At 62.6% G+C, this 45724-nt stretch carries 43 protein-coding genes; 21 read left to right on the top strand and 22 right to left on the bottom strand.

Annotated elements, in window-relative coordinates; translation table 11 throughout:
* Positions 1 to 157: 157 nt before the first annotated feature.
* Positions 158 to 760 (bottom strand): DUF6064 family protein, encoded by a 603-nt coding sequence (locus HMPREF0372_RS15125; RefSeq protein WP_039997739.1) that lies wholly within the window; start codon positions 758 to 760, stop codon positions 158 to 160.
* Positions 761 to 965: 205 nt separating this feature from the next.
* On the opposite strand from HMPREF0372_RS15125, the gene HMPREF0372_RS15120 reads away from it, so the two are divergent.
* A complete protein-coding gene (locus tag HMPREF0372_RS15120) occupies positions 966 to 4232 on the top strand; it encodes a PD-(D/E)XK nuclease family protein (protein ID WP_007494335.1) in 3267 nt (1088 codons plus the stop codon).
* Here the strand turns inward: HMPREF0372_RS15120 and HMPREF0372_RS15115 are convergent.
* Complete coding sequence (locus HMPREF0372_RS15115) at positions 4186 to 4443, bottom strand: hypothetical protein (protein WP_039997735.1); 258 nt, start codon at positions 4441 to 4443, stop codon at positions 4186 to 4188. The two genes, HMPREF0372_RS15120 and HMPREF0372_RS15115, sit on opposite strands and share 47 nt — an antisense overlap.
* Positions 4444 to 4497: 54 nt before the next feature.
* On the opposite strand from HMPREF0372_RS15115, the gene HMPREF0372_RS15110 reads away from it, so the two are divergent.
* Positions 4498 to 4719, top strand: a complete 222-nt coding sequence (locus HMPREF0372_RS15110; RefSeq protein WP_009259567.1) for a helix-turn-helix domain-containing protein — start codon at positions 4498 to 4500, stop codon at positions 4717 to 4719.
* 130 nt (positions 4720 to 4849) lie between these two features.
* Positions 4850 to 5068 (top strand): helix-turn-helix domain-containing protein, encoded by a 219-nt coding sequence (locus tag HMPREF0372_RS15105; protein ID WP_007494324.1) that lies wholly within the window; start codon positions 4850 to 4852, stop codon positions 5066 to 5068.
* 270 nt (positions 5069 to 5338) lie between these two features.
* Here the strand turns inward: HMPREF0372_RS15105 and HMPREF0372_RS15100 are convergent, their stop codons facing one another.
* Positions 5339 to 5905, bottom strand: coding sequence for an MntP/YtaF family protein (locus HMPREF0372_RS15100; protein WP_007494320.1), 567 nt, complete (start codon positions 5903 to 5905; stop codon positions 5339 to 5341).
* Between the two features lie 124 nt (positions 5906 to 6029).
* Between HMPREF0372_RS15100 and HMPREF0372_RS15095 the strand changes: the two genes are divergently transcribed.
* Together HMPREF0372_RS15095 and HMPREF0372_RS15090 are read left to right on the top strand one after the other, a co-directional pair.
* Entirely contained in the window at positions 6030 to 6614 is a 585-nt protein-coding gene (locus HMPREF0372_RS15095) for a hypothetical protein (RefSeq protein ID WP_007494317.1), read from the top strand.
* Between the two features lie 3 nt (positions 6615 to 6617).
* Entirely contained in the window at positions 6618 to 8000 is a 1383-nt protein-coding gene (locus HMPREF0372_RS15090) for an MATE family efflux transporter (protein WP_007494314.1), read from the top strand.
* Positions 8001 to 8041: 41 nt separating this feature from the next.
* Here HMPREF0372_RS15090 and HMPREF0372_RS15085 read toward each other — a convergent pair whose 3' ends face one another.
* Positions 8042 to 8212 (bottom strand): helix-turn-helix domain-containing protein, encoded by a 171-nt coding sequence (locus HMPREF0372_RS15085; protein WP_080568054.1) that lies wholly within the window; start codon positions 8210 to 8212, stop codon positions 8042 to 8044.
* Positions 8213 to 8431: 219 nt separating this feature from the next.
* Between HMPREF0372_RS15085 and HMPREF0372_RS15080 the strand changes: the two genes are divergently transcribed.
* The 11 genes from HMPREF0372_RS15080 (at position 8432) to HMPREF0372_RS15030 (ending at position 19644) form a co-directional block, all read left to right on the top strand.
* Positions 8432 to 9985 (top strand): copper amine oxidase N-terminal domain-containing protein, encoded by a 1554-nt coding sequence (locus HMPREF0372_RS15080; RefSeq protein ID WP_007494310.1) that lies wholly within the window; start codon positions 8432 to 8434, stop codon positions 9983 to 9985.
* 212 nt (positions 9986 to 10197) lie between these two features.
* A complete protein-coding gene (locus tag HMPREF0372_RS15075; RefSeq protein WP_039997748.1) occupies positions 10198 to 11232 on the top strand; it encodes a zinc-dependent alcohol dehydrogenase in 1035 nt (344 codons plus the stop codon).
* A 13-nt stretch (positions 11233 to 11245) separates the two neighbouring features.
* Positions 11246 to 11638: a VOC family protein gene (locus HMPREF0372_RS15070; RefSeq protein WP_007494303.1), complete on the top strand. Its 393-nt coding sequence runs from the start codon at positions 11246 to 11248 to the stop codon at positions 11636 to 11638.
* A gap of 184 nt (positions 11639 to 11822) precedes the next feature.
* Positions 11823 to 12569 (top strand): GntR family transcriptional regulator, encoded by a 747-nt coding sequence (locus HMPREF0372_RS15065; protein WP_007494300.1) that lies wholly within the window; start codon positions 11823 to 11825, stop codon positions 12567 to 12569.
* Positions 12570 to 12648: 79 nt separating this feature from the next.
* Positions 12649 to 13605: a phosphotriesterase family protein gene (locus HMPREF0372_RS15060; protein ID WP_007494298.1), complete on the top strand. Its 957-nt coding sequence runs from the start codon at positions 12649 to 12651 to the stop codon at positions 13603 to 13605.
* 45 nt (positions 13606 to 13650) lie between these two features.
* Entirely contained in the window at positions 13651 to 14592 is a 942-nt protein-coding gene (locus tag HMPREF0372_RS15055; RefSeq protein ID WP_034566036.1) for a shikimate dehydrogenase family protein, read from the top strand.
* A 21-nt stretch (positions 14593 to 14613) separates the two neighbouring features.
* Positions 14614 to 15537, top strand: coding sequence for a phosphoglycerate dehydrogenase (locus HMPREF0372_RS15050; RefSeq protein ID WP_007494294.1), 924 nt, complete (start codon positions 14614 to 14616; stop codon positions 15535 to 15537).
* Between the two features lie 15 nt (positions 15538 to 15552).
* Entirely contained in the window at positions 15553 to 17082 is a 1530-nt protein-coding gene (locus tag HMPREF0372_RS15045; RefSeq protein ID WP_007494293.1) for a xylulokinase, read from the top strand.
* Between the two features lie 13 nt (positions 17083 to 17095).
* Positions 17096 to 17740 carry a bifunctional 2-keto-4-hydroxyglutarate aldolase/2-keto-3-deoxy-6-phosphogluconate aldolase gene (locus tag HMPREF0372_RS15040; RefSeq protein ID WP_009257160.1) on the top strand — a complete coding sequence of 215 codons (645 nt, stop codon included), beginning with the start codon at positions 17096 to 17098 and terminating at the stop codon, positions 17738 to 17740.
* An 8-nt stretch (positions 17741 to 17748) separates the two neighbouring features.
* Positions 17749 to 18633, top strand: coding sequence for a D-psicose 3-epimerase (locus tag HMPREF0372_RS15035; RefSeq protein WP_007494289.1), 885 nt, complete (start codon positions 17749 to 17751; stop codon positions 18631 to 18633).
* 18 nt (positions 18634 to 18651) lie between these two features.
* Entirely contained in the window at positions 18652 to 19644 is a 993-nt protein-coding gene (locus HMPREF0372_RS15030; RefSeq protein WP_009257158.1) for an SMP-30/gluconolactonase/LRE family protein, read from the top strand.
* Positions 19645 to 19718: 74 nt separating this feature from the next.
* Here HMPREF0372_RS15030 and HMPREF0372_RS15025 read toward each other — a convergent pair whose 3' ends face one another.
* From HMPREF0372_RS15025 to HMPREF0372_RS14990, 8 genes are all read right to left on the bottom strand, one after another.
* Positions 19719 to 20738, bottom strand: a complete 1020-nt coding sequence (locus tag HMPREF0372_RS15025; RefSeq protein ID WP_007494286.1) for a zinc-dependent alcohol dehydrogenase family protein — start codon at positions 20736 to 20738, stop codon at positions 19719 to 19721.
* A 34-nt stretch (positions 20739 to 20772) separates the two neighbouring features.
* Positions 20773 to 21888: a glycerol dehydrogenase gene (locus HMPREF0372_RS15020; protein WP_007494284.1), complete on the bottom strand. Its 1116-nt coding sequence runs from the start codon at positions 21886 to 21888 to the stop codon at positions 20773 to 20775.
* Between the two features lie 41 nt (positions 21889 to 21929).
* The gene (locus HMPREF0372_RS15015; RefSeq protein ID WP_007494282.1) at positions 21930 to 22595 is read right to left on the bottom strand and encodes an HAD family hydrolase; all 666 of its coding nucleotides are present in this window, start codon (positions 22593 to 22595) and stop codon (positions 21930 to 21932) included.
* A complete protein-coding gene (locus HMPREF0372_RS15010; protein WP_007494281.1) occupies positions 22583 to 23164 on the bottom strand; it encodes a glucose-6-phosphate isomerase in 582 nt (193 codons plus the stop codon). Before HMPREF0372_RS15010 ends, HMPREF0372_RS15015 begins: the two co-directional genes overlap by 13 nt.
* Before the next feature lie 19 nt (positions 23165 to 23183).
* A complete protein-coding gene (locus tag HMPREF0372_RS15005; protein WP_007494280.1) occupies positions 23184 to 24191 on the bottom strand; it encodes an ABC transporter permease in 1008 nt (335 codons plus the stop codon).
* Positions 24192 to 24205: 14 nt separating this feature from the next.
* The gene (locus HMPREF0372_RS15000; RefSeq protein ID WP_007494279.1) at positions 24206 to 25801 is read right to left on the bottom strand and encodes a sugar ABC transporter ATP-binding protein; all 1596 of its coding nucleotides are present in this window, start codon (positions 25799 to 25801) and stop codon (positions 24206 to 24208) included.
* Between the two features lie 13 nt (positions 25802 to 25814).
* Positions 25815 to 26831: an ABC transporter permease gene (locus tag HMPREF0372_RS14995; RefSeq protein ID WP_007494278.1), complete on the bottom strand. Its 1017-nt coding sequence runs from the start codon at positions 26829 to 26831 to the stop codon at positions 25815 to 25817.
* A gap of 155 nt (positions 26832 to 26986) precedes the next feature.
* The gene (locus HMPREF0372_RS14990) at positions 26987 to 28162 is read right to left on the bottom strand and encodes a sugar ABC transporter substrate-binding protein (RefSeq protein ID WP_007494277.1); all 1176 of its coding nucleotides are present in this window, start codon (positions 28160 to 28162) and stop codon (positions 26987 to 26989) included.
* Positions 28163 to 28627: 465 nt separating this feature from the next.
* On the opposite strand from HMPREF0372_RS14990, the gene HMPREF0372_RS14985 reads away from it, so the two are divergent.
* Positions 28628 to 29659, top strand: a complete 1032-nt coding sequence (locus HMPREF0372_RS14985) for a zinc-dependent alcohol dehydrogenase (protein WP_007494274.1) — start codon at positions 28628 to 28630, stop codon at positions 29657 to 29659.
* Positions 29660 to 29721: 62 nt separating this feature from the next.
* On the opposite strand, the gene HMPREF0372_RS14980 is transcribed toward HMPREF0372_RS14985, so the two are convergent.
* Positions 29722 to 31095, bottom strand: a complete 1374-nt coding sequence (locus HMPREF0372_RS14980) for an MATE family efflux transporter (RefSeq protein WP_007494273.1) — start codon at positions 31093 to 31095, stop codon at positions 29722 to 29724.
* Between the two features lie 232 nt (positions 31096 to 31327).
* On the opposite strand from HMPREF0372_RS14980, the gene HMPREF0372_RS14975 reads away from it, so the two are divergent.
* From HMPREF0372_RS14975 to HMPREF0372_RS14965, 3 genes are all read left to right on the top strand, one after another.
* The gene (locus HMPREF0372_RS14975; protein WP_131970717.1) at positions 31328 to 32203 is read left to right on the top strand and encodes a TFIIB-type zinc ribbon-containing protein; all 876 of its coding nucleotides are present in this window, start codon (positions 31328 to 31330) and stop codon (positions 32201 to 32203) included.
* A gap of 16 nt (positions 32204 to 32219) precedes the next feature.
* Positions 32220 to 32744: a shikimate kinase gene (locus HMPREF0372_RS14970; protein ID WP_007494271.1), complete on the top strand. Its 525-nt coding sequence runs from the start codon at positions 32220 to 32222 to the stop codon at positions 32742 to 32744.
* 184 nt (positions 32745 to 32928) lie between these two features.
* A complete protein-coding gene (locus tag HMPREF0372_RS14965; protein ID WP_007494270.1) occupies positions 32929 to 34668 on the top strand; it encodes a DEAD/DEAH box helicase in 1740 nt (579 codons plus the stop codon).
* 345 nt (positions 34669 to 35013) lie between these two features.
* Here HMPREF0372_RS14965 and HMPREF0372_RS14960 read toward each other — a convergent pair whose 3' ends face one another.
* Positions 35014 to 36372 carry an MATE family efflux transporter gene (locus HMPREF0372_RS14960; protein ID WP_007494266.1) on the bottom strand — a complete coding sequence of 453 codons (1359 nt, stop codon included), beginning with the start codon at positions 36370 to 36372 and terminating at the stop codon, positions 35014 to 35016.
* Positions 36373 to 36601: 229 nt separating this feature from the next.
* Between HMPREF0372_RS14960 and ychF the strand changes: the two genes are divergently transcribed.
* Positions 36602 to 37711, top strand: coding sequence for a redox-regulated ATPase YchF (gene ychF / locus HMPREF0372_RS14955; protein ID WP_007494265.1), 1110 nt, complete (start codon positions 36602 to 36604; stop codon positions 37709 to 37711).
* Between the two features lie 308 nt (positions 37712 to 38019).
* On the opposite strand, the gene HMPREF0372_RS14950 is transcribed toward ychF, so the two are convergent.
* The 8 genes from HMPREF0372_RS14950 to HMPREF0372_RS14915 all read right to left on the bottom strand — a co-directional run bounded on the left by HMPREF0372_RS14950 (position 38020) and on the right by HMPREF0372_RS14915 (position 45529).
* Positions 38020 to 38364, bottom strand: coding sequence for a DUF1667 domain-containing protein (locus HMPREF0372_RS14950; protein WP_007494263.1), 345 nt, complete (start codon positions 38362 to 38364; stop codon positions 38020 to 38022).
* Positions 38361 to 39641 (bottom strand): NAD(P)/FAD-dependent oxidoreductase, encoded by a 1281-nt coding sequence (locus HMPREF0372_RS14945; RefSeq protein ID WP_007494262.1) that lies wholly within the window; start codon positions 39639 to 39641, stop codon positions 38361 to 38363. Before HMPREF0372_RS14945 ends, HMPREF0372_RS14950 begins: the two co-directional genes overlap by 4 nt.
* Positions 39631 to 41082: an NAD(P)/FAD-dependent oxidoreductase gene (locus tag HMPREF0372_RS14940; protein ID WP_007494260.1), complete on the bottom strand. Its 1452-nt coding sequence runs from the start codon at positions 41080 to 41082 to the stop codon at positions 39631 to 39633. The genes HMPREF0372_RS14945 and HMPREF0372_RS14940 overlap by 11 nt, the downstream gene beginning before the upstream one ends.
* A gap of 18 nt (positions 41083 to 41100) precedes the next feature.
* A complete protein-coding gene (locus HMPREF0372_RS14935; RefSeq protein WP_007494258.1) occupies positions 41101 to 41853 on the bottom strand; it encodes an ABC transporter ATP-binding protein in 753 nt (250 codons plus the stop codon).
* Between the two features lie 15 nt (positions 41854 to 41868).
* Positions 41869 to 42630 carry an ABC transporter ATP-binding protein gene (locus HMPREF0372_RS14930; protein ID WP_007494255.1) on the bottom strand — a complete coding sequence of 254 codons (762 nt, stop codon included), beginning with the start codon at positions 42628 to 42630 and terminating at the stop codon, positions 41869 to 41871.
* The gene (locus tag HMPREF0372_RS14925) at positions 42606 to 43430 is read right to left on the bottom strand and encodes an ABC transporter permease (protein ID WP_007494254.1); all 825 of its coding nucleotides are present in this window, start codon (positions 43428 to 43430) and stop codon (positions 42606 to 42608) included. The genes HMPREF0372_RS14930 and HMPREF0372_RS14925 overlap by 25 nt, the downstream gene beginning before the upstream one ends.
* Positions 43427 to 44269 carry an ABC transporter permease gene (locus tag HMPREF0372_RS14920; RefSeq protein WP_007494252.1) on the bottom strand — a complete coding sequence of 281 codons (843 nt, stop codon included), beginning with the start codon at positions 44267 to 44269 and terminating at the stop codon, positions 43427 to 43429. The genes HMPREF0372_RS14925 and HMPREF0372_RS14920 overlap by 4 nt, the downstream gene beginning before the upstream one ends.
* A 111-nt stretch (positions 44270 to 44380) precedes the next feature.
* Positions 44381 to 45529, bottom strand: coding sequence for an ABC transporter substrate-binding protein (locus HMPREF0372_RS14915; protein ID WP_101707345.1), 1149 nt, complete (start codon positions 45527 to 45529; stop codon positions 44381 to 44383).
* Positions 45530 to 45724 lie beyond the last annotated feature (195 nt).

Below are 45724 nucleotides of genomic sequence, written 5' to 3'. Positions count from 1 at the left end.
GCCGCCCATTTGGGCGGCGGCCGTCTCGCGCGCATGGAGACTAGCGGGGGACATAGACCAGCTCGGTCATGCCGTTGTGGACGGCGGTATGGAGCAGATGGAGCTTCCGCTCCTCCGCCAGCGCCCCGAACAGCGAAACGCCGCTCCCCTTTGAAAACTAGTTCCGCCTAGCCGACCTTACGGCCATGACAAGCTGTACAGCCCCATACAGGCCGCAGAGCAGGAGAATTGTGTCCTCATAGGCGTGAAAAAAGATCGATTTAATCCCAGTCAGCCCCCAAAGAGTCAGAAGAGCAAGGAGAAGCCTGTTCTTGTGCCGGTAACCCGCACAGACCGTGATGCTCAGACTGACAATGGGACAGGGCATAATATGTGTCACCATTTGCGGAAAGGCGTTTCCCAGAAGGAGGGAGACGAGGGGGTAAAGCAGCCAGAGCAGCAGAAGCAGGGCCTGCACGGCGGTGGGTTTTTGGAGCGTATCCGCTCCGTTGTGCCTGCTCTCATACAGGAACAGAATGCCGAAGAGCAGATAGAGCGGAAGCGCAAAATACTTCTGGATAGGTTCTGATCCATAACGGGCGAAAAAAGCGAGACCGATCCACAAGTTTGCGATTCCGAGGGCAAACTTTGCCGCCCATGGTGCCTTTTGGGTGTAGGACAGCGCGAACATAATCAGGAGAACGAGCAAGAGGACGATTTGCAGGCCCCATGTATCCATATTATAGGCCCCGATTACCTTCCAGAAGATCTGTGCGTCCAATTTGCCGCACCTCCAAATTGCGATATTGTTTATTGTAGCATATCGGAGGGATGTGCTCAACGGGGAAGTCCCCGCTGTCCAAGATTGCGCGGCGGGGCGGGATATGATATAATTTAATATCTGACCAAAGAATGGGGGGAGAGACATACTCAAGCTGCTGCTGGGCCGGGCGGGGACGGGAAAGACCCGGGCTCTGCTGGAGGCCATGGCCGCCGGGGACGGGCGGCCCCAGATCCTGATCGTCCCCGAGCAGCACTCCCACAGCATGGAGCGCCAGCTCTGCGCCATCGGAGGCAGCCGGGTGTCCCTCTTCGCCGAGGTGCTCTCCTTCACCCGGCTGGCCAACCGGGTGTTCTCCGTGTACGGCGGTTTAGCCGCCCCGGCGCTGGACGGGGGCGGCCGCCTGCTGCTGCTGTGCGCCGCCCTCAAGTCGGTGGCCCCGGAGCTGCGGGTGTACCAGCGCCCCTCCCGCAAGCCCGCCTTTCTCTCCGGCCTGCTGGCCACGGTGGACGAGCTCAAGACCTGCCGCATCACCCCGGAGCAGCTCTGGACCGCGGGGGAGGAGAGCGGCGGCGGGGAGGGGGACAAGCTGCGGGACCTCTCTCTCATCTACGGCGCCTACGAGGCCATGACCGCCCGCCAGGGGGCCGACCCCCGGGACCGGCTGACCCGGCTGGCGGAGGCGCTCACCCGGGAGGACTGGGCGGTTGGGAAGGACTTCTACCTGGACGCCTTCACCGACTTCACCCCCCAGGAGCGGGCGGTGCTCTCCGCCCTGCTGGGGAAGGCCAATTCCGTCACCGTGGCCCTCACCTGCGACAAGCTGGAGGAGGACGAGGGGGGCGCGGGGATCTTTTCCCCCGCCCGCCGCACCGCCCGCCAGCTCCTCCGGCTGGCCCAGGAGCGGGGCGTTTCCCGGGAAATTGAGGTGCGCGCCGGCGGGGCCGGGCCCAAGACGGCGGCCCTGGCCCACCTGGAGGGCCAGCTCTTTGCCACCCGGCCCGCCCCCTATGAGGGCGCGGCGGAGGAGCTCACCATGCTGAAGGCCAACAGCCCCTACTCCGAGGTGGAGTGGACGGCGGCGGAGATTTTGCGCCTGGTGCGGGAGGAGGGGTACCGCTTCCGGGACATCGCCGTGTGCGCCCGCAGCCTGGAGGGCTGCGGCTCCCTCGTCGAGACCATCTTCGCCCGGTACGGCGTGCCCGTGTTCCTCAGCCGGATGAGCGACATTCTGCAAAAGCCCATTCTGGCCCTCATCACCTCCGCCCTGGAGGCCGCGTCGGGGGGCTACCGCTATGACGACGTGTTTCGCTATCTGAAAACCGGGCTCACCGGCCTGTCGGCGGAGGACGTGGATCTGCTGGAGAACTACGTGCTCAAGTGGAGCTTGGAGGGGAGCGCCTGGACGGGGGCGCGGGACTGGGCGAACCACCCCAGGGGGTATGGCCTGCCCTTCTCCGAGGTGGACCGGGCCCTGCTGGCCCGGCTCAACACGCTGCGGCGGCAGGTGGCCCAGCCCCTGGAGGGCCTGCGGAAGAACCCGGACAAGACGGGCCGGGGGCAGGCGATCGCCCTCTACACCTTTCTGGAGGCGGCGGGGGTGCCGGAGCGGCTGGCCCAGCGCACCGAGGAGCTGAACCGCCGGGGGCAGGCCGCGCTGGCGGAGGAGTATGCCCAGCTCTGGGAGATCCTCTGCGGCGGCCTGGAGCAGTGCGCTCAGATCCTGGGGGACGCCCCCATGGAGCTGGACGAGTTCTCCAAGCTCTTTGCCCTGGTGCTCTCCCAGTACGACGTGGGCTCCATCCCCGTGTCCCTGGACCGGGTGAATGTGGGCGACATGCCCCGCCTGGCCCACCGGGCCTGCCCGGTGGTGTTCCTGCTGGGGGCGGACGACGGGGCCATCCCCGCCGCCGCGCCGTCGCCGGGCCTGCTCAACGACGACGACCGGAGCCTGCTGGCCTCCTACGGGCTGGAGCTGGCCCCCCGGCTGTCCGACAAGCTGTACCGGGAGATGACCATCGTCTACGAGACCTGCGCCCTGCCCCAGCGGCGCTTCTATGTGAGCTGGGCGGCGGCCGGGCCCGACGGGGAGGAGCGGCGGCCCTCCTTCCTCCAGTCCAAGCTGAATTTCCTGTTCCCTCAGGCCCGGCGGGTGGAGGAGGGGCGGCTGGACGGCTCCTTCCGGCTGGCGGCCCCCCGGCCCGCCCTGGAGCTGGCGGGGCGGTTCCCCCAGGCCGGGGCGGCCCTGCGCGCCCTGCCGGAATACGCCCCCCTGGTGGAGCGGATGGAGCGGGCCGCCCGGATGGAGCGGGGGCGGCTCACCCGCCCGGCGGTGGACGCCCTCTATGGGAGGCGGGTGCCCATGTCCGCCTCCCGGATGGACAAGTACAAGTCCTGCCACTTCTCCTATTTCATGCAGTACGGCCTGAAGGCCGAGCCCCGGCGGGCCGCCGGGTTCCAGGCCCCGGAGTACGGCACCTTCGTCCACTATGTGCTGGAGCACGTGCTGCGGGCCTGCCGGGAGCGGGGTGGCGTGAAGGAGGTTCCGGCGGAGGAGCTGCGCACCCTGGCCCAGGCGGCGGTGGAGCGGTACGTCAGCGAGGAGCTGGGCGGGCTGGAGCACGAGACCGCCCGCTTCCGCTATCTGTTCCGGCGGCTGCTCAAATCGGTGTACGCCGTGGTGGACAACGTGGCGGAGGAGCTGCGCGCATCCCAGTTCCAGCCTATTTCCTTCGAGCTGGGCTTCGGCGCGGGGAAGGATCTGCCTCCGGTGGAGCTGAGTGTGGACGGCATGACGGTCAGCATCTCCGGCTTCGTGGACCGGGTGGACGGCTGGGAGCACGATGGGCGGCTCTATCTGCGGGTCGTGGACTACAAGACGGGGCGCAAAACCTTTGATCTGACGGATATCTGGAACGGCATGGGCCTTCAAATGCTGCTCTACCTGTTCACCCTGGAGCGAGAGGGGGAAGCGCTTTACAACCGGGAGATCATCCCGGCCGGCGTGCTCTACCTGCCCGCCCGGGACGCGGTGGTCGCGGGCAGCCGGGCCATGAGCGAGGCCGAGCGCCGGAGAAAGGTGGACGCCGAGCTGCGGCGGCGCGGCATTGTGCTGGACGAGCCGGAGGTGCTCGCCGCCATGGAGGAGCCGGGGGAGGCGGGCATCCGTTTCCTGCCCGTGAAGGTGAACAAGGCCGGGGCCATCACCGGCGAGGCGCTGGTCTCCGCCGAGCGGCTGGGCAAGCTGGCCCGGCACACCGGGCGGATTCTGGAGGAGATTGGCCGGGAGCTGGCCGCCGGCAACATCGCCGCCGACCCCTTCTGGCAGGGGCCGGATCACAATGCCTGCCAGTGGTGCGAGTACGCCGCCGCCTGTCACTTCGAGGAGGGCCGGGGCGGCGACCGACGGCGCTTCCTGCCTGCCGTCAGGGGCGAGGAATTCTGGCAGGCGGTTGCGAAAGAGCAAGTATGAGTTGGGAGCCCAGATACAGCCCGGAGCGGAACTGTTCGTCGCTCTCGATGGCGGAGAGCTTGCACAGCTCCGACCAGAAGTCGTCCAGGAACGCGGCGGAGAAGCCCTTTCCAAGGCGGGTCATGTAAGTATCGACAACGGCAAGCTGCTTGCGGTATTCTGGAGAAGTCTCATGGGTCATCAACTGCTGTAATTCTAAGAGATCAAACATGATAGAACCTCCTTTTGTTGAGAATAACTCCACATGTCAAGAGAGGAGCGGAAAATGGCCACTTTTGAGGAGCGGCTTACAAAGCTGCGTACGAAAGCAGGGGTGTCACAACAGGCGATCGGGGATGCCTTGAACGTGTCCCGCTGGGCAGTTCACAATTATGAGGCGGGGAAAAACCGGCCGGATTTTGATGGCCTGATCGCCCTGGCCGACTATTTCGACGTCTCCCTGGATTATCTGGTCGGACGCTCCGACCGCCGGGAGCGCAACCCGTAGGGGCGGCCCTTGTGGCCGCCCGCAGTCAGGAGCAGGCCCGGCCCTGTTGGAATTGCAATCGGTCAAACATAGCAATAGATGCCTCTGAACAGGAACAAATTGAGCCTGTTGATAAATTGGGGGAATCATTATGACGTTTGGACAGAGACTGGGCATGCTGCGGAAAGAAAGAGGTTATACGCAAAAGACCTTTGCACAGGAGCTGAGCGTAACAGAGCGGTGTATTCGGGCCTATGAAAATGAGACGCGCCATCCTGATTACTTTGGCCTGATCGCCCTGGCCGATTATTTCAATGTCTCCCTGGACTATCTGGTCGGACGCTCCGACCGCCGGGAGCGCAACCCGTAGGGGCGGCCTTTATGGCCGCCCGCGGGCGACCACAAGGGTCGCCCCTACGCCGTTATGTACTGGGGCGGGTCCCCTGCTGGATGTACCCCTGTAGATGGGGGCTGACTCTAGGCCTTGTTTGAAAAATAGCAATATGACCAGCGGCGAGGAATTTTGCCCGCTGGCAAGCAATTTTTTCGCAGGAATCCTGGCGGATTTCAAGGAAAAATTGGGCCGTCCAGAGGGCAAACGGCCCGGCGATTGGGCGTGTTGACTATTTTCAAACAAGGCCTAGCCCACCGCCTCCCAGATGCCCAGCAGCACCAGCAGCGCGCCGGAGAGGGGGAGGGCGTATTTGCCCAGCAGCCGCCCGGCCAGCTTATCCCCCAGGGCGCGGCCCAGGGGGAGGGCGGCCAGGGTGACCAGGAAATTCGCCAGGGCCGCCCAGCCGGGGGCGATACCGGACACCCCGGCGGCCACGCCGATGCCCGCGTTGTTCACCGCCAGGGCGGCGGCCAGGGAGACGCACCCCCAGAGGGTGGCGGCCCGGTTTTCCCCTTCCGCCTCCCCGGCGGGTCCCAGGCGGCGCAGCCAGTCCAGCACGAACCACGCCCCGATGCCCACCAGCACCAGCCCGCCCAGCAGGTTGGGCAGCGGCCCGCTGAGCACCCGGGCGGCCCCGGCCCCCAGGAGCAGGGAGGCCCAGGTGATCAGGGTGGTGAGGGCGGCGATAATCAGGCTGTGGGACAGGGAGACCCGCACGCCCTTCACCGCGTAGCCCATGGAGAGAATTACAGTATCCAGATTACAGGCCGCGGCAAACAGGACCGCGGCCAGAAGCAGCGAAAGCCATTCCATAGCACTCCTCCTATTCCGTCCATCCTATGCCGGGTGTGAAACAGGGGTGCCGAGGGTGGCTTTTCACCGGAATTTATGCTATACTGGATTTTACTATCTGTGAAACGGAAAGGGAGACTGCCCCATGAGCGCCAAGGAAGAATTTATCGAGATCTACCGGGAGAACATCCGGCGGGACGGGGCGGATGCCCTGCTGGACTACCTGGAGCACAAAAGCGATTTTTTCACCGCCCCGGCCTCGGCCCGGTTCCACGGGGCCTACGCGGGCGGCCTGTGTGAGCACAGCGTCAATGTCTACCACTGCCTGACCGCCTACCTGGAGCGGGAGCGGGTGAAGGAGCTGTACGGCCTGGAGTACCCGGCGGAGAGCGCCGCGCTGGTTTCACTGCTCCACGACGTGTGCAAGACGGGCTGCTACAGGGAGGGCTCCCGCAACGTGAAGGGCCCCGACGGCAAGTGGCAGGCGGTGCCCACTTTTTTCTACGAGGACCCCCTGCCCTACGGCCACGGGGAGAAGAGCGTCTACATCCTCTCCGGCTTCCTGCGCCTCACCCGGGAGGAGGCCATGGCCATCCGCTGGCATATGGGCTTCTCCGGCGACGAGGACAAGCGGCTGGTGGGCCAGGCCCTCCAGCAGTATCCCCTGGCCTTCGCCCTCAGCGTGGCCGACATGGAGGCCACCTATTTCCTGGAAAAGGAGGAGAGCTGATCCATGGCAAAGCGCGAAAACGACCTGGGCCGCGATCCCATCGGCAAGCTCCTCCTGCGGCTGGCGGTGCCCACCGTCACCGCCCAGTTGGTCAACGCCCTCTACAACATCGTGGACCGCATCTACATCGGGCACATCCCCGGTGAGGGCGATCTCGCCCTCACCGGCCTGGGCATCTGCTTCCCCGTGATTCTGTTTGTCTCCGCCATCTCCGCCCTGGTGGGCATGGGGGGCGGCTCCCGGGCGGTGGTGCGCATGGGGGAGGGGAAGCTGGACGAGGCCAACAAAATTCTGGGCAACTGCACCCTGCTGCTGATGATCCTGGGCCTGGCCGCCACCGTGGTATTCCAGCTCTGCAAGGAGCCCATGCTCTACCTCTTCGGCGCTACGGAGAACACCATCGGTTACTCCATGGACTATTTGAATATCTACCTCTACGGCTCCATTTTTGTGGAGCTGGCCCTGGGCCTGAACTTCTTCATCACCTCCCAGGGCTTCTCCACCGTCGGTATGGCCTCGGTGATTATCGGCGCGGTGGTCAATATCGTCCTCGACCCCATCCTTATCTTCGGCCTGAATATGGGCGTAAAGGGCGCGGCTCTGGCCACCATCACCGCCCAGGCCGTCTCCGCCGTGTGGGTGGTGCGCTTTTTGTGCGGCAGGCGCACCAAGCTGCGGATTCAGCGGCGGCTTCTCCGTCTGGATGCCAAGGTGCTGGCTCCGGTGCTGGCCCTGGGGCTCTCACCCTTCATTATGCAGTCCACCGAGAGTCTGGTCAACATCGCCTTCAATTCCTCCCTCAAGACCTACGGAGGCGACCCGGCGGTGGGCGCCATGACCATCTGCTCCAGTATCATGCAGGTCTTTTCCCTTCTGTTTCAGGGCCTGTCCCAGGGGGCCCAGCCCATTGTGGGCTATAATTACGGCGCCGGGCAGTTGGACCGGGTCAAGCGGACCTTTCGCCTGCTCTTTTTCTCCTCCCTGTGCTTTAGCTGTGCCGCCTGCGCCGCCCTGGAGCTCTTTCCGGGCCTGTTTGTCTCGCTGTTTAACGACAAGCCGGAGCTGGTGGAGATCGCCGTCTGGGCGCTGCACATCTATGCCGCCGGTATGTTCATGCTGGGGGTGCAGTTCTCCTGCCAGCAGACCTTCGTGGCGCTGGGCCAGACCCGCGTCTCCCTCTTTCTAGCCCTGCTGCGTAAGGTGATCCTGCTGATTCCCCTGATCCTGCTCCTGCCCCGCTTCCTCAGCGACCAGGTTTTCGCCGTGTTTCTGGCCGAGCCGGTGGCCGATATCCTGGCCGCCACCACCACCGGCGCTATCTTCTTCTGGCGCCTCCCCCGCATTCTCGAAAAGCGGCGCCTGGAGCTGGAGCACAGGCCCATCTAACCCCAAAAAGGGGGGCGTTCCCTACGGGAACGCCCCCCTTTTTATGGCTCCAGGCCCAGCAGCTCCAGAACACCAACCTCCAGCGCCCGGGCCAGGTGGACCAGCTCATAGTCCGCCACCACCCGCTCCCCGGTCTCCATCCGGCTGATGGCCTTTTGGGTCAGCCCCAGCCCGTCCAGTTGGAGCCGGACTGCGAGCTGCTCCTGGCTCAGCCCCGCCCGGTCTGTAGATCTTCAAGCTCCGCACCCCGTTTATCCCAAAGATAGATAACCTCAGTTGACAGTATCACGGGGGCTCTGCGATGATTATTCCAAACATGACTAAGCAAAGTAAAAAATTTGATTTTTCCTCATAAGAAGAGCTCCCGCCCTCTTGTCACCGCAAAAAAAGCGTGCTATAGTGGCTCTACCGATAAAAGGAGGAATGGAATCATGCACACACTTCCCAAGCGCGCCCTGGCTGTCGCCTGTGCGGCAGCCCTGTTGGGTAACGGCACCTCCGCCCTGGCCGCGGAGTCCGTCCCCGCCTCCGCCCCATCCACCGCCATCTCCGTCCAACTGGACGGCCGGAATCTGTCCTTCCCTGACGCCGCACCTGAGGCGAGGGACGGCCGCACCTTCCTGCCTGTGCGCACCGTGTTTGAGGCCATGGGGGCCGAGGTGAGCTATTCCCCCGCCGCTCAGACCATTACCGCCGTTCGGGACGGCACCACCGTCACCATGGCCCTGGGCGGCACAACAGCCACCGTGGAGCGCAGCGGCGTCACCACCCACATCCCCATGGACGCGGCCCCCTACGCCCACGACAACCGCACCTATGTGCCCGTACGCTTTGCCGCTCAGGCCTTTGGCTGCGCCGTGGGCTGGGACGCCGGCGACCGCACCGTGATCCTCATTGACATGGAAAAGCTGGTGGAGGAGACCCTATCCAAGTATGACTTTACCTATCTGGAAAAATACCTGGCATACGGCCAGAAGTACCGCACGGGAATCTGGGACATGAACGCCGACTTTGACGCCTCTCTGGACATGACGGGCCTTCTTCTGGGAAGTACGGCGGAATCTGCGCCCATTACCCTGGACGGCACTCTGGAGGGCGTCATGGCCGGCGGCGCGAAGATGGACGCCGCTATGGGCCTGACTATGGACCTGCGCCCCTTCCTGAAGGCTCTGACGGATGGCCAGAACGGAGGTATGAGCGCCAGCGATACCGAGTTGTTGGATGCCCTTGCCGAGGAAGGTATCCATATGGAGCTCCGGGGCGATCTGGAGGCCGGACAGCTCTATATCAGCCTGGGCGGAGCATTTTTGGAGCAGGCCGCCGGCCTGCCCGCCGACACTTGGTACTCTATGGATATGAGTGCCATATATGAGGACATGGGGTTGGACTACGGTGCCCTCATGGAGATGACCACCGGCGACGTGGACTATACCGCCCTGCTGTCCCTGCTTCTCTCCACCGTGGAGCCCAATGACAAGGACACCGCCTATTCCGAGCTGACCCAGGCCGTAGATTTGGCCGCCCAGCTCCTGCGGGACGACGCCTGGGCGGTCAGCGGGAACGACCGCATCCTTCACTACGCCCTGGAGCAGGACGGCGTGGCCGCCGACTTCACCTTCACCCTCACCATGCGGGGAGATGACGTATCCGCCTATGACCTGTCCGTAGAGCTCTCCGCCGATGTCGACGGTTCCGCTCCCATGTCCATCTTCCTCCAGGAGTCCATGGACGCCGACGGCAGGATGGAGGCCTCTATGCAGTGTGATGCCGCCGGTCTGATGGACTTGGAATTCTCCATGTCCGGCCGGTACACCGAGGGCAAGACCGCCCCTGAAACCGAGCCTCCCAAGGGGGCCGTGGTGGTGGATCTGACCGCCCCCGAGGCCCCCGCCGACCCGGTTCCCACCTCTGGGGATCCAGCCGAGGTGGTCATTGATAAGATTTACACCACCGGCGGCGGCTTTATCGGCGTCACAGAGGGCTGATTCCAGAGCAGGGGCTCTCCGGGTAAGCCGGAGTGCCCCTGCTCTCTCCCCGGCGGGGTGCTGATTTTACCTGATGTTCTGTGCATTTTTCACGAAAATCCTCTTGACTTTCCCCTCCCATACTCGCATGATATAGATGGATTTTACCCGTCCGGCCTCCCTGCACACCGGACGGGACCAAACAAAGGAGTGTGAGTATGATGCAAGAAACCATGCTGCAGGAAGTGATGACGGCCCCCAGGGAGATCCGGTTTGACAGGGTGCCCGTTCCCACGGCCGGGCCCGGGCAGGTGCTGGTGAAAATCAAGCGCATCGGCATCTGCGGCTCCGACATCCACGTATACCACGGCAAGCACCCCTACACCAAGTACCCGGTCACCCAGGGCCACGAGGTCTCCGGCCAGGTCGCGGCGCTGGGGGAGGGAGTCACCCAATTCCAGGTGGGTCAGCGGGTGACCATTGAACCCCAGGTGTACTGCGGCGAATGCTACCCCTGCACCCACGGCAAGTATAACCTCTGCGAGAACCTGAAGGTTATGGGCTTTCAGACCACCGGAACTGCCAGTGAATACTTCGCGGTGGACGCCTCAAAGGTGACGGCGCTGCCTGCGGGAATGAGCTATGACGAGGGCGCCATGCTGGAGCCTCTGGCCGTCACGGTGCACGCCGCCAGGCGGGCGGGGGACATAGCGGGCAAGAAGGTATGCGTGCTGGGCTGCGGCCCTATCGGCATTCTGCTGGTTCAATCCCTGAAGGCCTTTGGCGCGGCCGAGGTCATGGCCACCGATATCTCCGACTATCGGCTGGAGCTGGCCCGCACCTGCGGAGCGGATTACGCTGTCAACACCAAAACCCGCCCCTTTGGCGCGGCTCTGACGGAGTGCTTCGGCCCCGACAAGGCGGACATCATCTACGACTGCGCGGGCAATGACACCACCATGGATCAGGCCATCCAGAACGCCCGGAAGGGAAGCGTCATCATCTTGGTTGCGGTGTACGCTGGCCTGGCCCACTGTGATCTGGCCAAGCTCAACGACTCCGAACTGGATCTGAACACCACCATGATGTATCGCCACGAGGACTATGTGGATGCCATCCGCTTTGTACGCGAGGGCATGGTACAGCTCCAGCCCCTGATGAGCAGGCATTTTGCCTTTACCGACTATCTGGCCGCTTACGAGTACATCGATACGCACCAGGAAACCACCATGAAGGTCCTCATCGACGTGGACCCCAGCGACGACTGAGGAGGGGAGCTCCGTGAGCATTGCAGAGCATGTAACCGGCCTACAGCACCTGGGGCTTCCCACCGCCGCGCTGGACGAGACCGCCGCTTTTTATGAGTCCCTTGGCTTTGTCCGGGCCCACAGCACTGTCAATCCCGGCACGGGGGAGCGGGTGTGCTTTCTCACCTGCGGCGGCCTGTGCATCGAAACCTACGAGTGCGCCGCGCCCGCCCGCCGGCCCGGAGCCATCGACCACCTGGCCCTGGACGTGGACGACATTGAGTCCGCCTGGGAGGAAGTGCGGATGGCCGGCCTGGCCCCGTTGGAAGATGCCATTCAGTTCCTCCCCTTCTGGGAGAACGGCGTGCGCTTTTTCAACCTACTGGGCCCCAACGGAGAGACGGTGGAGTTCAGCCAGAGGCTGTAGGCCGCGCAGCGTCTGGCTGCGACTGGTCAGTTCGGCGATATCTGACTCATTTCTTTGTGCAAAATTAGAGAATTTGCCTGACCCCCTTGCCAAGGGGCCCCTTTATAGACTATAATGTATATATGTTACAACAATCCAATCTAGTTAAAGCAATGACTGTAAAAAGAGAGGAAGGGATCGTGCCATGCTGGAAGACAAGAGACTGGATAAGGATGTGCCTATTCCCCTGTATTTCCAGCTTGAAAAGCTGATCCTGGAGGAGATCGACAACGGAAATTACCCGGTGGGGAGCATGATTCCCACCGAAATGGAGCTCAGCCAGATGTTCGGCATCAGCCGTACCACCGTGCGCCAGGCCATCTCCGACCTGGTGCGGGAGGAGCACCTGTACCGCATCAAGAGCAAGGGCACCTTTGTGGCCCACCCCAAGCTGGTACAGGGCTTCATTCAGAGCATCCAGTCCTTTGACGACGACGTACGCAGCACCGGCCGTACCCCCAGCACCGAGGTACTGGATCTCAAGCTGGTGGAGCTGGAGCCCGAGGTGGCGCAGCTTATGGAGCTGCCCGCGGGCACCAAGGCCATCTATCTCTACCGCAAGCGGTTTGCCGACGACGAGCCCATCGTCCGGGTGGAGACCTACCTGCCCTATGAAGCGTGCAGCTTTATCCTGGGACACGACTTTAACCGGGAGTCCCTCTATCAGGTGCTGTCCAAGCGGGACGACACCCGGGTCACCCACGTCACCCGTATCTGCGAGGCCCGGGCCGCCGACCCGGAGGACGCCGCGGTTTTGGGCTTGAAGCGGGGCCGCCCGGTTCACTATTTCCAGACCATCGGCTATAACCAGAGCGGCAAGCTGATTGAGCTCTCCTTTGCCCACTACCGGGGCGACCAGAGCCGGTTCCGTGTCGAGCTGTTCCGCGAGTGAGTGCACGCGCGGAATTTGCTTCCCCTTTTATGTAGTAACATAGTTACAATCCTACGATACTTTATCAGGAGGTCAGGTCATGTTCCATGTGCAAACCGTCAGCGGCCCCATCGCACCGGACGCGCTGGGGCACAGCCAGATCCATGAACACATCTTTGTCCACCGGACGCCCATGGCGGAGAAAAACCCCGCCCTCCGGCTGGACGACCCGGCTCGTTCACTGGAGGAGCTGCGCGCCTACCGGGCGGCGGGGGGAGGCTTCCTGGCGGACGCCCAGCCCGTGGCCGCAGGACGGGATGCAGAGCGCCTCGGCGCGCTGTCGCGGGAGAGCAGCGTGGCGGTGGCGGCCTCTACCGGCTACCATCTGCTGGGCTTTTACCCGGCGGACTGCTGGGTCCACAGCCTGGATGAGGAGGGCCTGTACGACCTCTACTGCGGTGAGCTGCTGGAGGGCATGCTCCCCTGGCGGCCCGAGCCGGACCGCCGCCCGGCGCAGCCGACGGCCTTTCGGGCGGGCCTGGTAAAGGCCGCCATTCCGGCCGAAGGCGCCGAGGGCCGGTACGCCGTTTTGCTGCGGGCGGCCGCCCGGGCGGCGGTGTGCTGCGGGGTGCCGCTGATGCTCCACACGGAGCGGGGGGAGAATACCCTGCCCGCCCTGGAGCTCTGCTTTCGGGCGGGCCTGACGCCGGAACGGCTCATCGTCTGCCACGTGGACCGGCAGGCCGCCGACTTCGGCCCCCATGACGCCATCGCCGCCACCGGCGTGTACCTGGACTACGACACCATCGGCCGCTTCAAGTACCACTCCGACGAGGAGGAGATGGCGCTGCTGCGGCACATGTGTGAGCGGGGGTATGCCCAGAGGCTGCTCCTGTCTCTGGACACCACCGCCCAGCGCATGGCCGCCTACGGCGGCGAGATCAGCCTGTGCTACCTGCTGGAGCGCTTTCTGCCCCGGCTGGAGGCGGCCGGCTTCCCCCCCGGAACCCTTGCGGATTTCACCGTGCTCAATTGCCGGCGGCTCTTCGCCGGCTGACCGGTATTTCAATACCAAATCAGTCAAGAAAGGATGCGCCTGACCATGATCAAACTCCCCGAACCCGCCAAACGACCCACCATGTACTTTGTGGGCGTCACCACCGGACAGTCCTCCATCATGAAAATGTTCCCCATCTGGGCCAAGGAGCTGGGGCTGGACGCGGAGATCAAGGGCATCGACCTGCCCATCCACGCCCCCGCCGAGGACTACCGGGCGGTGGTGCAGTTCTTCCGGGATGACCCCCTGTCCCTGGGCGCGCTGGTGACCACACACAAAATTGACATGTATAACGCCGCAAAGGATATGTTCGACTACCTGGACCCCTATGCCCAGCGCTTCGGGGAGCTGTCCTCCATCTCCAAGCTGGACGGCCAGCTCCGCGCCCACGCCAAGGATCCCATCTCCTCCGGCCTGGCCCTGGACGCCTTCGTGCCCGAGGGCCACTGGCTTAAGACCGGCGCGGAGGTGTGCATCATCGGCGCCGGCGGCTCCGCCCTGTCCATCTCCGCCTACCTGGGCAATGAGGAGCGGCACGGCAAGGATCTGCCCAGCCGCATCCACCTGAACAACCGCTCCGCCCCCCGCCTGGCCGAGGGCGTGCGCATCCTGGAGTACCTGAACGTCCCCATGAGCTACCATCTGTGCAAGACCCCCGAGCTCAACGACAGGATTGTGGAGGCCCTGCCCGCCGGCTCCCTGGTCATCAACGCCACCGGGCTGGGCAAGGACCGGCCCGGCTCCCCCCTCACCGACCACTGCAAATTCCCCGAGAACGGCCTGGTGTGGGAGCTCAACTACCGGGGCACCCTGGAGTTCATGCACCAGGCGGAGGCCCAGCGGGAGCGCCGGGGGCTTCTGATTGAGGACGGCTGGACATACTTTATCCATGGCTGGACCCAGGTGATCGCCGAGGTCTTCCACATCGACATCACCGGAGAGCGGCTGGCCGCCTGCGACCGGCTGGCCCGGGAAATGAGAAAGTGACGCCAAGGGGAGGGCTCTGTCATGAAGGTACTTACCACACCCCGTTCTTACGGGAAAACCGATCCCGAGGTCTTTGCCATGCTCCGGGCCGCCGGCCTGGAGGTGGTGCGCAATGAGACGGGCGGGATCCTGGACAGGGAGGGCATGAAAGCCCTGCTGGCCGACTGCGACGGCGTGATCGTGGGAGTGGATCCCATAGACGCCGAGGTGATCGCCGCCGCCCCCAAGCTCAAGGCCATCGCCAAATACGGCGTGGGGGTGGACAACATTGATCTGGACGCCGCCAAGGCCCGGGATATCAAGGTCTCCCGCACGGTGGGCGCCAACGCTGAGGCGGTGGCGGACTACGCCATGGCCCTGCTCCTGGCGGTGGCCCGCAAGACGGTGCTCATTGACCAGCACTGCCGCCAGGGCGACTGGAAGAAGATCACCACCCGGGACGTGACCGGCGGCACCATCGGCATCCTGGGCCTGGGGGCCATCGGCCGCAACGTGGCCCAGCGGGCCCAGGGCTTCGGCATGAAGGTGCTGGCCCACGACCCCTTCTGGGACGAGGCGTACGCCAAGGCCCACGGCATCACCCGCGCCGCCCCCGACGAGATTTTCGCCGAGTGCGACGTCATCTCCCTCCACCTGCCCCTGACGCCGGAGACGGAGAACTTCATCGGCGCGGCGGAGCTGGCCAAAATGAAGCCGGACGCCATCCTGATCAACACCGCCCGGGGCGGCCTCATTGATGAAAACGCCCTGCTGGACGCGCTGGAGGCGGGCCGCCTCTGCGGCGCGGGCATCGATGCCTTCTCCTCCGAGCCGCCCAAGGATCCCCGCTGGTTTACCCTGGACAACGTGGTGCTCGGCTCCCACTGCGCCGCCTCCACGGCGGGCGCGTCCCGCAACATGGGGCGCATGGCTACTGCCAACCTCATCCACGATCTGGGCCTGTAGGGCGGGAGGACAGCGATGAAATACATACTGGCCCACGATCTGGGCACCTCCGGCAACAAGGCAACCCTGTTCAGCGACGAGGGGAAAATGATCACCAGCGAGGTGTTCCGCTACGACTGCCACTACTTCAACACCAACTGGGCCGAGCAGGATCCCGAGGATTTCTGGAAGGCCATCTGCGTCACCAGCCGCAACCTGATTGACAAGGCCCGCATCGACCCCGGCGACATCGCCGCAGTCTCCTTCTCCGGCCAGATGATGGGGTGCCTGTGCGTGGATAAGCAGGGCAACCCCCTGCGGCCCTCCATCATCTGGGCCGACCAGCGGGCCCAGGCCCAGGCCGCCGCCCTGGGGGAGCAGATCTCCCTGCGGGACTTCTACCACATCGCCGGGCACCGCAACAGCGCCTCCTACGGCCTGCAAAAGCTCATGTGGGTGCGGGACAACGAGCCGGAGGTGTATGCCAAGACCTACAAGGTCCTCAACGCCAAGGACTTCATCGTCCTGCGCCTGACGGGGAAGTTTTATACCGAGCCCTCCGACGCCACCTCCAACGCCTGCATTGATCTGAACACCCTCCAGTGGTCGGACAAGATCGTCAACGCCTCGGGCATCGACGGCGACAAGCTGCCTGAGATCGTCCCCTCCACCACCGTGGCCGGGGAGGTCACCCCCTGGGCCGCCGGGCAGACCGGCCTGAAGGCGGGCACGCCGGTGGTCATGGGCGGCGGCGACGGCCTGTGCTCCAACGTGGGCGCCGGCTCCATCAGCCCGGGCCGCACCTTTAGCTGCATCGGCACCTCCGCCTGGGTGGCCACCACCAGCGAGAAGCCCCTCTTTGACGAGGAGATGCGCACCTTCACCTGGGCCCACATCGTCCCCGGGCTGTACTCGCCCACCGGCACCATGCAGGCCGGCGGCAGTTCCTACAACTGGCTCAAGGGCCAGGTGGCCAAATATGAGACCGCCGTGGCCAAAGTGCAGGGCATCAGCCCCTACGATCTCATCAACGCGGAGGCGGCAAAGAGCCCCGTAGGCGCCAACGGCGTCCTTTTCCTGCCCTATCTGCTGGGGGAGCGGGCCCCCCGCTGGAACCCGGATGCCACGGCCGCCTGGCTGGGGCTGAAAATGGAGAACCAGCGCTGCGACCTCTTCCGGGCCGTACTGGAGGGGGTCACCCTCAACCTGAACATTATCCTGGAGTCCTTCCGCCGGAGCATCCCCATCGACGAGCTGCTGGTGGTGGGCGGCGGCGCAAAGGGCGCCCTCTGGTGCCAGATGATGGCCGACGTCTACAACGCCCGCATCAAGGTGCCCGTCCTGCTGGAGGAGGCCACCTCCATGGGCGCCGCGGTCACCGGCGGCGTGGGCGTGGGGGTGTTCAAGGGCTTTGAGGTCATCGACCAGATGCTCGAGCTCAACCGCACGGTGGAGCCCGACCCCGAAGCCGTGGCCGCCTACGGCCCGGTGAAGGAGGCATTTGAGGTGTGCTACAAGGCCATGCTGCCCGTCTACGAGTACATGGCGTCCCACAAGAATGCGTAAGGAGGTTTTTCCCATGAAAAAGGAACAGGTACTTGCCAAGCTTCGCTCCTGCGGCCTGGTGGCCGTGGTCCGCGCCAAGGACGCCGACGACGCCATGCGCATCGCCGAGGCCTGCATCGAGGGCGGCTGCGCCGGCATCGAGCTGACCTACACCACCCCCGGCGTCAACGCCATCATTGAGAAGATGGCCAGAGAGTATGACGGCACCGACTTTGTCATCGGCGCGGGCACCGTCATGGACCCCGAGACCGCCCGCATGGCCATCCTCTCCGGCGCCCAGTATGTGGTCAGCCCCTACTTCAACGGCGACACCGTCCGCCTGTGCAACCGCTACCGCGTGGCCTGCATGCCCGGCGCCATGAGCATCGCCGAGGTGGTGGCCGGCATGGAGGCGGGTGCGGACATCATCAAGGTGTTCCCCGGCGAGCTGTTCGGGCCGAAGATTCTCAAGTCCATCCACGGCCCCATCCCCCAGGCCGAGCTGATGCCCACCGGCGGCGTGTCTCTGGACAACGTGGCCGAGTGGATTGCGGCCGGCGCGGTGGCCGTGGGCGCGGGCGGCAGCCTGACCGCCGGGGCCAAGACCGGCGACTACGGCAAGATTACCGAGACCGCCCGCCAGTTTGTGGAGAAGATTCGCGCTGCCCGGGGCCAGTGAGGCGCGCCATGAACCCGATTGGAATGCACTACGGCTTCTGGAGCCACAACTGGGACGAGATTGCATACATACCCCTGATGGAGAAGCTGGCCTGGCTGGGCTTTGACATCTGCGAGGTGGCCTCCGCCGAGTGGGGCTATTACGACGACGCCAGGCTGCGGGAGCTGAAGGCCTGCGCCGATCACAACGGCCTGGGCATCACCTATTCCATCGGCCTGGAGGCCAAATACGACCTGGCCAGCGACGATCCGGCGGTGCGGGAGAACGGCATCCGCCATGTCACCCGCATCCTGGAGAGCATGCCCAAGGTGGGGGCGGCCATCCTCAACGGCGTGTCCTACGCCGGGTGGCAGGCCCTGCCCGACCACGGAATCACCCTGGACGAGAAGCGCCGCAAGGAGGAGCTTGCCCTGGAGTCCATGTCCCGGCTCATGAAGGTGGCGGAGGACTGCGGCGTGCTCTACTGCTGCGAGGTGGTCAACCGCTTCGAGCAGTACCTGCTCAACACCGCCAAAGAGGGCGTGGAGTTTGTCAAGCGCCTGGGCAGTCCCAACGCCCGGGTGCTGCTGGATACCTTCCACATGAACATCGAGGAGGACAGCATGGTGGACGCCATTCTGGAGGCGGGCCCCTGGCTGGGGCATTTCCACGTGGGGGAGAACAACCGCCGCCCCGCCGGCTCCACCAACCGCCTGCCCTGGAAGGACATGGCCGCCGCCCTCAAGCAGGTGAACTACCAGGGGGCCATTGTGATGGAGCCCTTCGTGCTCATGGGGGGTACCATTCCCTATGATATCAAGGTCTGGCGGGATCTCAGCGGCGGGGCCGGGGAGGCCGGGCTGGACGAGATGGCGGGCCGGGCCTGCCGGTTCCTCAAGGAGCTGACCGCGTAAAAGGAGGCAATGCGCTTTATGCAAACATCCAAGCTGTTCACCCTGCTGCCGGAGGAGCTGGTGTGCACCCCCGACGGCATGGCCATCGACAGGGACGGCAACCTGATTCTGTCCTGTCCCAACTTTGCGGATCTGTCCATGCCCAGCTGCGTGCTGAAAATCGACAAGGACCGCAACATCAAGAAGTGGTTTGACGTGCCGCGCAACGAGTACACCGGTGAGGCCCGGGCCATGGGCATCGAGTTCGGCCCCGACGGCGACCTCTATCTGGTGGACAACGCGGGCTGGACCGGAGAGCCCCACATGGTGTTCACCGGGCGCATCCTCCGCCTGCGGCTCAACGACGCGGGGGTGGTGAAGTGCACCGTGGTGGCTGACAACATGGAGCACCCCAACGGCATCCGCATCTGGGGGGACTACATGTACGTCACCCAGAGCTGCATGACCCGCCAGAAGACGGACAGCGGCAAGCTCATGAGCTGTGTCTACCGCTTCCCCCTGGACGCCGAGGGCATCCACTGCACCAACACCCTGGCCGATCCCCACATCTTCCTCACCTTTATCACCGAGAACCCCAAGTGCCAGTACGGCGTGGACGGCATCGTGTTCGACCACGACGGCAACCTCTACGTCGGCAACTTCGGCGACGGGGTGGTGCACAAAATCACCTTCAACCCCGACGGCTCGGTGAAGGAGAACCGCAAGTGGGCCTGTGATCCGGCCAACCTGAAGTCCACCGACGGCATGACCATCGATCCCTACGGCAACATCTACGTGGCCGACTTCTCGGCCAACGCCATCGCCCGCATCACCCCCGACGGCCGGGTGACGCGGATGGCCTGCTCCCCCGACACCGACGGCTTCCACGGCGAGCTGGACGAGCCGGGCGAGCCGTGCGTCTGGGGGGACAAGATCATCGTCTCCTGCTTCGATCTGGTCACCGACGAGGAGAAGGTCAATACCGCCCACGAAATGCCCGCCACCATGGCGATGCTGGACGTGGAGCCCTAGCGAGAAACATAAAAGCCCGCCCACCCCAAGCCGGGGCGGGCGGGCTTTTTTCGGCACACGGAGAGGAGGCGCTCTCAGGGGTGAATGATAACCTTGCGGGCCTGCTTCTGGACGATGTAGTCCAGGCCCTTGCCGTAGTCCTCCAGCGGCAGCTCGTGGGAGATCAACTCCTTGACCTGCACCGCGCCGCTCTCCAGATACTCCAGCGCCCGGCCAAAGCAGTGGGTCTGGGCGAAGGAGCCGAGGATGGTGTACTCCTGGCTGAAAATGTCGTAGGGGCTGACGGGTACCTTGGCGTCGGCGGCGCAGACGCCGTAGGCCACAATCTTGCTGCCCATGTGGACAAAGTGGAAGCAGGACTCGAACACCGAGGCGGCCCCGGTGGCGTCGATGACAATGTCGAAGCCCTTGGGCATGATGGCCTTGATCTCGGCGGTGTGCTTGGACGGGTCGGCCTTGTCCATGACCACCAGGTCGGTAAAGCCGTACTTGCGCAGAATGTCCAGCTTGTCGGCGTGGGGATCGGCGATGACCATGCGGCCCGCCCCCGCCCGGCGGAGCAGCTGGGCCAGGATGATGCCGGTGGGGCCTGCGCCGAACATGAGGATGGAGTCGCCGAAGCGGGGGGCGATGCGGTCCACGCCGTGGACCGCGCAGGCGGTGGGCTCGGTAAAGGTGGCCTCCTCAAAGGACAGCTTGTCGCTGAGGGCGAACACCTTGTCGTGGTTGATGAGCACATACTCGGCAAAGCCGCCGGGCATGTTGCAGCCGTGGGAGTTGAAGTTCTCGCAGTACAGGGGCTTGTCGCTGCGGCACGGCTCGCAGTAGCCGCACAGCTCAGTGTTGTCGGCGGTGACCCGGTCGCCCACCTTCCACTCGGTGACGGCGCTGCCCACCGAGTCGATCACGCCGGCGAACTCGTGGCCGTTCACCAGGGGGAACTTGGCCAGAAAGCTTCCGTCGTGGATGGTCAGGTCGGTCTTGCAGATGCCGCAGGCCTTGACCCGGATGACCACCTGGTGGGGGCCGGGCTCCGGCTTGGGCAGATCTACCACGGCAAACTGCCGGGGGGCGGTGTATTGAATGGCTTTCATGCGTGCGCTTCCTTTCCGTCCGGCCGCGGCCCGCTTACAGGCCCTTGCGGCGCTTGCCCAGGGTGTTGGCCATCATGATGCCGTCAAAGACCATCTGCGGGTTGACGGCGAAGGGCTCCACGTCCCAGTAGGAGTGCATGGAGGTCTCGGCCACCTTCCTGATGTCGGCCTCGGTGGCGTCGGGAATGCCCAGATCGTCAAAGGTGGTGGGCAGGCCCACTTCCTCGAAGAAGGTGTACAGCTCGTCAAGCTCCTCGGCGGGGGCGCCCTCCACGATGAGCTGCACCAGGATGCCGAAGGCCACCACTTCGCCGTGCAGCAACTTGGCGCAGGGCTCCAGGACGGTGATGCCCTCGGCGATGGAGTGAGCGCCCGCGCAGGAGCCGTTCTGCACGCCCAGGCCGGACAGCAGGGTGTTGGCCTCGATGACGTCCTCCACGTCCTTGGTGCACAGGCCCTGCTCGGCGGCCAGCTTGGCGCTGACGCCCTTGGTCAGGATGGTCTCGTGGCACGCCTTGGACACGGCAATGCAGGCGATGGTCTGGTGATAGCCGCTGTTGACGTAGTTGGGGGAGGCGGACTGCACGTTGGCCCGGCACTCCGGGTAGGTGGACAGGGCGTCGCCCATGCCGGCCACCAGGAAGCGGATGGGCGCCTTGGCCAGAATGTCGGTGTCCAGCAGCACCAGATCGGGGTTCTTCTTGTAGTGGCGGGCGCCCACGTGCTCGCCCGCGGCGGTGTAGATGACGGACAGGCCCATGGCGGGAGCGTCGGTGGAGGCGGTGGTGGGGACGATGATCACCGCCGCGTTGTAGTTGTCGGCCACAGCCTTGGCGGTGTCCATGGTCTTGCCGCCGCCGATGCCCACCACCACGTCGGGGTTCAGGGCCTTGGCCAGGCCGGTGCAGCGGAGGATCTCCTCCTCGGTGCACTGGCCGCCGAACTGCTCGCACTGGATCTGGCTGTCGCTGCCGGCGTACAGGGCCTCGAAGCGCTTCTTGTAGTCGGCGAAGAAGAACACGTCAATGAGGAAGAACACCCTGCGGCCGTAGACCTCGGTGTGGGTTTTCATGTTCTCCAGCTCATAGCGGCCCTGGATGTAGCGGCTGGGGGAGCCCCAGGCGCGGGTGGAATGCTGCAGCATGGACATGGAAATGACCTCCTTATTATGTAAACAAAAATCGGATTGGTTTAGTTGCCGTCCAGCAGGGCGGGCAGCTCGTACAGGCTGTTCAGCCGCCACCGGGCCGGGGACAGATCCTGCGCCCCCGAGTCGGGGTTGTATACCGCCGCGCAGGCCAGACCCGCCGCCACGGCGGAGCGGACGCCGCTGCCGCTGTCCTCCACGGCCAGCACCGCGCCGGGCGGGGCAGGGCGAAAGACCCGGGCCGCCGCCTGATAAGGGGCGGGGGCGGGCTTGAGGGGCAGGCCGTCGCTGCCGGTGACGATCACCGCGGCGTCCTCATACATCCCCAACTCCCGCAGGCAATGCTCCACGTACCAGCGCCAGGAGGAGGACACCACCCCAAAGGGAATGCCCCGGCGGCGCAGGGCCGACAGAGCCTCCTCCAGGCCGGGCATCGGCCCCACCCGGTACTCCTCCAGCAGCTGGCAGACCAGCCGGAAGTGCCGCTGGGACAGCTCCTCCGCCGTGGCCGGCCCGCCGAAGCGGGCCACCAGAGCCTCATAGAGCTGAAGGTTGGACTTACCCGCGATCTCTCCGGCGTCCGGGGGCGCGCCCCCGGACAGGCTGCGGGCCAGCTGTGCATAGGCCATGCGGTGGTATGGCTCGGTGTTGCGCAGGACGCCGTCCAGATCAAACAGGACGGCCGCAAAGGGCGGGGCTACACCTTCCATTTGGGGTTGTCGATGACGGCGGGCCTTCCGTCCCGCTCCACCACCAGCTTCCGGTAGCCCTTCTCCTCGATGGTGCCGTAGTCGTGGCCGGCGTCCCCCCGGTAGACGAAGAACATCACCAGAGGCTCGGTGCCGGTGTTGATGCTGCGGTGGGCCCAGCGTCCGGGGACGTAGAGGGCCTCGCCGGGGCCGATCTCCTTCCAGTCCACCTGGCCCTCGGGGGTCTCCATCAGCATCATGCCGTGGCCGCTGAGGCCGTAGTAGATCTCGGAGGTGTCCAGGATGGTGTGAAAGTGGCCCTTGGTCATGAAATACTCCTCCCCCACCTTTCCGGGGTAGAGGATGGTGGTGCCGAACTGGAGCACGCCGGAGTCGTCTTCGGGCAGATCCAGGCCGTAGAACTCATACAGCAGGGGGTCGCCCCCCTCCACCATGGCCCGGGCCGCCGCCTCATTGGCAAACTGGGCGACCATGTCGGACACTCTGCGCTGGGTGGGCTTGACCTTGCCGCTCGTGCAGAAGCCGCTTACAAGGTCAAAGTCCAGCACAAACGGTTTTACATCGGACATAAGAGGCACTCCTTCTTTCTTACTTGACGATCTGGCCGCGGATGCTGCGGTCCACCGTAAGGGCGATGGCCGCCAACACAAAGATACCAAAGACAATGTTCTGATAGTAGGCGTTGACACCGATAAAGTTCATGCCGTTTTCAATGATGGCCACGGTAAACACGCCCAGGATGGTGCCCAGCTCGCTGCCCTTGCCGCCGGCCAGCGAGGTGCCGCCCAGGGCGCAGGCCGCCACAATCTTTAGGGTAAAGGGGTCTCCGATGGTGGGGGCGCTGGAGCGGAGGTTGGCCGCCAGGAAGATACCAGCCAGAGCGGCCAGCACGCCGTTGATGGCAAATACCAGAATCTTCGTCCTATCCACGCCCATACCGGCCACCCGGGCAGTGCGCTCGTTGCCGCCGATGGCAAAAATGGTCCGTCCGCTGGGGGTGTAACGGGTAACACAGTGGATGAACAGGATGATGGCGATTGCCACAATCAGGGGCAGGCCCACCACACCGAAGGCGATCTTGTACCACTCCACGGTGCCCCACAGGGCTTTGGGCACCGACTCGGGGTTCTGCGTGATGAGGAGGGCCACCGACTGCCATAGGGACATAAAGCCCAGGGAGGCGATGAAGGAGGGTACCTTCAGCTTGACGTGAATGATGCCCAGCGCCAGACCGGAGGCCAGGCCAAACGCCAGAGAGACCGCCATGGCCGCCAGGCTGGTGAGGAGAGGATTGCTGAAGCTGTCCTGGAAAGCCAGCATCAGGTGGATGTAGGTCACGTTGGATACGGAGCACACCGCGCCCATGGACAGGTCAATGGAGCCGAACAGAAGCACCATTGTCATGCCTGCGGACATAATCATCAGAGGCGCCGTGTCGCGCAGCAGGTTTTTGAGGTTGCTGGTGCCCAGAAAGTTGTCCTGGGTCAGGGAGAGGGCTACCAGCAGAATAATGATGGCCGAAAAGCTGAAGTATTTTGTGATGTTGTCCCGCAGCCATGCACTCCTGCCGGACACGTTGGGAGTTTTTGTCTTCATAGCTCGATTCCTCCTTACATCATCAGGCTGACCACGTCAACCTGGGAGGGCTTGTGGTCGGCGGGGGCGTCAAATTCGCCGGTGACCAGGCCGTCCTTCATGACGAGCAGGCGGGAACACAAGCCGATACATTCGTCTGTTGTATCGCCCAGTACGATTACAGCCTTGCCCTCATCCGTCATGTCGCGGATCAGGGCGTAGATCTCCTCCTTGGCGCCCACGTCGACGCCGCGGGTGGGGTGGTTGAGCAGCAGGATGTCCGCACCGCTGGCCAGGGCCCGGGAGAATACCACCTTCTGCTGGTTGCCGCCGGAGAGCTGGCGCAGCAGCGCCTGGGGCCCGGGGGTCTTGATCCGCAGCTCGCCAATCCAGTGCTTGGCCTGCCTGCGCACCGCCGCGCCCGAAACAAAGGGGCCCTTGGCCATCTGCTTGGCGTTGGACAGGGCAATGTTATCCTCCACCGACAGGGTAGAGACGATGCCCTCAAACAGGCGCTCCTTTGGGATCATAAGGATGCCCTCCCTCAGCGCCTGCTTGGGCGAGCGGAAGCGGACGGCCCTGCCGCGGACCGCGATTTCCCCGAAGGAGGGCTTCTCGTCGCCGCAGAGCACCTCGCACACCTCTTCCGCGCCGGAGCCCACCACGCCGCACAGGCCCAGCACCTCTCCCCGGTGAAGCTGGAAGTTGACATGCTTGAAGATTCCGTGCAGGCCCAGGTCTTTGGCCTCCAGAAGTACATCATCCTGGGGTGCGGTCTGGCGGTCCAGATGGTAGTACTCCGTGGTGGTGGACTGGCCCACCATCATTTCGTACAGCTTGGCCTCGTCGGCGTCCCTGGTGTCCAGGCTGCCCACGCTGGTGCCGTCCTTATAGACATAGATGCGGTCGGTGACCTCCAGAATCTCGTTGAGGTGGTGGGAGACAAAGATGACCGCATGGCCCTGGGCCGCAATCTTGCGCATCTGCTTGTAGAGGTTTTCCACCTCAGCCTCGTTGAGCACGGAAGTGGGCTCGTCCAGCAGGATCAGACAGTGTTCGCTGCCGGACTGCTTGGTGACGTTCATAACCTTGGCGATCTCCACCATCTGGCGGGTGGCGAAGTTCAGATCGCTGACCTTTTTGGTGGGGCTGATGTTGGTGATGTCCACTGCGGCCAGCACCTCGGCGGCCGCCCGGTTCATCTTGGCCCAGTTGATGACGCCGGCCTTCCTGAAGTCCTTTTCATGGCCAAAGAAAATGTTCTGGGCCACGTTCAGGGTAACAATCAGGGACTGCTCCTGAAAGACCATGCCCACGCCCGCCTTGTTGGCGTCCATGGGGGTCTTGGGTTCATAGGGGGCGCCGTGGAAGCTCATGGTACCAGAGGTCTGGGGCTGGGCGCCGATAATGATCTTCAGCAGGGTGGACTTGCCCGCGCCGTTCTCGCCCACCAGGCCCACGATCTCGCCGGGGTGGATCTCAAGCTCCACTCCCTTCAGGGCCTGGGTGCCGCCAAAGGTCTTGGTGATGTCCTTGGCGCTGAAGAGGACCTCCGTTCCAATCCGGCGGCCGTCCTTGGTCACGGTCTCCGCCACTGCGGAGGGGCCGTTCTTGCGTTCCAGTTCACTCATTCTGCCCGCCCCCTTATTTGCTGATGACCTTGGCGCCGCGGGCCGCAGTCAGAATGACGGCCACCAGGATGATGACACCCTGGACGCCGGTGCGGATGTTTGGGTTGACGTTCAGCATGACCAAGCCGTTATCCAGCACCGTCATAATCAGCACGCCAACAATGGTGTTGACCACGCCGCCCTTGCCGCCGGCCAGCGAAGTGCCGCCGACCACCACGGCCGCCTGGGCGGGAAACATCTTGTCGTCGCCGATGGCGATCTGGCCCTGGCCCAGGCGGATAGCGCCGATGACGCCCGCCACGCCGAACAGGAAACCGGCCAGGGTAAACACGCCGATTTTGACTTTTTCCACGCTGACGCCCACAGAGCGCGGAATGTTCTCATTGGTGCCCACGGCGTAAATATGCCGGCCGAAGGCGGTATACTCCTGAATAAAAAAGCACAGCAGGAACATCACAATGGCAACCCAGGTGATAAAGGGGATGCCCAGGAAGGTGGTGGTGGGCAGAGCCGTAATAACGGGGTCCTTGATCGTGGGAGGATGCCCCTGGTAAGAGACCATACCGATGCCCTTGCAGATGTACATAAAGGCAAAGGAGGCCATGAAGGAGGGGATTTTGAGGTAGACGTGGCACAGGCCGATGAGCAGACCGCAGAGCATGCTCACACCTACCGCAATAACCACGCTGAGGAAACCCAGATCGTACGCAAATTCACTGTTGAGGACAAAGCAGGCAAACAGGGAGCCCGCCATGCCCACGCTTCCGTCAATGGACAGATCAATGCTGCCCAGCATAATGACAAAGGTCAGTCCCAGGGCCACTACCAGGGGCAGGGCCATCTGGTTGAGAATATTCATAATATTCTTGGGGGAGAGGAAGCTGGCCCCACAGACAATGAGAAAGACAACCACAAGACAGGCCAGCACGATCAACGGTGCCAGCTTCATCATTTTTGCGCTGCGGTTTTCACTCTTGATGCGTTCGGCGAACTCTTCCGTGATGGTCGCCGCAGGATTTAATTTCATCATAATCGTCGCTCCAATTTCGCTCTAGGACGGACCACTCCCTCACACCACGGCAGCGATCTCTGACGGCGAGACTTAATATGAAGCCGGGGCTGGGACCACGATCCCAGCCCCGGCCGTTCTGACTATCCGTTATTCAGGATTGGTGCTCCGGCCGGTCACCCGGCCACGCGGCAGTCAAAGGGACGGCTGAAGTCAAACTCCGGCTTGTAGTTCTGCCAATCCTTCGCGGCCTCGGGGCTGTCAATCAGCACAGTGGGGGTGGCAAACTCGCGGAAGTCGGCGGGCAGCGCGGCGGGGTCCAGCAGGCCGGCCCAGGCCGCGTAGCAGATGGCCAGGGTATAGCCGCCCTGGAGGTATCCATTGGAGGAGACGGTAGCGGTGGCCTCGCCGTTGGCAATGGCCTCCACAATATCGGTGTTGGCGTCAATGCCGCACACGCCGACCTTACCCTTCAGGCCCGCCGCGTCCAGCGCCTGTAGAGCTCCAGTGGCCATATTGTCGTTGGCGCACCAGATGCCGCCCACGTCGGGGTACTGGGTCAGCCAGGTTTCGACCAGAGCCAGAGCCTCGTCGGTGTTCCAGTTGGCCGTGTCGTCCGCCACGACCTCAATGTTGGGATACTCCTCCAGAGCCTTCTGAAGGCCCTCATAACGGGCGTTGGACGCGGTGTTGCCCAGCAGGCCCTGCACCACGAAGATCTGGCCCTCGCCGCCCATGGAGTCGAACAGGGCCTTGGCGATATTGTAGCCGTTCACCACGTTGTCGGGGGAGGTGTGGATCACCCAGTTGGGGTCCAGATCGGAGGGGCCCACATCGGCGGGCTTGTTCCAGGCCGTGCCCAGATAGCCGCCGGACTCCGCCATGGCTTCAGCCAGGGAGTAGGCAATGGTGTCCTCGTTGGGATCGGCGTAGGCAATGGCGTTGCCGTTGGCCTTGGCCGCAAACTGGCGCATGTTGTCGACTTCCTTGGCGCTGTCGCCCTGGGAATCCAGCACCTGCATCTCATACTTCTGACCGATGGAATCCAGATATTCGGCAAAGAGCTTCATGCCCTCGTTGATCGTGGCGATGTACGGGTTCTCCAGACCGCGGACAGAGACGGCCAGGTACAGGGTGGTGTCCAGCTTTTCCTGTGGGATCTGGGCGGGATCGATCACAAAATTGGCATAGTCTACGTCGTTCTGGGCGGGAGTGGTCTCGCCCTGAGCCGGGGTGGTTTCACCGCCGCCAGTGGGGCTTTCAGCCGGATCTGTGCTGCTGCCGCAGCCGGCCAGCAGTCCGACCAGCATGGATGCGGAGAGGACCGTTGCAATGAGTTTCTTCTTCTTCATTCGGGTGTTCCTCCTTCTTGTATTGGGTTGCCTTGCTTACAAAACGGCCGTTGTCCGCGGCCGACTTTGTGTTTATGGTATCCGGTTTGCGCCGGACTGCGTTGCATTGATACTATGTAGTAACATATCGTTGCCCTTAGTATAGCTCAAATTTTAAACTTGTCAATATAGCTTTCATAAATTGGTGCATAATTTACGTTTTTTCACTGTCCAAATTATTGATTCTGCACAAAAGCGTAATAGGAACCGTTTTTGTATCATAATATATGCAGTATCATACCGCTTATTTCCTTCCTTTTCCATGGAAATATGTATAAAACTCATTTTATTTTTACATCTAATTTAGTTGCATTTTTAAATGCTTTGTGTTATGATCTCTCTTGTAAATACATGCTGCTTTGTTTTTTATCTTGTTATGTAGTGACATTCCAATATTACGATATTCATTAAAGGAGGGCCTTTTTTATGAAAACGCTGGTCGTCGAGAGAGATGGCAGGATTACCGTTCACGAGGTCAACAAGCCCCGGTACAACGAGTATCAGGCGCTGGTTAAGACCATTGCCTGCGGCATGTGCGGTACCGACATCAAGCTCATCCACCGCACCTTTAAGGGCTTCCCCGAATCGGTCTACCCCATTATGCTGGGCCATGAGGGCGTGGGCGAAGTCGTGGAGGTGGGCTCCAAGGTCAAAGGCCTTAAAGTGGGCGACAAGGTGCTGCTGCCCTTTGTGGATCCTGACCCGGAAAACCTGCCTGGGCTGGGCTCCGGCTGGGGCGCGTTGAGTGAGTACGCTGTGGTGTGCGATCCCAAAGCCCCCTGGCCCGGCGGCGCTCCCGACTGCGCCTTTGCTCAGACGGTGCTGGATGACGATCTGGACCCCGTGGACGCCACTATGATCGTCACCTTCCGTGAGGTGCTCTCCAACATCCGCTATTTCGGTATCCAGCCCCAGGACTCCGTGGTAGTGTTTGGCTGCGGCCCTGTGGGTCTTACATACCTGAAGTTTATGAGCCTGCTGGGTGTAAAGGATCTGGTGGCCTGCGACATCCTGCCCGAAAAACTGGAGCAGGCCAGGAATTACGGTGCTACTCACCTCATTAACAGCAAGGAGTGCGATGTGCGCGCCGAGGTGCGCAAGCTCTTCCCCGGCGGTGTGGACTACGTGCTGGACGCGGCCGGTTCCCCCGCCATTGTAAACCAGGGCATGGGGCTTATCAAGGACCGGGGCTCAGTGCTGTGCTACGGCGTGCCCGAGAAGGAGGAGGTCACCATCGACTTCAGCCCCGCCGACTACAACTGGCGCGTCATTTACCAGCAGATGCCCCGCAAGCGCGAGGAAGGCGAGGCCCACGCCCAGGTGGTAGAGTGGATGCGCTCCGGTGAGCTGAACATTAAGGACTTTATTTCCGACTACTTCACCTTTGACCAGGCCGTGGAGGCCTACCAGAAGCTGCTGGACCGCAAGATTCTGAAAAAGGGCATTATTACCTTCTAAAAAGTACAATGAGAGGCCCCCGGCGCGTTGCGCCGGGGGCTTTTATAATGGCTTCGCTTCCGTCAGGTCCGTCCGCCGCCGCGTCCACCGTGTCGGGGGAGATCCCCACCGCCGAAGCCGAAGTCGGCCCGCTTGCGGCGGAGGAACCAGACCGACAGCAGGCAGGAGAGCAGCTCCGCCAGCGGCACGGCCAGCCACACGCCGTCCACCTCCAGCAGCCGGGGCAGCAGAAGCAGCCCCAGCAGCAGGAAGCCGAAGGTGCGGGCAAACGAGATAATGGCGGAGGTGCGCCCATCGGACAGGGCGGTAAAGAGGGCGGAGGAGAAGATATTTACCCCGGCAAAGAGGAAAGCGGGGGCAAACCGTCGAAAGCCGTCCAGGGCGATGGCGTACACCGGAGAGCCGGGTGTGGAGAAGATCCCCACCACCACCCCGGACAGGGCCAGGGCCACCGCCAGAATAGCCACGGACGAAACCAGGATAAACCGCAGGCAGTAGCCGAAAATACGCCGCATCCGGTCATACCGCCCCGCCCCCCGGTTGAAGCTGAACACCGGGGCCACCCCCATGGAGAAGCCCATATACAGGGCCACCAGAAGGAACTGGGCATAGAGCACGATGGTGATGGCGGACACGCCCGCCTCCCCCAGGTAGGCCATCATAATAGCGTTAAAGAGAAAGGTAGTCACCGCCATGGACAGGTTCGTCACCATCTCGGACGCGCCGTTGAAGCAGGCCCGGCCCAGCATGCGCAGATCCCCGTGGGGGCGGCCAAAGCGGAGCCCCTGCCGGCGGAGCAGGAAAAAGAGCACCCCCGCCACGGCGGGAATCGAGTAGCCCGTAACAGTGCCCAGGGCAGCGCCCAGTATGCCCATCTGCATAGGCCCCATATAGAGATAGTCCAGCACGGCGTTGGTGACGCCCGCCGCAGTCGCCAGCCCCAGGCCCAGGCCGGGCCGCCCGGCAGTGACAAAGAAGCTCTCAAAGAGGAGCTGGAGCATGGCCATGGGTGCAAAGCAGAGCTGCACCCGCAGATAGGTGACCGTATCGTCCAGCAGCAGATCGCTGGCCCCCAGCAGCCGGGCCAGCGGCCCGGCGAACAGGGCCCCCGCCAGGCAGACCGCCAGGCCGATGCACACCGCCACCAGGGCCAGAAAGCCGAAGTCCCTCCGGGCCTCCTCCAGATATCCGGCCCCCATCTTGTGGGCCACCACGGCGGAGCCGCCGGTGCCCAGCATGATCCCCATGGCCAGGGTAAAGCTGATGGCAGGATAGGCCACATTGGCGGCGGCCAGGGCGTTCTCTCCCACCAGGCGGGCAATCAGCACCCCGTCCACGATGGTGTAGAGGCTGACCACCAGCATCATAATAATGGTGGGCAGGGCAAAGCGCAGCAGCCCCGGCAGGTGGAAGTCGCGGTCCAAGCGGTTGGTCATGGATAAATGTCCTCTCTTTCTCATGGCTGTTTCTCCGGCCTGCGACCGGTACAGATGGCGCAAAGTCTGGCTCCATTATACCATTCCGTACCGCTTTATGGTATAAGAAACCACTGTCGGCCGTCAAGTGCGGTATGAAGCCTTGGTCATGGCCGGAGGACGGTTGCCGCCGGGCCTGCTTTCTGTTATAATGGAATTAACTCTAAGGAAAATCCGAGAAGGGGGCATTTTCATGCGGAAGGTGACCTGTGCGAGTTGCGGCCGGCCCTACGACTACGACAGCGACGACTTCTGTCCCAAGTGCGGCAGCTACAATCCCCCGCCGGACCGCGCAGGGGCCCGCCCGGCGCAGGCTCCGCCCGCCCGCGTTTCGGCCGCTTCCAAGGACCGGCCGCGCCCGGCGGCCCAGCCCAAGACCCCACCGGTGGGCCCCCGGACGGTGTCCTACGGCGGCCCCCAGGGAGGGACGCCCTGGGAGGAGCCCCCCGCACGGAGGCAGCGCTCCCCGCTCAAGCTTCTGGTGCTCGTGCTCGTGTCGCTGTTCCTCCTCTGCATTGTCCTGCCCTTCGTGTTGGGTCTTATGCTTAACCTGTCCGAAGCCTTTGCGGGCCGCCGCCCAGAGCCGGGGGCGGTTGCCCAGGCGGAGCCCGCCGGCGGGACTCACGCCCTTTGGGAGCCCTTTTCCATTCACGGTACCCAGCAGGTGACCGTGGAGGACCCCTGGGAGGTGGATCTGACCTACGTACCCCTGGCCCGGCGGGAGGGCTTCCGCTGCCTGGCCGTGGATCTCTGGGTGGAGGGGGGCGAGCGCCGGGACGACCTGACCTTTTTTCCCGCCGAGCTGCGGCTGGAGGACGGCACCGCCCTTCTGGCGGAGGACGACGCCTCCCTGGCCCGGCAGCTCAAGGACGCGGGGGTATATCTGGTCACCCTCTCCGACGCCCAGTGGGAGGACCCCCTGTACGGCCAGATGATCTTCTTTGTCCCCGAGGATGCCTCCGGCGGGGCCGTGCTGGCTTTGTACGAGGGGGAGCCGGACAGCAGCACCCCCTCTGCCGTCCATCAGATTCCCCTGGAGCTGCCCTGGGGCGCGGTCGGAACCGTGTAAAAAGGAGCAAATCAGATTGAATAACATCACTCTCATCGGCATGCCCGGCTCGGGCAAGAGCACCGTGGGCGTCCTGCTGGCCAAGGCCCTGGGCTTTCAGTTTGTGGACGTGGACCTCCTCATTCAGCAGCGGGAGGGGGCCCTCCTACAGGAGCTGCTGGACAACCGGGGCGTGGAGCCCTTTCTGGACGCAGAGGAGGCGGCCATCTGCTCCCTGGCCTGCACGGGCGCCGTCATCGCCCCCGGAGGCAGCGCCGTCTGCCGGGCGGGGGCGATCGGCCACCTGAGGGCCCTGGGCCGGGTGGTCTACCTCCACGTCCCTCTGTCGGAGCTGGAGCGGCGGATACACAACATCACCACCCGGGGCATCGCCATGGCCCCGGGCCAGACCCTGGCCGACGTGTACGCCGCCCGGGAACCCCTCTACCGGCGGTACGCCGACCTCACCGTGGACGTGGGGGAGGGGAGAGGGCTGGAGGAGACGGTAGCCGCCGTGCTCCAGGGCCTGCTGGGGCTCAACACCGCCCAGGCCCAGGGCTGAGCCGCGCCCACTTGTATTTTTCCAAATTTGTGGTATACTTTAGGAGTACGAATATCGCGTGCGAAATGCCCGCTGGTTTTCCGGCGGGCTTTGCCGCGTTTTCCCCCACCTCTGCGCGGTGGGGTATGACCCGCAACCGCCCCCCGGCGCAGGAGGGGCCAAAACGCTGTAAAGGACGAACAACATGACCTTTCAAGAACTCGGCCTCAACGAGCCCATCCTGCGGGCCCTGGCCGACCAGGGCTACGAGCAGCCCTCTCCCATCCAGGCAAAAGCCATTCCCCCCGCGCTGACCGGCCGGGACGTGCTGGGCTGCGCCCAGACCGGCACCGGCAAGACCTGCGCCTTCGCCGCCCCCATTCTCCAGCAGCTCAGCGGCCGTAAGGCCCAGGGCCGCCCCATCCGGGCCCTGATCCTCACCCCCACCCGGGAGCTGGCCCTCCAGATCCAGGAGAGCTTTGAGGCCTATGGCAAGTACCTGCCCCTGCGCTCCACCGTCATCTTCGGCGGCGTGGGCCAGGCCCCCCAGGTGGAGCGGCTGAAAAATGGCGTGGACATCCTGGTGGCCACCCCCGGCCGCCTGGGCGACCTCTACGGCCAGAAGCTCATCGACCTGTCCCGGCTGGAGATCTTCGTGCTGGACGAGGCCGACCGGATGCTGGACATGGGCTTCATCCACGACGTGCGCCGCATCCTTGGCTGGCTGCCCGCCCAAAAGCAGACCCTCTTCTTCTCCGCCACCATGCCCCCCGAGGTGCAGGGGCTGGTAGACTCCCTGCTGCACAACCCCGTCAAGGTGGCGGTAGACCCCATCTCCTCCCCGGTGGAGGTGATCGACCAGAAGCTCTACTACGTGGACCGCGGCAACAAGACCAGGCTGCTCGCCGCCCTCATCCGGGAGCTGGACGTGAAAAACGCCCTGGTGTTTACCCGCACCAAGCACGGGGCCAACAAGGTGGCCGGGGATCTGGTCAAGGCGGGTATCTCCGCCGCCGCCATCCACGGCAACAAGAGCCAGACCGCCCGACAGCAGGCCCTGGCCGACTTCAAGAGCGGCGCGGTGCAGGTTCTGGTGGCCACCGACATCGCCGCCCGGGGCCTGGACATTGAGGAGCTCTCCCACGTGTTCAACTACAACCTGCCCGACGTACCGGAGACCTACGTCCACCGCATCGGCCGCACCGGCCGGGCCGGGCGGGGCGGCACCGCCATCTCCTTCTGCGACATCAACGAGAAGGACGAGCTCAAGGCCATCGAGAAGCTCATCGGCCGCGCCATCCCTGTGGTGGAAGTCCACCCCTGGCCCATGGAGGTGCTGGAGCCCCTGCCCCGCGACAAGAAGGGCCGGGTGGTGAATCCAGAGGACGCCGAGGCCCGGGCCGCCGCCAAGGAGCGCCGCCGCCAGCGGGATGCGGCCAACAAGGCCGCCGCCGAGGCCCGAAAGGCCAAGGCCAACCAAAAGGTACTGGAGCAGCCTCCCCAGCCGGAGCCAGCCGGGGAGACCTCCGCCAAAAAGCGCCGCAAGCGGGGCCAGCGCAACAGCGCCACCCTGGAGGAGGCCCTGACGGCCACTGCCCCCGCCCGGCCGGTTCAGGCGGAGTTTGCCGACTTCCACAAGCCCGACCCCCTGGCCAGCGACGTGATCATGGACGCCACCGCCCGCCTGCTGGCCCCTCGCGGCCGGGCCCAGGCCGCACCGAAAAAGGACAAACCAGTTGAACAGCCCGCTAAAAAGCGGAAGAAGGCCGCCAGGCCCTCGGAACCCCCTGCGAAGCCGGAGCCCCAGGCGGCGCGGAAGCGCAAGGGCGGCGGACGCCACGGCGGCCGGGGCCGTCCCCCGGAGGTCACCTTGCGCACCAATGGGCAGAAGGACTCCACCGAGCAGCCCAGCCTGATGAAGCCCTACTACCTGAGCCATGACTAAACCAAGAGGACGCGCACACCTCCGGCGTGCGCGTCCTCTTTCTCTTCTGCGGCGGGGGCAAGGGAGACGCGGGCGGGGACAAGCCCCGCCCCTACAGTTCTGCAATGGTACCGCTCCCTCCAAATGTAGGGGCGGCCCTTGTGGCCGCCCGCCCCAACCCTGCGGCGGGGATAGGACCCGCCCCTGCAATCCTGCGGGTATCGTTCCGCCTCCTGAACAACGTAGGGGCCGATGCCCGCATCGGCCCGCCGATCCGACCGCAGATTGACCGCGGGCGGGTGTGGGCCCCCGCCCCTACGGCTCTGCAATGACGGCGTCCCCCCGCAAAATATGGGGGCGGCGCTTTTACGCCTTCTTGGGCGGGTGGAGCCACCGGCCGAAGCGGTAGTAGAGCAGGATGGCCACGGAGGTGACCGCCCAGGTGATGGGGTAGCTGGCCTCCACAGCCAGCAGGGTGTGGTGGGCGGGCACGACGGTGAACAGCCACAGCAGCCGCAGGCCGCACACCCCGAAGACCGAGATGAGCATGGGGGCTACCGACTTGCCCGCCCCCCGGATGGCTCCAGTGAGCAGCTCGATGAGGATATAGGTGATGTAGCAGGGGGCCAGGAAGCGCACCATCTCCACCCCCACCTCCAGCACATCGGGGTCGGGGGAGAAGATGGCCAGCAGGGGCTGGGCCAGCAGGAAGAAGGCGGTGCTGAGCAGGACGGTGAAGCCCGCCGTCATGGCCACCGATACCCGGACGCCCTTTTTCAGGCGCTCATACTCCCCGGCGCCGTAGTTCTGCCCGGCAAAGGTGGTGATGGACTGGGCCATGGCGGTAATGGTCATCCAGAAAATGATATCCATCTTGCCGTAGGCGGTCCAGGCGGCCACAGCGTCGGTGCCAAAGGAGTTGATGGAGGCCTGGATGACGATATTGGAGGCGTTGTACATCACCGACTGGAGGGCGGTGGGCACACCGATCATCAGGATGCTGCGCATGGGCATGGCATAGATGCGCAGCCGCTTGGGAAAGAGCTGATAGGAGGTCATCTCGGAGCGCATGAGTGAGATCACCACCAGCACGGCGGACAGAAGCTGAGAACAGATGGTGGCGATGGCCACGCCGGCCACCCCCATATGGAACACTACCACCAGCAGCAGATCCAGCACAATGTTGCACAGGGATGCGGCCATGAGGAAGTAGAGGGGCCGCCGAAAGTCGCCGATGGCCCGCAGCACGCCGGTACCCATGTTGTAGATGACGTTGGGCACCATACCCAGGAAATAGACCCGCAGATAGAGTATGGCCCCGGGCAGGGCATCCTCGGTGGTGCCCATGGCCCGCAGGGCCCAGGGGGTGAGGACAAAGCCCGTCACCATAAAAAATGCGCCGATGAGGATGCTCAGCAGCATGGCGGTGTGGACGCACTCGTGCACCTCGTCCCAGCGGCGGGCGCCGAAGTGCTGGGCGATGGCCACCACCGCTCCGGCCGCCAGGCCGGTGAAGATGCCCACCGTCAGGTTGACGATGACGGAGGTGGAGCCCACGGCGGCCAGGGCCACCTTGCCCACGAACCGGCCCACCACCAGGGTGTCCACCGTATTGTAGAGCTGCTGGAAAAAGGTGCCGAACCACAGGGGGAAGAAAAAGGCGAGGAGTTGTTTCCAGATCACGCCCTTGGTGATATCACTGGTGGGCTGGCGCAGCAGTCCCATGGGAGATCCCTCCATATTTTGTCGTATCGTTAAAGGAGCGTTAAGATTCTACACGCTTCCTGTCGGAAAAGCAAGGGGGGCGCGCCGTTTTCCCCTGCAAAAATGCCCGGACGGCCAGAACACCCCACCGCTGCGCAGGCGGCTGTTTGAATTGGCCCGGCGCGCTTGTTTTTTCCACCGGGATCGGATATAATGTGGAAACGAACATACCGAAAGAGGGTTTTTACCGATGAAATTAGGCATTGTGGGCCTTCCCAACGTGGGCAAGAGCACCCTGTTCAACGCCATTACCAACGCCGGCGCTGAGAGCGCCAACTACCCCTTCTGCACCATCGACCCCAACGTGGGCGTGGTGGCCGTACCCGACCACCGGCTGGACGCGCTGACCGAGATGTACCACCCCAAGAAGACCACCCCCGCCGTGGTGGAATTTGTGGACATTGCCGGCCTGGTCAAGGGCGCCTCCAAGGGCCAGGGCCTGGGCAACAAGTTTCTGGCCAACATCCGGGAGTGCGACGCCATTGTGCATGTGGTGCGCTGCTTCGACGATGAGAACATCATGCATGTGGTAGCTGACACCAGCAGCAACGTGCCCGTGGACCCCGCCGGGGACATCGGCGTTATCGACATTGAGCTGATCATGGCCGACGTGGAGATGGTGGAGCGCCGTATTGACAAGGCCCAGAAGGCCGCCAAGGGGGACAAGAAGTATCTCCGCGAGGTGGAGGTGTTCTCCGCCCTGAAGGACTGGCTCAACGACGGCAACTCCGCCCGCTCCTTCGACTGTGACGAGGACGACGCCGCCATCATCGCCACTGCCGAGCTGCTCTCCCTCAAGCCCATCATCTACGCCGCCAACCTGGATGAGGAGGGCTTTGCCGACTGCCACGCCAACGCCTACTACAAGGTGGTGGAGGAGCTGGCCGCCAAGGAGGGGGCCCAGGTCATCCCCGTCTGTGCCAAGCTGGAGGCGGAGATCGCCGAGCTGGATGGCGAGGAGAAGAAGATGTTCCTGGACGATCTGGGCATCGCCGAGTCCGGCCTGGACCGGCTCATCAAGGCCAGCTACGCCCTGCTGGGCCTGATCTCCTTCCTCACCTCCGGCGAGGACGAGTGCCGCGCCTGGACGATCAAACGGGGCACCAAGGCCCCCCAGGCCGCGGGCAAGATCCACACCGACTTTGAGCGGGGCTTCATCCGCGCCGAGGTGGTCAACTTCGACGATCTGATGGCCTGCGGCTCCATGAACGCGGCCAAGGAGAAAGGCCTGGTGCGCTCCGAGGGCAAGGAGTACGTCATGAAGGACGGCGACATTGTGCTGTTCCGGTTTAACGTGTAATCTGGAACGCCGTCCTTCATGAATCCCGCCAAAGGCGGCGCGGCGCCCCTGCGCCGTGCAGGCGTTTTGCCCGCAAAACCCTGCCAGCCGGTGGAATTCACTTCCACCGGCTGTTTTTCAATTCGGGGCCCCCGCGGAATGTATTCCGCGGGGCTGGACGGCGATATCGTCCTGTTCCGGTTTAACGTGTAATCTGGAACGCTGTCCTTCATGACCCCCGCCTCCGGCGGGCGAACTGCAATCAGCATAACAGAGGCCCCGGAACCGTCTGGTTCCGGGGCCTCTGGGCTGTTGAGCACCTTGACTGTCTACATATTCTTTGTGGTAATCCAGTCCACACCCGTTCCGCAGATATCCTGAACCACCACCGCTCCGGCGGCCACCGGAGCGCTGAGGCGGACTTTTTTTAACAGATTCATGGCTTGGATAATCAATCTCTTTGGAATCTCCCCCGAGGTCTTGACCGGACAGCAGGGGTGAATTGCCCCTTCTATCCGAACAATGCTGGTCAACGTCCGGGTGGGCGCTGTCAGCTCCTTATGTCCATATTCCTTTCCCCTGGGGCATCCATACCCCGTAACCAGAAACCCGTTCTCCTCATCCACATTCAGGCGACAGCCCTTGGGGCACACAATACAGGTAAGCTCCGTCATTCCTTCGCCCCCTTTTCCGCCGCCAGGGAAACCGTCAGTTCCCCGTCCCCCGCCCGCTCCAGCAGACGCTTGGGCAGGAGAATGTGCTCCATCTCACCCGGAGCCATGTGCTCCCTGGAGAAGCTGCATAGCTCCTCCCCTGCAGAGGTCACGCAGATACGACGGTTCCGGTACACGTTGTCAACCCGGAAAAAGAGATCCACGCCCTTCTCCACATGGGCGGGCCGTATCTTCTGCGGCACTGTGTAAGTGACCCCCGCGCCATTCTGCACCTCCAGGCAGGACAGGGCAGGGGAGCTCTGACCTGCCGCCGCATACCGGGCCGCCGCTGCACCGGCCCGCCGGCTCTCCGCCGTGACAAAGTCGACCAGATCATGGACATGGACGACATTACCGCAGCTAAAAATTCCGGGAGTCACCGTTTCCATGTTTTCAAAAACTACGGCGCCGCTGGTTCGGCTGTCAATGGGAATTCCTGCGGCGCGGGTCAGCTCGTTTTCAGGAATAAGTCCAACGCTCAGCAGAACGGTGTCGCAGTCAAACTTGATTTCCGTACCTGGTATTGGCCTGCGGTCAGCGCCTACCTCAGAGACCACAACCTGCTCCACCCGCTCCCGCCCCACGATATTCGTAATAGTGTGAGAGAGGTAAAGGGGAATCCCATAGTCCTTCAGGCATTGCACAATGTTTCGGTTTAATCCATTGGAGTAGGGCATCAGTTCCACACAGGCCAATACGTTGGCCCCCTCCAGCGTCATGCGGCGCGCCATAATCAGGCCGATGTCTCCGCTGCCCAGAATAACCACCCGGCGGCCCACCATCCAGCCTTCAATGTTAATGTATCGCTGGGCGGTACCGGCTGTAAAAATTCCGGCCGGACGGTCTCCCGGAATGGCGATGGCCCCACGGGTACGCTCCCGGCAGCCCATGGCCAGCACGACAGCACCCGCCTGGATCTCCAGCAGTCCGTCCCGGCAATTGACCGCACGAACCGTGTGATCCTCCTCCACAGAGAGCACCATAGTATCCAGCAGGATCTCTACTCCCAGCTCAGAAGCCCGCTGAATAAAACGTCCCGCGTACTCAGGGCCAGTCAGCTCCTCCTTGAAATAGTGCAGTCCAAAGCCGTTGTGAATGCACTGATTCAGAATGCCGCCCGGTTCCTTGTCCCGTTCCAGAACCAGCACCCGCTCCGCTCCCGCCTCACGCGCGCTGCAGGCCGCGGCCAGTCCGGCAGGGCCGCCGCCGACCACTACCACCTGATAGTTAAGCGTCATGGACGGACACCTCCTTGATGGGGGAGCTGAGCAGCCAGGTCCCCTCCTCATCCATTGTTATATCCATTGGGGAAACACCCAACTCACGGGCCAGGATCTCATGCACCCGGGGGCCGCAGAATCCGCCCTGACAGCGCCCCATACCCGCGTTGCAGCGGCGCTTGATGGCGTCAATGGAACGGGGGACAATGGGACGGTGAATCGCCTCAACGATCTCCCCCTCCGTCACGGTTTCACACCGGCAGATAACCCGGCCGTAGAGCGGATCTTCGGCAATCACCGCGGCCTTCTCCGCATTGCTGAGTTCCCGGAACTTAATGCGCCTGCGCCGGTCGATAAACGTCTCCTTTTCCGTCAGCTCAAGACCGCACCCGGACAGTATGCGCAATCCCTCCAGGGCAATGGCCGGAGCTGCGGAGAGTCCGGGTGACTTGATACCCGCCAGGTTGATGAAATGAGGACAAATGGGGGACTCTTCAATAACAAAGTCTGGTATTTGCGTATTGGGACGCACTCCGGCGTACTCATGAATCGTCTGACGGAAGTCAATGCCCGGAACAGAGCGCAGTCCTCCGCTCTTCACCTGACTCAGATAGGGTTCGACCGTGGCCACATGGTCGCCATCCTCCACCTGATATGCGTCGGGACCCACAATCAGGTTTCCATGAACCGTGGGGGCCACCAGGATTCCCTTGAAGCCGTGCTCGTCGGGACAGGGGAATACCACGGAGTTAATGATGCCCCCCTGGCTTTTGTCCAGAACGTAATACTGACCGCAAAAATTTGTCTGTTTCAGCCCGTGGCCCCCCACCAGCTCATAAACCTGGGCGGAAAAGGCCCCTCCGGCGTTGATAACATAGCGGGCTTCATAGCTTCCGGAACTGGTTGTCACCACAAAGTGATCCTCATTCCGCTCAATCCCGGTTACGCGGGATGACAACTTCACCTCCACGCCATTGCGTACTGCCGTCTCCGCCATGGCGACGGCGTACTCCCAGGGATTAATAATACCGGAGCCAGGGGCATACAGGGCGCCGATCAGCTTGGGATTGAGGCCAGGCTCCAGCCGGAGCGCCTCCTCCCGGTCAATAATACGCACGCCCGGTACGCCATTGGCCACGCCGCGGTCATAGAGCTCCCTTACATACTCCATCTCCCGCTCGTCAAAGGCGATCACAAACGAGGGGATATCCCGGTACTCTACATCTAGTTTCTTGCAGATTTCCCGGGCCATAGCAATGCCCTCCAGGTTCATGCGGGCCTCCAGGCTGCCGGGCGGGCAGTCAAAGCCGGCGTGCAGAATGGCACTGTTGGCCTTGGTTACTCCGTTGGCCACATCGTTGAACCGTTCACATACACAGACCTTCAGTTGATACCGTGACAGCGTATACGCCATGGCAGACCCAATTACTCCGCAGCCGATGATCAGAACGTCATACATTAGTTTGAAAAGCCTCCCTTACCACCATTTGATTTGATCGGTAACATACTGGCGGATTTTGGTAAACTCCGGCGAAGTCACATCGCGGGGCCGCGGAAGGTCTACCTTAAAGTCCTCTTTAATTGTAGTGGGTTTGTTAGACAGGATCAGAATGCGTTCGGCGAGGTAAACAGCCTCCTCAATGTTGTGGGTAATAAACAGCACCGTACTGCCTGTCTCCTTCCAAAGGCGAACCACCTCGTCCTCCAGGTAGAAGCGGAGTTTGATGTCCATCTGCCCATAGGGTTCATCCATCAGCAGCAGATCCGGGTTCATGGCGAAGGCCCGGCCGATGATAATACGCTGCTCGGTACTCACCGACAGCTGGTGCGGATAGGCGTCACGAAAGTTTTGCAGGCCCATCAGCTTAATAATGTTTTCCACCCGCTCGTCGATCTCTTTTTTGGGCAGCTTTTTCAGCTCCAGCCCAAAGCGCAGGTTTTCCTCCACCGTCTTCCAGGGAATAGAGGACGGCTCCTGAAACACAAAGGCCAAATTGTGCTTTTTGGGGTCGGCGGACTCTCCGTCGATCAGAAGGTCGCCCTTGGATGGCATGTAAATGCGGGTCAGCAGGTTGAGAAACGTGGTCTTACCGCAGCCGGTAGGGCCCACAATACAGATAAATTCACCCTTTCTGACATTAAAGGAGATGTCGTTGAGCACGTGCAGATCCCCAAAATATTTTGTGAGGTTCTTAACCTCCACCTTGTATTCACTCTTTGGTTCGCTCATCCTTAACCACCTCCGTCAGAGCGCCAAATCCGTGTTGTCACTAATAATTTTCCGCAGGCGCAGGAACTCAGGGCTGACCGTATCTCTGGGCCGGGGCAGGTTGATGTCATAGATTTCCTTGACCTGCGCAGGGTAGTTGGTCAGCAACACAATGCGGTCGGCCAAATAGAGCGCCTCCTCGATATTGTTGGTGACGAAGATAAAGGTGCGCTTTTCACTTTCCCAGATTCGCAGCACCTCGTCCTGCATGGAATATCGGGTCTGGGCGTCCAGCTGTCCGAAGGGCTCGTCCATCAGCATAATCTCCGGATTGTTGGTATAGGCGCGGGCAATGCCTGCCCGCTGCTTCATGCCGCCGGAGAGCTGGCTGGGATAGCTTTTTTCAAAGCCCTGCAGGCCCACCAGGTTGATGTACTTCTGGGCCGTCTCCCGGCGCTGAGCCTTGGGCACACCCTTCATCTTGAGGCCGAACTCTACGTTTTCCATTACGGTTTTCCACGGCATCAGCGCCAGCTTCTGAAACACCATGCCAATACGCTCGTCGCTCCCATGGATCTCCTCTCCATCCAGGAAGAGACTCCCGTCCACCGGCTTTTCCAGCCCGGCTATCATATTCAGCAGTACAGTTTTACCGCAGCGCCCGGGGCCGAGTATGACCAGAAACTCATTGTCGTACACATCCAGAGACACGTCAACCACGGCGTCTGACACCTCATTTTTGACAATGTAGCTCTGAGAAATATGCTCCAGTCTCAGTTTGACTTTCTTGCCGTCCATGGACAAACCATCCTTTCTAAGAGCTGGGTAATGATGGCCAGCAGCGCGCCGACCAAACCGATACACACCATGGACAACAGACACAGGGCATAGTCTCCGGAGTCCATACCGCGGGTAATGAGGAAACCAATGCCGGACTTTCCGCCCAGCATCTCCGCAGCCAGCACCACCATCCAGCCGGCAGAGGTAGAGGTTCTCACACCGGCAAAAATGGCGTCCAGAGCCGATGGAATAGCGATTTCAAAGAGCATCTGCCGCTTGTTGGCGTGGAAAATGGTACCCACATTGAGGTACATGTTCTGCACATTGGAAATGCCCGCCTGCGTGTTGACCACCACCGGCATCAGCGCGCCAATAAATACAATCAGAATTTTGGGAAATTCACCGGTGCCAAACCACATGGTCATCAATGGCACCCAGGCCAGGGGCGGCACAGAGCGAAAGGCGGTAAAGAGGGGCCCCAGTAGTGCGTTGGCCTTCTTGTTCCAGCCGATCAGAATGCCGAAAGAGATCCCAAGCAGCCAGGCAAAGGCCAGGGCAATAAATACGCGCAGAAGGCTGGCCCAAATGTGGCCAAAGAGGTTGAGCTGCTTGATCGGTTTTTCCATCAGCAGCAGGAATCGATTCCAAATATCCACAGGAGAGGGAAAGGTGCTGTTTTCCGCGCCCGCGGCCAAAAACCACAGCAGGATCAGAAGCAGGACGGAAACTACAGGAAACACGGCGTAAATCCGGTTGCGGAGTCTCTCACGGCGCTCCGCGTCGCTCATGACAACAACACTGGTACTGCTCTGTTTCATCGTTTCCACCTCAGCACTTTCTTCTCCAGCAGTCCCAGGACCGAGGTGAAAATGACGCCGATCACGCCGATGACAACAATACCCAGGATAATGATGTCGGCCCGGGCAAACTGTCGGCCCTGGAGGATCATGTACCCAAGTCCGGCATTGGCCGCCAGCATCTCAGCGGCCACCAGCGTGGCCCATGCGTTTCCTAGGGCCACGCGGATGCCAGCAAAGGTCATGGTCATGGCAGACGGAATTCCAATCTTGCGGAACACCGTAAAATTGGTGGCTCCGCAGGTTTTGGCCACATTGATCAGCACCGGGCTGGACTGCTTAATGCCGGTATATGCATTGATAACACAGGGTACAAAGGCTGAAAAGAATACAATAAATGCCTTGGCCTGCAGGCCGATTCCCATCCAGATGATGGTCAGCGGAATCCAGGAAACCGGCGGTATGGGCCGCAGAATTTCAAAGATGGGCCGCATAAATTTGTCGAATCCCCGGAACCAGCCCATAAAAAGCCCCAGAGGAATTCCGATGACAATTGCCAGCAGAAAACCCGTCAGGGCCACCTGGAGGCTGGCCATGATGTGAACCCCCAGCACCGCGCCGTCCGGATTGGGATCCACCAGCTTTGTAGCAAACAGTGCGATAACCTCCGTAGGCGCCGGGACGTAGCGGCTGGGCAGAACACCCGCCAGAACAGCTGCCTGCCAGAGAAGTAGAAAACCCAATATGCCGATGACCGACAGCATAGCCAGTTGGAAGCTGTTGCGCTTTTTCTGCCGCTTGACCACTTCGACGCGCTCCTCGTTGGTCAGCTTCCGGCCCGCGCTGGAAGCATTTTGCATATTACTTCCCCCTTACAACAAGTTTCCCCGCCGTTTGGCAGGCAAGGAGGCTGCACTGCGTGCCTAAGCGGAACGACAATGCAGCCCCGGGTTGCGCAGATGTGCAGCTGATTATTCCAGATAGCCCAGCGTTTTAAGCGTCTCGGCGCACCGCTCCGCCACAGAGGAGTTCACCAGCTCCTTATCAAGGATGGCGGTACGGTCTTCCTCAGTATAGCTGCCGATGGAGATGAAAAAGTCCATTGTCTCCAGCAGATCGTTTTCAGCGGCCAACACCGGACGATCCGCCAAGCTAAGGCGATCCTCTTCCTCTGTAGTCATCACGCTGACGGCCTCAGAGGGGCTGGGGCAGGCAAAGATATCCAAAGCCCGCTGACAGATGCTTTCATTGGATACCACACCCTCGTCCTCGCAGGACTCCACATAGAGTTCCACCGCCTGCGCCATATTGTCCTCGCTCTGCTGGCACCAGTCCCAAGTCAGATAATAGACCATCCAGGCCAGGTCGATCAGGTCGCTCTTATTCTCCATAGCATCCTTTGTGGCCGCCAGGCCGCAGACATTGTTGATGCCCAATTCGCTGACATCGGTAATACGGACGAGTCCGCTGTCCTCGGCGTTGTATGCCACGGCATTCCAAACGCACAGTGCGTCGCCCTCTCCGGCATTGAAGGCGGTCAGCGCGGGCGTAACATCCATATTGGTAATTGTCACGTCATCCGCGGAAAGTCCCAGTGACTGAAGATAGCTGAGGAACATGTACTGCAGGGTCGTACCGGTGGGCAGAATGCACTCAATCCCTTTCCATACTTCAGGATTGGTAGGATCGGCGGCCTGAGGGCTGTCCGGACGGACAAACAGGGCGGTATTGTACTCGTTGTCGCACAGGCCCAGCATCTGGATATCATAGTTCTTCATGCCGTTCAGAATACCGGGAGCACCCACATCACAGATGTCCCAACTGGCGCTGGCCTCCATCATGGCCGGGCCGCCGATAAAGGACTCATACTCCACATCGATGTTTAATTCATCAAAAAATCCCATTCTATCAGCAATATACCAGGGCATGGAGTGGGCAGAGCCGGAGAAAAAACCGATGGTCAGTGTGGTGCGCTCCGGCAGGGGCGTCAGGCCGAAGGTCGTTTCAGCGGCGTCCAGAGGCTGGTTGCTCGAGTTTCCTCCTCCCCCCTTCGGGCCACATCCGGAAATCAGTGTGCAGACAAGAGCAAACGAAAGTACAAGAGACAACAGCTTTTTCATAATCATTCTCCTTTCAATTATTGGAACCCAATAGACCGGGAGCAATGTTTGGTTCCTCACCCCTCTTTCCTCGGCCACTCCTTGCGGCTCAGCCGCCGCAGGGGGTGCCGCCCACGGGGGCGGAGTTGAGGGCGGGGTCCTTCATGCAGAGGTGGACGGCGGCGGTGGTGAAGGTGCGGGGCAGGGCCAGGATGT

This window comes from Flavonifractor plautii ATCC 29863 (assembly GCF_000239295.1).
In the GTDB taxonomy this organism is placed as follows: Bacteria; Bacillota; Clostridia; order Oscillospirales; family Oscillospiraceae; genus Flavonifractor; species Flavonifractor plautii.
Note: the sequence above shows the minus strand (reverse complement) of the source record. Positions and strands in the feature narration are given on the sequence as shown.

What these genes read in the sequence shown, in the direction of transcription:
- HMPREF0372_RS15110 (WP_009259567.1), top strand. Translation starts at nt 4,498, where the DNA reads ATGGCCACTTTTGAGGAGCGGCTTACAAAGCTGCGTACGAAAGCAGGG.
- HMPREF0372_RS14975 (WP_131970717.1), top strand. Translation starts at nt 31,328, where the DNA reads ATGCGGAAGGTGACCTGTGCGAGTTGCGGCCGGCCCTACGACTACGAC.
- HMPREF0372_RS14945 (WP_007494262.1), bottom strand. Translation starts at nt 39,641, where the DNA reads ATGACGCTTAACTATCAGGTGGTAGTGGTCGGCGGCGGCCCTGCCGGA.
- HMPREF0372_RS14995 (WP_007494278.1), bottom strand. Translation starts at nt 26,831, where the DNA reads ATGATGAAATTAAATCCTGCGGCGACCATCACGGAAGAGTTCGCCGAA.
- HMPREF0372_RS15065 (WP_007494300.1), top strand. Translation starts at nt 11,823, where the DNA reads ATGCTGGAAGACAAGAGACTGGATAAGGATGTGCCTATTCCCCTGTAT.
- HMPREF0372_RS15050 (WP_007494294.1), top strand. Translation starts at nt 14,614, where the DNA reads ATGAAGGTACTTACCACACCCCGTTCTTACGGGAAAACCGATCCCGAG.
- HMPREF0372_RS15100 (WP_007494320.1), bottom strand. Translation starts at nt 5,905, where the DNA reads ATGGAATGGCTTTCGCTGCTTCTGGCCGCGGTCCTGTTTGCCGCGGCC.
- HMPREF0372_RS15020 (WP_007494284.1), bottom strand. Translation starts at nt 21,888, where the DNA reads ATGTCCATGCTGCAGCATTCCACCCGCGCCTGGGGCTCCCCCAGCCGC.
- HMPREF0372_RS14915 (WP_101707345.1), bottom strand. Translation starts at nt 45,529, where the DNA reads ATGAAAAAGCTGTTGTCTCTTGTACTTTCGTTTGCTCTTGTCTGCACA.
- HMPREF0372_RS15010 (WP_007494281.1), bottom strand. Translation starts at nt 23,164, where the DNA reads ATGTCCGATGTAAAACCGTTTGTGCTGGACTTTGACCTTGTAAGCGGC.
- HMPREF0372_RS15025 (WP_007494286.1), bottom strand. Translation starts at nt 20,738, where the DNA reads ATGAAAGCCATTCAATACACCGCCCCCCGGCAGTTTGCCGTGGTAGAT.
- HMPREF0372_RS15035 (WP_007494289.1), top strand. Translation starts at nt 17,749, where the DNA reads ATGAACCCGATTGGAATGCACTACGGCTTCTGGAGCCACAACTGGGAC.
- HMPREF0372_RS15030 (WP_009257158.1), top strand. Translation starts at nt 18,652, where the DNA reads ATGCAAACATCCAAGCTGTTCACCCTGCTGCCGGAGGAGCTGGTGTGC.
- HMPREF0372_RS15115 (WP_039997735.1), bottom strand. Translation starts at nt 4,443, where the DNA reads ATGTTTGATCTCTTAGAATTACAGCAGTTGATGACCCATGAGACTTCT.
- ychF (WP_007494265.1), top strand. Translation starts at nt 36,602, where the DNA reads ATGAAATTAGGCATTGTGGGCCTTCCCAACGTGGGCAAGAGCACCCTG.
- HMPREF0372_RS15045 (WP_007494293.1), top strand. Translation starts at nt 15,553, where the DNA reads ATGAAATACATACTGGCCCACGATCTGGGCACCTCCGGCAACAAGGCA.
- HMPREF0372_RS14990 (WP_007494277.1), bottom strand. Translation starts at nt 28,162, where the DNA reads ATGAAGAAGAAGAAACTCATTGCAACGGTCCTCTCCGCATCCATGCTG.
- HMPREF0372_RS15060 (WP_007494298.1), top strand. Translation starts at nt 12,649, where the DNA reads ATGTTCCATGTGCAAACCGTCAGCGGCCCCATCGCACCGGACGCGCTG.
- HMPREF0372_RS15040 (WP_009257160.1), top strand. Translation starts at nt 17,096, where the DNA reads ATGAAAAAGGAACAGGTACTTGCCAAGCTTCGCTCCTGCGGCCTGGTG.
- HMPREF0372_RS15080 (WP_007494310.1), top strand. Translation starts at nt 8,432, where the DNA reads ATGCACACACTTCCCAAGCGCGCCCTGGCTGTCGCCTGTGCGGCAGCC.
- HMPREF0372_RS15095 (WP_007494317.1), top strand. Translation starts at nt 6,030, where the DNA reads ATGAGCGCCAAGGAAGAATTTATCGAGATCTACCGGGAGAACATCCGG.
- HMPREF0372_RS14930 (WP_007494255.1), bottom strand. Translation starts at nt 42,630, where the DNA reads ATGGACGGCAAGAAAGTCAAACTGAGACTGGAGCATATTTCTCAGAGC.
- HMPREF0372_RS14980 (WP_007494273.1), bottom strand. Translation starts at nt 31,095, where the DNA reads ATGACCAACCGCTTGGACCGCGACTTCCACCTGCCGGGGCTGCTGCGC.
- HMPREF0372_RS14920 (WP_007494252.1), bottom strand. Translation starts at nt 44,269, where the DNA reads ATGCAAAATGCTTCCAGCGCGGGCCGGAAGCTGACCAACGAGGAGCGC.
- HMPREF0372_RS15055 (WP_034566036.1), top strand. Translation starts at nt 13,651, where the DNA reads ATGATCAAACTCCCCGAACCCGCCAAACGACCCACCATGTACTTTGTG.
- HMPREF0372_RS15015 (WP_007494282.1), bottom strand. Translation starts at nt 22,595, where the DNA reads ATGGAAGGTGTAGCCCCGCCCTTTGCGGCCGTCCTGTTTGATCTGGAC.
- HMPREF0372_RS14950 (WP_007494263.1), bottom strand. Translation starts at nt 38,364, where the DNA reads ATGACGGAGCTTACCTGTATTGTGTGCCCCAAGGGCTGTCGCCTGAAT.
- HMPREF0372_RS14940 (WP_007494260.1), bottom strand. Translation starts at nt 41,082, where the DNA reads ATGTATGACGTTCTGATCATCGGCTGCGGAGTAATTGGGTCTGCCATG.
- HMPREF0372_RS15005 (WP_007494280.1), bottom strand. Translation starts at nt 24,191, where the DNA reads ATGAAGACAAAAACTCCCAACGTGTCCGGCAGGAGTGCATGGCTGCGG.
- HMPREF0372_RS14985 (WP_007494274.1), top strand. Translation starts at nt 28,628, where the DNA reads ATGAAAACGCTGGTCGTCGAGAGAGATGGCAGGATTACCGTTCACGAG.
- HMPREF0372_RS14965 (WP_007494270.1), top strand. Translation starts at nt 32,929, where the DNA reads ATGACCTTTCAAGAACTCGGCCTCAACGAGCCCATCCTGCGGGCCCTG.
- HMPREF0372_RS15000 (WP_007494279.1), bottom strand. Translation starts at nt 25,801, where the DNA reads ATGAGTGAACTGGAACGCAAGAACGGCCCCTCCGCAGTGGCGGAGACC.
- HMPREF0372_RS14925 (WP_007494254.1), bottom strand. Translation starts at nt 43,430, where the DNA reads ATGAAACAGAGCAGTACCAGTGTTGTTGTCATGAGCGACGCGGAGCGC.
- HMPREF0372_RS15090 (WP_007494314.1), top strand. Translation starts at nt 6,618, where the DNA reads ATGGCAAAGCGCGAAAACGACCTGGGCCGCGATCCCATCGGCAAGCTC.
- HMPREF0372_RS14935 (WP_007494258.1), bottom strand. Translation starts at nt 41,853, where the DNA reads ATGAGCGAACCAAAGAGTGAATACAAGGTGGAGGTTAAGAACCTCACA.
- HMPREF0372_RS14960 (WP_007494266.1), bottom strand. Translation starts at nt 36,372, where the DNA reads ATGGGACTGCTGCGCCAGCCCACCAGTGATATCACCAAGGGCGTGATC.
- HMPREF0372_RS15105 (WP_007494324.1), top strand. Translation starts at nt 4,850, where the DNA reads ATGACGTTTGGACAGAGACTGGGCATGCTGCGGAAAGAAAGAGGTTAT.
- HMPREF0372_RS15120 (WP_007494335.1), top strand. Translation starts at nt 966, where the DNA reads ATGGCCGCCGGGGACGGGCGGCCCCAGATCCTGATCGTCCCCGAGCAG.
- HMPREF0372_RS15075 (WP_039997748.1), top strand. Translation starts at nt 10,198, where the DNA reads ATGCTGCAGGAAGTGATGACGGCCCCCAGGGAGATCCGGTTTGACAGG.